This is a genomic window from Candidatus Poriferisodalis sp., from assembly GCF_965208925.1.
GTDB lineage: Bacteria > Actinomycetota > Acidimicrobiia > Acidimicrobiales > Poriferisodalaceae > Poriferisodalis.
In genome coordinates this window covers 2,240,279-2,296,588 of the sequence record NZ_OZ242364.1, presented here as the reverse complement: position 1 = coordinate 2,296,588, position 56,310 = coordinate 2,240,279, and the positions used below count along the sequence as shown (strand labels likewise).

General features: G+C 68.0%; 55 protein-coding genes (2 of these 55 only partly in view). 31 read left to right on the top strand and 24 right to left on the bottom strand.

The window, feature by feature from the left end:
- The 10 genes from ACOGI5_RS10115 to ACOGI5_RS10070 all read left to right on the top strand — a co-directional run.
- Positions 1-1,421, top strand: the 3' portion of a protein-coding gene (locus ACOGI5_RS10115; RefSeq protein WP_419864295.1) for a CpaF family protein. It extends 112 nt beyond the left edge of the window; 1,421 of the gene's 1,533 nt are visible here — the last part of the coding sequence; the start codon falls outside the window, past its left edge; it ends in the stop codon at positions 1,419-1,421.
- A 3-nt stretch (positions 1,422-1,424) separates the two neighbouring features.
- Positions 1,425-2,339, top strand: a complete 915-nt coding sequence (locus ACOGI5_RS10110) for a type II secretion system F family protein (RefSeq protein ID WP_419864294.1) — start codon at positions 1,425-1,427, stop codon at positions 2,337-2,339.
- Positions 2,336-3,214 carry a type II secretion system F family protein gene (locus ACOGI5_RS10105; protein ID WP_419864293.1) on the top strand — a complete coding sequence of 293 codons (879 nt, stop codon included), beginning with the start codon at positions 2,336-2,338 and terminating at the stop codon, positions 3,212-3,214. The genes ACOGI5_RS10110 and ACOGI5_RS10105 overlap by 4 nt, the downstream gene beginning before the upstream one ends.
- Before the next feature lie 78 nt (positions 3,215-3,292).
- Positions 3,293-4,375 (top strand): hypothetical protein, encoded by a 1,083-nt coding sequence (locus ACOGI5_RS10100; RefSeq protein ID WP_419864292.1) that lies wholly within the window; start codon positions 3,293-3,295, stop codon positions 4,373-4,375.
- 376 nt (positions 4,376-4,751) lie between these two features.
- Complete coding sequence (locus ACOGI5_RS10095; RefSeq protein ID WP_419864291.1) at positions 4,752-5,270, top strand: hypothetical protein; 519 nt, start codon at positions 4,752-4,754, stop codon at positions 5,268-5,270.
- A gap of 116 nt (positions 5,271-5,386) precedes the next feature.
- On the top strand, positions 5,387-5,923 hold the full coding sequence (locus ACOGI5_RS10090) for a hypothetical protein (RefSeq protein ID WP_419864290.1): 537 nt from the start codon (positions 5,387-5,389) through the stop codon (positions 5,921-5,923).
- Positions 5,924-5,941: 18 nt separating this feature from the next.
- Positions 5,942-6,475 carry a hypothetical protein gene (locus ACOGI5_RS10085; protein ID WP_419864289.1) on the top strand — a complete coding sequence of 178 codons (534 nt, stop codon included), beginning with the start codon at positions 5,942-5,944 and terminating at the stop codon, positions 6,473-6,475.
- Positions 6,472-6,954, top strand: coding sequence for a hypothetical protein (locus ACOGI5_RS10080; RefSeq protein ID WP_419864288.1), 483 nt, complete (start codon positions 6,472-6,474; stop codon positions 6,952-6,954). The genes ACOGI5_RS10085 and ACOGI5_RS10080 overlap by 4 nt, the downstream gene beginning before the upstream one ends.
- Positions 6,955-7,311: 357 nt before the next feature.
- Positions 7,312-7,548: a hypothetical protein gene (locus ACOGI5_RS10075; protein WP_419864287.1), complete on the top strand. Its 237-nt coding sequence runs from the start codon at positions 7,312-7,314 to the stop codon at positions 7,546-7,548.
- Positions 7,548-7,925, top strand: coding sequence for a type II toxin-antitoxin system VapC family toxin (locus ACOGI5_RS10070; protein WP_419864286.1), 378 nt, complete (start codon positions 7,548-7,550; stop codon positions 7,923-7,925). The genes ACOGI5_RS10075 and ACOGI5_RS10070 overlap by 1 nt, the downstream gene beginning before the upstream one ends.
- 219 nt (positions 7,926-8,144) lie before the next feature.
- Here ACOGI5_RS10070 and ACOGI5_RS10065 read toward each other — a convergent pair whose 3' ends face one another.
- Together ACOGI5_RS10065 and ACOGI5_RS10060 are read right to left on the bottom strand one after the other, a co-directional pair.
- Positions 8,145-8,684: a nucleotidyl transferase AbiEii/AbiGii toxin family protein gene (locus ACOGI5_RS10065; protein WP_419864285.1), complete on the bottom strand. Its 540-nt coding sequence runs from the start codon at positions 8,682-8,684 to the stop codon at positions 8,145-8,147.
- A 2-nt stretch (positions 8,685-8,686) separates the two neighbouring features.
- On the bottom strand, positions 8,687-9,130 hold the full coding sequence (locus ACOGI5_RS10060) for a hypothetical protein (RefSeq protein WP_419864284.1): 444 nt from the start codon (positions 9,128-9,130) through the stop codon (positions 8,687-8,689).
- A 225-nt stretch (positions 9,131-9,355) separates the two neighbouring features.
- Here ACOGI5_RS10060 and ACOGI5_RS10055 point away from each other — a divergent pair, with 225 nt between their 5' ends.
- Genes ACOGI5_RS10055 through ACOGI5_RS10025 form a run of 7 tightly spaced genes read left to right on the top strand, consistent with a single transcriptional unit; the run spans position 9,356 to position 18,777 of the window.
- Positions 9,356-12,574, top strand: coding sequence for a hypothetical protein (locus ACOGI5_RS10055; protein WP_419864283.1), 3,219 nt, complete (start codon positions 9,356-9,358; stop codon positions 12,572-12,574).
- Positions 12,571-14,175, top strand: coding sequence for a hypothetical protein (locus tag ACOGI5_RS10050; protein WP_419864282.1), 1,605 nt, complete (start codon positions 12,571-12,573; stop codon positions 14,173-14,175). Before ACOGI5_RS10055 ends, ACOGI5_RS10050 begins: the two co-directional genes overlap by 4 nt.
- Positions 14,172-15,266, top strand: a complete 1,095-nt coding sequence (locus tag ACOGI5_RS10045) for a hypothetical protein (RefSeq protein ID WP_419864281.1) — start codon at positions 14,172-14,174, stop codon at positions 15,264-15,266. The genes ACOGI5_RS10050 and ACOGI5_RS10045 overlap by 4 nt, the downstream gene beginning before the upstream one ends.
- Before the next feature lie 2 nt (positions 15,267-15,268).
- Positions 15,269-16,123: an ABC transporter permease gene (locus tag ACOGI5_RS10040; RefSeq protein ID WP_419864280.1), complete on the top strand. Its 855-nt coding sequence runs from the start codon at positions 15,269-15,271 to the stop codon at positions 16,121-16,123.
- Positions 16,120-17,007: an ABC transporter permease gene (locus ACOGI5_RS10035; RefSeq protein WP_419864279.1), complete on the top strand. Its 888-nt coding sequence runs from the start codon at positions 16,120-16,122 to the stop codon at positions 17,005-17,007. Before ACOGI5_RS10040 ends, ACOGI5_RS10035 begins: the two co-directional genes overlap by 4 nt.
- Before the next feature lie 49 nt (positions 17,008-17,056).
- Positions 17,057-17,824, top strand: a complete 768-nt coding sequence (locus ACOGI5_RS10030) for an ABC transporter ATP-binding protein (RefSeq protein WP_419864278.1) — start codon at positions 17,057-17,059, stop codon at positions 17,822-17,824.
- A 38-nt stretch (positions 17,825-17,862) separates the two neighbouring features.
- Complete coding sequence (locus tag ACOGI5_RS10025; protein ID WP_419864277.1) at positions 17,863-18,777, top strand: hypothetical protein; 915 nt, start codon at positions 17,863-17,865, stop codon at positions 18,775-18,777.
- Positions 18,778-21,377: 2,600 nt separating this feature from the next.
- On the opposite strand, the gene ACOGI5_RS10020 is transcribed toward ACOGI5_RS10025, so the two are convergent.
- The gene (locus ACOGI5_RS10020; protein ID WP_419864276.1) at positions 21,378-21,908 is read right to left on the bottom strand and encodes a hypothetical protein; all 531 of its coding nucleotides are present in this window, start codon (positions 21,906-21,908) and stop codon (positions 21,378-21,380) included.
- Positions 21,909-22,081: 173 nt separating this feature from the next.
- Positions 22,082-22,678: a hypothetical protein gene (locus tag ACOGI5_RS10015; protein ID WP_419864275.1), complete on the bottom strand. Its 597-nt coding sequence runs from the start codon at positions 22,676-22,678 to the stop codon at positions 22,082-22,084.
- Positions 22,679-22,728: 50 nt separating this feature from the next.
- On the opposite strand from ACOGI5_RS10015, the gene ACOGI5_RS10010 reads away from it, so the two are divergent.
- From ACOGI5_RS10010 to ACOGI5_RS09990, 5 genes are all read left to right on the top strand, one after another.
- Complete coding sequence (locus ACOGI5_RS10010) at positions 22,729-22,884, top strand: hypothetical protein (RefSeq protein WP_419864274.1); 156 nt, start codon at positions 22,729-22,731, stop codon at positions 22,882-22,884.
- 193 nt (positions 22,885-23,077) lie between these two features.
- Positions 23,078-23,290, top strand: a complete 213-nt coding sequence (locus ACOGI5_RS10005) for an antitoxin Xre/MbcA/ParS toxin-binding domain-containing protein (RefSeq protein WP_419864273.1) — start codon at positions 23,078-23,080, stop codon at positions 23,288-23,290.
- A 1-nt stretch (position 23,291) separates the two neighbouring features.
- Positions 23,292-23,819 carry an RES family NAD+ phosphorylase gene (locus ACOGI5_RS10000; RefSeq protein ID WP_419864272.1) on the top strand — a complete coding sequence of 176 codons (528 nt, stop codon included), beginning with the start codon at positions 23,292-23,294 and terminating at the stop codon, positions 23,817-23,819.
- A gap of 150 nt (positions 23,820-23,969) precedes the next feature.
- Positions 23,970-24,617 carry a TetR/AcrR family transcriptional regulator gene (locus ACOGI5_RS09995; protein ID WP_419864271.1) on the top strand — a complete coding sequence of 216 codons (648 nt, stop codon included), beginning with the start codon at positions 23,970-23,972 and terminating at the stop codon, positions 24,615-24,617.
- A 542-nt stretch (positions 24,618-25,159) separates the two neighbouring features.
- On the top strand, positions 25,160-25,498 hold the full coding sequence (locus ACOGI5_RS09990; protein ID WP_419864270.1) for a hypothetical protein: 339 nt from the start codon (positions 25,160-25,162) through the stop codon (positions 25,496-25,498).
- Positions 25,499-25,526: 28 nt separating this feature from the next.
- Here ACOGI5_RS09990 and pdxT read toward each other — a convergent pair whose 3' ends face one another.
- The 3 genes from pdxT to ACOGI5_RS09975 form a co-directional block, all read right to left on the bottom strand.
- The gene (gene pdxT, locus ACOGI5_RS09985) at positions 25,527-26,186 is read right to left on the bottom strand and encodes a pyridoxal 5'-phosphate synthase glutaminase subunit PdxT (RefSeq protein WP_419864269.1); all 660 of its coding nucleotides are present in this window, start codon (positions 26,184-26,186) and stop codon (positions 25,527-25,529) included.
- An 84-nt stretch (positions 26,187-26,270) separates the two neighbouring features.
- Positions 26,271-27,170: a pyridoxal 5'-phosphate synthase lyase subunit PdxS gene (gene pdxS, locus ACOGI5_RS09980; protein ID WP_419864268.1), complete on the bottom strand. Its 900-nt coding sequence runs from the start codon at positions 27,168-27,170 to the stop codon at positions 26,271-26,273.
- Between the two features lie 54 nt (positions 27,171-27,224).
- Positions 27,225-28,031, bottom strand: coding sequence for a hypothetical protein (locus ACOGI5_RS09975; RefSeq protein ID WP_419864267.1), 807 nt, complete (start codon positions 28,029-28,031; stop codon positions 27,225-27,227).
- A 104-nt stretch (positions 28,032-28,135) separates the two neighbouring features.
- Between ACOGI5_RS09975 and ACOGI5_RS09970 the strand changes: the two genes are divergently transcribed.
- Positions 28,136-28,375 carry a hypothetical protein gene (locus tag ACOGI5_RS09970; RefSeq protein WP_419864266.1) on the top strand — a complete coding sequence of 80 codons (240 nt, stop codon included), beginning with the start codon at positions 28,136-28,138 and terminating at the stop codon, positions 28,373-28,375.
- Here ACOGI5_RS09970 and ACOGI5_RS09965 read toward each other — a convergent pair.
- From ACOGI5_RS09965 to npdG, 6 genes are all read right to left on the bottom strand, one after another.
- A complete protein-coding gene (locus ACOGI5_RS09965; protein ID WP_419864265.1) occupies positions 28,365-29,435 on the bottom strand; it encodes a glycosyltransferase family 4 protein in 1,071 nt (356 codons plus the stop codon). The two genes, ACOGI5_RS09970 and ACOGI5_RS09965, sit on opposite strands and share 11 nt — an antisense overlap.
- Before the next feature lie 74 nt (positions 29,436-29,509).
- A complete protein-coding gene (locus tag ACOGI5_RS09960) occupies positions 29,510-30,508 on the bottom strand; it encodes a phosphatidylinositol mannoside acyltransferase (protein ID WP_419865468.1) in 999 nt (332 codons plus the stop codon).
- A 23-nt stretch (positions 30,509-30,531) separates the two neighbouring features.
- The gene (locus ACOGI5_RS09955; RefSeq protein ID WP_419864264.1) at positions 30,532-31,125 is read right to left on the bottom strand and encodes a CDP-alcohol phosphatidyltransferase family protein; all 594 of its coding nucleotides are present in this window, start codon (positions 31,123-31,125) and stop codon (positions 30,532-30,534) included.
- A 2-nt stretch (positions 31,126-31,127) separates the two neighbouring features.
- On the bottom strand, positions 31,128-31,643 hold the full coding sequence (locus tag ACOGI5_RS09950) for a hypothetical protein (protein WP_419864263.1): 516 nt from the start codon (positions 31,641-31,643) through the stop codon (positions 31,128-31,130).
- 162 nt (positions 31,644-31,805) lie between these two features.
- Positions 31,806-32,924, bottom strand: coding sequence for a cysteine--tRNA ligase (locus tag ACOGI5_RS09945; RefSeq protein WP_419864262.1), 1,119 nt, complete (start codon positions 32,922-32,924; stop codon positions 31,806-31,808).
- A gap of 30 nt (positions 32,925-32,954) precedes the next feature.
- Positions 32,955-33,761 (bottom strand): NADPH-dependent F420 reductase, encoded by an 807-nt coding sequence (gene npdG, locus ACOGI5_RS09940; RefSeq protein WP_419864261.1) that lies wholly within the window; start codon positions 33,759-33,761, stop codon positions 32,955-32,957.
- Positions 33,762-33,959: 198 nt separating this feature from the next.
- Between npdG and fabI the strand changes: the two genes are divergently transcribed.
- On the top strand, positions 33,960-34,739 hold the full coding sequence (fabI, locus tag ACOGI5_RS09935; RefSeq protein ID WP_419864260.1) for an enoyl-ACP reductase FabI: 780 nt from the start codon (positions 33,960-33,962) through the stop codon (positions 34,737-34,739).
- Between the two features lie 6 nt (positions 34,740-34,745).
- Here fabI and lysS read toward each other — a convergent pair whose 3' ends face one another.
- The 3 genes from lysS to ACOGI5_RS09920 are packed head-to-tail and all read right to left on the bottom strand — an operon-like array spanning position 34,746 to position 38,893.
- Entirely contained in the window at positions 34,746-36,356 is a 1,611-nt protein-coding gene (lysS, locus tag ACOGI5_RS09930; RefSeq protein WP_419864259.1) for a lysine--tRNA ligase, read from the bottom strand.
- A 60-nt stretch (positions 36,357-36,416) separates the two neighbouring features.
- Positions 36,417-37,538 (bottom strand): hemolysin family protein, encoded by a 1,122-nt coding sequence (locus tag ACOGI5_RS09925; RefSeq protein WP_419864258.1) that lies wholly within the window; start codon positions 37,536-37,538, stop codon positions 36,417-36,419.
- A complete protein-coding gene (locus tag ACOGI5_RS09920; RefSeq protein ID WP_419864257.1) occupies positions 37,535-38,893 on the bottom strand; it encodes a hemolysin family protein in 1,359 nt (452 codons plus the stop codon). The genes ACOGI5_RS09925 and ACOGI5_RS09920 overlap by 4 nt, the downstream gene beginning before the upstream one ends.
- A gap of 95 nt (positions 38,894-38,988) precedes the next feature.
- On the opposite strand from ACOGI5_RS09920, the gene ACOGI5_RS09915 reads away from it, so the two are divergent.
- From ACOGI5_RS09915 to ACOGI5_RS09890, 6 genes are all read left to right on the top strand, one after another.
- Positions 38,989-40,929, top strand: coding sequence for an ABC transporter ATP-binding protein (locus tag ACOGI5_RS09915; protein ID WP_419864256.1), 1,941 nt, complete (start codon positions 38,989-38,991; stop codon positions 40,927-40,929).
- A complete protein-coding gene (locus ACOGI5_RS09910) occupies positions 40,923-43,151 on the top strand; it encodes an ABC transporter ATP-binding protein (RefSeq protein WP_419864255.1) in 2,229 nt (742 codons plus the stop codon). Before ACOGI5_RS09915 ends, ACOGI5_RS09910 begins: the two co-directional genes overlap by 7 nt.
- Positions 43,148-43,939, top strand: a complete 792-nt coding sequence (locus tag ACOGI5_RS09905; RefSeq protein WP_419864254.1) for an ABC transporter ATP-binding protein — start codon at positions 43,148-43,150, stop codon at positions 43,937-43,939. Before ACOGI5_RS09910 ends, ACOGI5_RS09905 begins: the two co-directional genes overlap by 4 nt.
- Before the next feature lie 31 nt (positions 43,940-43,970).
- Positions 43,971-44,510: a nuclear transport factor 2 family protein gene (locus tag ACOGI5_RS09900; RefSeq protein ID WP_419864253.1), complete on the top strand. Its 540-nt coding sequence runs from the start codon at positions 43,971-43,973 to the stop codon at positions 44,508-44,510.
- A gap of 3 nt (positions 44,511-44,513) precedes the next feature.
- On the top strand, positions 44,514-45,212 hold the full coding sequence (locus ACOGI5_RS09895; protein WP_419864252.1) for a hotdog domain-containing protein: 699 nt from the start codon (positions 44,514-44,516) through the stop codon (positions 45,210-45,212).
- Between the two features lie 192 nt (positions 45,213-45,404).
- The gene (locus ACOGI5_RS09890; protein ID WP_419864251.1) at positions 45,405-46,079 is read left to right on the top strand and encodes a hypothetical protein; all 675 of its coding nucleotides are present in this window, start codon (positions 45,405-45,407) and stop codon (positions 46,077-46,079) included.
- 8 nt (positions 46,080-46,087) lie between these two features.
- Here ACOGI5_RS09890 and ACOGI5_RS09885 read toward each other — a convergent pair whose 3' ends face one another.
- The 8 genes from ACOGI5_RS09885 to ACOGI5_RS09850 form a co-directional block, all read right to left on the bottom strand.
- A complete protein-coding gene (locus tag ACOGI5_RS09885; protein ID WP_419864250.1) occupies positions 46,088-47,566 on the bottom strand; it encodes an ammonium transporter in 1,479 nt (492 codons plus the stop codon).
- A gap of 88 nt (positions 47,567-47,654) precedes the next feature.
- Entirely contained in the window at positions 47,655-49,046 is a 1,392-nt protein-coding gene (locus ACOGI5_RS09880; RefSeq protein ID WP_419864249.1) for a hypothetical protein, read from the bottom strand.
- Positions 49,047-49,104: 58 nt separating this feature from the next.
- On the bottom strand, positions 49,105-50,382 hold the full coding sequence (locus ACOGI5_RS09875; RefSeq protein ID WP_419864248.1) for an acyl-CoA dehydrogenase family protein: 1,278 nt from the start codon (positions 50,380-50,382) through the stop codon (positions 49,105-49,107).
- An 88-nt stretch (positions 50,383-50,470) separates the two neighbouring features.
- Positions 50,471-50,983, bottom strand: a complete 513-nt coding sequence (locus tag ACOGI5_RS09870) for a hypothetical protein (RefSeq protein WP_419864247.1) — start codon at positions 50,981-50,983, stop codon at positions 50,471-50,473.
- Positions 50,980-51,834 carry an HAD family hydrolase gene (locus ACOGI5_RS09865; protein ID WP_419864246.1) on the bottom strand — a complete coding sequence of 285 codons (855 nt, stop codon included), beginning with the start codon at positions 51,832-51,834 and terminating at the stop codon, positions 50,980-50,982. Before ACOGI5_RS09865 ends, ACOGI5_RS09870 begins: the two co-directional genes overlap by 4 nt.
- A 100-nt stretch (positions 51,835-51,934) precedes the next feature.
- Entirely contained in the window at positions 51,935-52,834 is a 900-nt protein-coding gene (locus ACOGI5_RS09860; RefSeq protein WP_419864245.1) for a PaaI family thioesterase, read from the bottom strand.
- Positions 52,831-53,457 (bottom strand): dephospho-CoA kinase, encoded by a 627-nt coding sequence (gene coaE / locus ACOGI5_RS09855; protein ID WP_419864244.1) that lies wholly within the window; start codon positions 53,455-53,457, stop codon positions 52,831-52,833. Before coaE ends, ACOGI5_RS09860 begins: the two co-directional genes overlap by 4 nt.
- Positions 53,458-53,541: 84 nt before the next feature.
- Positions 53,542-54,321, bottom strand: coding sequence for a TIGR03084 family metal-binding protein (locus ACOGI5_RS09850; protein WP_419864243.1), 780 nt, complete (start codon positions 54,319-54,321; stop codon positions 53,542-53,544).
- A gap of 65 nt (positions 54,322-54,386) precedes the next feature.
- Between ACOGI5_RS09850 and ACOGI5_RS09845 the strand changes: the two genes are divergently transcribed.
- Positions 54,387-56,310, top strand: the 5' portion of a protein-coding gene (locus ACOGI5_RS09845) for an acetoacetate--CoA ligase (RefSeq protein ID WP_419864242.1). It continues 164 nt past the right edge of the window; the window shows 1,924 of its 2,088 coding nt (coding positions 1-1,924); its start codon is at positions 54,387-54,389; the stop codon falls past the right edge of the window.

Sequence of the window (56,310 nt, the reverse complement as noted above, 5' to 3'; positions counted from 1 at the left end):
TCGACGAGCGGCTGATGGCGGCGGCCGATCGGATCCTCGAGCAGAACGACACCGCGGCGGTGATGCGCGGCGCCACGCAACTCGACGCCGAGAGCCGGCGGGAGTTTCGCGCGAACGTGCGAGGGCTGATGGGCGGCGGCGCACTGGTGCCGCTGCTCGAGCGTCCCGATGTCGAGAACATCCACGTGCTCGGGCACGACACGGTGATCCTGTCGCTGGCCGACGGCCGTCGCGTCATGGCGCCGCCGCTGGCGGACAGCGAGGAAGCGCTGGTGACCATGATCCGTCACCTGGCCGCCACCGCCGGCCACACCTCGCGCCGGTTCGACACGGCCTCGCCGATCCTCGACCTGCGCCTGTCGTCGGGGCACCGGCTGTTCGCCGTCACCGCCGTCGCGGAGCGCACCTCGATGGTGATCCGCCGTCACCGCATGCTGACCGCCTCGCTCGACCTGCTGCTGCAGTCGGGCACGGTCACGCCGCAGATGATCCCGGTGCTGCGCGCCGCCGTGCGGCCCCCCGACCCGGCCAACATGCTGGTCGTCGGCGGCACCGGCGCCGGCAAGACCACGCTGTTGCGCTCGCTGCTGTCGGAGGTGCCCCAGTCCGACTTGATCGTGACGGTCGAGGACACGCTCGAGCTGCACCTGCGCTCGTCGGGCCTGCACGAGCGCACGCTCGCGCTCGAGACGCGCACCGCCAACACCGAGGGCACCGGCGAGATCTCGATGTACGACTGCTTGCGGGCTGCGCTGCGGATGTCGCCCGACCGGGTGATCGTCGGCGAGGTGCGCGGCGGCGAGGTGATGCAGCTCTTGCAGTCGATGGGCATCGGCGTCGACGGGTCGCTCGGCACCATCCACGCGGGCAGCACCGAGGCCGCCATCAACAAGATCCTCATCTACGCGCAGCGCTCACCCGACGCGCCGACGCCCGATTCGGTGCTGAGAGAGATCGCCGAGGTGCTGCACCTGCTGGTGTACATCAAGAAACTGCCCGACGGCCGCCGGGCCATCACCTCGATCCGCGAGGTCACCGGCTACGCCGACGGCGAAGTGCTCACCAATGAGGTGTTCTCCGCCGGCCCCGACGGCGTGGCCGTGTACATGCGGCCGTTCACGCCCGACGGCGAGGCGCTCGCGAGGCTGCAGGCATCGGGCTTCGACCCGTCCATGCTCGGACCGCCCCAGCAGCCGATGGACGCCGCACCGTACGCCCCGGCCCCTGCGCCGGCTCCGCCGCAGTACCGCCAGCCGCACGTCCAGAGTCGCTACCAGCCTTCGTCGCCACCGCGAGTCGGGGGCCAGCCCCCCGCCCCGCCCCCGCCGCATCCCCCGCCGATGCCGGCGCAGCAGCCGCATCAGAACGGCACCGTTCCGGCGACGCCTGCCATACCCCGCCAGCCCCACGCAGGGGGCTGAGCCGTGCACGGCTTCGCCTCGGTGGCCTTCGGTGCGCTTGCCGGCCTGGGCGTGGTGACGCTGCTGATCGGCCTGCTCAAGCTGCCTGCCCGCCCGCGCCGGCAACGCCTGCGCAGCTTCCAGACCAAGGAACTGCGGGCGCGCACGCAGGGCGTCGACACACAGCTCGTGGGGAGCTTGGGCATGGCCGTGCTGCTGGCTTTCGGCACGTGGTACGCCACCGGGTGGCCGGTCGCCGTGCTGATCGGCGCGGCCACCGGGTTCATCGTCCCCAGGATGGTCGCCGTTCCCCGCCAGCGCCGGGCGGTGGCCGACGAGATCGAGGCCTACTCGCAGTGGACCGAGCAGATCCGCGACCTGGTGTCGGCCAGCGGATCGCTGTTCGAGGCGGTCACGCTGTCCGCGCCGAGCGCGCCGCCCATGCTGCGGCCTCACGTGACCCAGCTCGCGTCGCTGGCCGGCACGGTCGGCCTCGCGCCGGCGCTGGACTGGTTCGCCGCCCAGATGAAGTCGCCCTACGCCGATCGCCTGGTGCTGGGCATGAACATCGCCTGGGATTCGGGCGCCCGCATCACCGAGGCGTTCGAGAGCGTGGCCCGCGCCATGCGCAACGAGGTGGAGATGCGCCGCCGCAACGAGGTCGCCAATGCCCGTACCTGGACCCAGGTGATCTCGATCACCGGCATCACGGTGGTGTCGGTGGTGGGGATGTTCGCGTTCAACCGGGGCTTCTTCGACCCGTTCGGGTCGCTGACCGGCCAGATCATCCTGCTGGCAGTGGGCGTGATGATCTTCGGGAACATCCTGTGGGTGCTGAAGCTGTCCGCCTCGGGAGCGCCGGTGCGGCTGCTTGACCAGCGCGAGCTCGAAGAGAAGCTGGCCGGGCTGGCGGCCACGACCGAGGCGGCGCAGTCATGACGTCGCAGGTGCTGGCGTTGGGCGTCGCGGCGGGAATCGGCATCTTGCTCGTGGGCGTGGGCCTGCGTCGCAGGCCGCCCCAGCTGACGCTTCCCGGTCTGGATGCGTCGGGGTCGGGCATGCGTGGGGCGACGCGGCGTGCGGCCGGCCGTGTCGAGCGTGACCTGCAGCGCAAGCAGCAGTTGGGCCAGGACGCAGCCATGGTGGGGCGAACGCTCGAGATCCACGCGCTGACAAAGCTGGGCGGCCTGGTCGCGGGCGCTGTGCTGATCATCGTCGTGTCTGTGATGTTCACGGTCGCGATGGGGGTGTCCATTCCGCCGATGCTGATCGTGGCGTGCGCTGCCGGCGGCGCGCTGCTCGGCTGGTGGCTGCCCGATTCGATGCTGAAGACCGATGCAGAGAAAGAGCGCGAGCGCTTCAAGCAGTCGTCGGAGGCGTGGCTGGAGCTGGTCGCGCAGCTCGTGACGGCGGGCTCCGACGAGCATGCTGCGCTGAATGCCGCAGCGCGCTGTTCCAATCAGCCGGCGTTCACGGCCATACGCGATGCGCTGGCTGAGTCTTCGGCGCTGGGCGAGCCGCCGTGGGACGGCTTGCGCCGGCTGAGCGAGTCGCGCCGGCTGCGGTTCATGGAGCCGTTCATCGCCGCGCTGGAGCTGGCGGGCACCACCGGCGCGGGTTCGCGCCAGGCCATCCTGAGCCAGGTCGAGGCGGCGCGCAACAAGTCCCTGGCCGAGGCCGATGCCGAAGCCGCATCTGCCAGCGAAAAGATGGGCGCTCCCCTGGCGCTCATCGGCGGAGCCTTCATGGTGCTGATGGGCTACCCGCCCCTCGCCGGCATCTTGAACTCCGACTCCATCCCCACCGGCTTCTGAGGAGTCTTGGTCATGGACACAGTGATCGTCGTTGCGCTGGCCGAACGCGGAACCAGCCACACCGCCACCGCCAAGTGAGTGAGCAACGCTGAAGTGTGGGCCGGTGCCCTGGCGTCAGTGCTGGTGTCGCCCATAGTCGCTGTCGCATCCACCGGCCTGACGCGGCTCATCGAGCGTTCGTTCGCTCGCAGTTCGGTTGGACAGACGAGAAGATTCCGTCACCGGGCGCGCCCACCTCGCCTGCGGCCGGCCAGCGTGGACATCGCAGCCGCTATCGCCATATCCGGATCGGTGCCGCTGGAATACGCAGAGCATGAGTCGTCGTACTCCAGGGCGCGGAATCTGCTCAACGCGCTCACCCTCGCTCCCAGCAGTCCCAAGCCGGCGTTTCCTGTCGATAGCTGCGAGCTGGTGCGACCTACTGAACCGGCTATCGCTGGCAGTCCGATCCTCGGCGGCTTCAGGCTCAAGGTTCGACTGCGCTCAGGCGAGCACACAAGGCATCTCCGCAGATCAATCCTCAAGCTGAAGCCGCGACGGGGATACACCCGGACTATCGCGGTCTGCGAACCCGCGGAACTGGCCCGACCAAGCAGCCAAGTGCAGTGCTACCTCATCGACAGCGCAAAACCCTTCGACGAATGCAACGAAGACGGCGATGGGCCGTACGTCATGCTGCCATCAGCGGACCCGCTTGGCACCGCTCACGGCAACAGGTGGCAATCGCGGCGGAAGGACGTACCGGGCGACGTCATCTGGCTCGTCTCACATGACGGGACTCCTCCCATCGACGGTGACCTCGAACGCATCCAGGTCTCTTCGTCACGCTGGCGGCGTTACGCGCTCCTGGCGCTATGCCCGCTGCTGATCATCGTGGCAACGCTGGTTGTCGCTGTCTATGCGGTGCTCGCCGGTTGGCTCGCAAACGCCTTAGGTGTCGGGTCCGGATTGCTGGATGGCCTGACCACGTTGACGACCACGATCGTGCTCACGGTTCTGCCCTACGAATTAGCGCTGACTGCAATAGCGGGTCTTTGGATCCTCGCATCACACCTCGTCTCATACATCGGCTTCGAACGACGTTGGCGCCCGTCATGGACTGGCAGCACCACTCGTTGCCTCAAGGCTGGCTACCTCATGCGCAACGGCATCGAACTATGAGCCGATCCGCCAATCGCGGCACCTACGGCACAGTCTCCGACATCGCCTCAGACTGCCGAGCATTGACAGCATTCACTGTCGATATTCGACACGTCCCAATGTTGCGATTCGACAAGCCATGGAGGCGTTGTCTGACACGGCGTCGGGAGTCCGCTCTGTCCCCGCGTCGAGCCGGGCTCACACCCGCTGTCGCGCGTGGTCGGCGGGGTGTGAGCGCTGCGGGGGTGTTGCCGCTGGCCTGTGCGTTGAGAAAAACGAAGAATGGTGCTTCTTCCTTGACATGAACCCATGGCCATGACAGCTTGGGCAGAACGTCAGCGCATGCTTGGTGGTGATGCTCAACGCGTTGCCCCAAGCCCGACCAGGGAGGGGCGCGATGGCTGAAACGCTTGCATTGGCAGTGGGAGTACCGGCGGTGCTCGCAGCGGCATGTTTGGCATCCCGCCGAAGTTGGTCGCCCACTCTCGGGGACATCCGCGGCATCGCCCTGCAGACCGTGATCGTGATCGTGGTCATGCTCGTCATCGCCGGCGGCGTCTCGACAGTGCTACTCACCCGCGGTGCCGACGTGACGGCCGATCTCCAGAACCAGAACACGGCAGCCGTCGACTCCTCAAACTGCACCACCTTCCGGCTGAACGGAATCGCTGGCGTGGCGCTCGCAGCCACTGCAGGAAATCTCGGAGGGTGCTCGTGGACAGGCACGACGGCGAACCCCGTCCGATCAAATGAATGCGATCTGGTTCGAAGCAGCGCCAATGGCTCAGCGAACAGCTTCCGCTACACGGCGTCGGGCGCCCTAGCAACCGCGCAAGCCGCATCGGGCATCAACGTGGCCTTGCCGACTCTCGCCTTGGCTTCCAATGTCGGCGGTCTTTGCCAAATCGCCTTCTAACAGCTGAGATTCATGCCATCGGATGAGCGGCTCAGTGCGTCCCGCCCGTATGTCGGTCGATGATGCGCACTGAACCGCTCGCCGATGGACTGAACCGGCAATAGCGCCGAGAGCCTGTGCCTTCCCGGCGCAGCACGCTCAACGAACTGCGCAACGCCATCACCATGCACGGGCGAACGAGACCTGCGAGCGACGAGCGCGGGGAGGTCTTTCCGGTCGCAATCTTGTTCGGAGGGGTGCTGCTCACCATCCTCGTCGGCGTCCACGTGGTGCTGCACTCGATTGCGACTACCGCAGTGCAAGCGGCGGCCGACCGCGGCGTCGCCGCTGCGGCGGCTGCCCCTATCGGAAGCCCCATATCGTCTTGCCCACCCCTGACCGACCTCGCCTCCGGTGGACCGGCTACACCGACCAGCGAGCGACAGTGTCAGGGCGGCTTCGCCGCCTGGGCGGCGATGAATGCCTCAACCGGCATGGTTCGCCTATCGCAGCCCCCGGCTGTCATCGTCGACGAGGGCACCGTGTCAGTAGTCGCCTTCGGCACCATTAGGACCCCGGTGCTCGGCTCAATCGACGTTGTCGGCTTTGCCTGCGGTCCGCTCGATTTCATCTCGGACCACACGTCGGCACACCCCGACGCATCGGTCTGTTGACGGCGCGGCAATCCCACCATGCTGAGGCTGTGCTCTGGCGGCTCCGGGGTCAGGAGCGACGAGTCGGGCTCGGGCACGGCCATCGGTGTCGCGATTGTCTTCCCGCTGTTGCTCCTCGTCATCATGGTCCTGCAAGGCATCACGTTCGCGACGCGCACCGAACAGGCGCTCCAAGCAACGGCCGACCGTGCGGCGCACACAGCGTCGCTGTGCTGTCTCCACGTAGGTGACGCTGGCGCGGCAGCCCAACGCAGCATCACGGCACACATCGGCAGCGCACCGTGGCACCGGCTGGATTGCACGAACGAAGTGGCTACCGACACGGCAGTCGAGTTTCGAAGTGTCACCAACGCCGTAGTGCCAGACACAGACCTGTCCGGCAACCCGAACATCGTCCCTGCCGGGGGGCGCGTCGAGGTGTTTGTCAGCTGCCGGCTGCCACCGAGCCGCGTCGGGGTGTTCTCACTGTTCGCAACCGATGTCCGCCGCAGCGCTATCGGCGTGGCGACGCTGGACCCGGGCCGGCATCGTTCGATGACGGTCACACCATGAGCGCGCCAAGGCGCCGGCCGCCCGGCCAACGCTGCACGGGTGAGCGGGGCGACTACTCGATGTTCATTGCCATCGTCGCCGCGGCGCTCCTGCTTTTCGGCGGTATCGCGTACGACGCTCCTCGGCTCATCACCGCCCGCCAGCACGCCATCCACAACGCCAACGAGGCTGCGCGGGTTGCCGCCGCAGTCGTAGCAGCGGGAGGCACGTTGCAGGAGGCCGAGAACGAGGCCACGAGACGAGTTGCTGCCGCGGGATCGCTGTACGGCGCGCCGACATCTGTCGACACCCCGCTGGACTGCGTCGGGAACCGGGTTGAGGTGACCGTCCGCACGTGGTACTCAAACCGGTCCGCTATCGCGATATTCCGTCAGCAACAGCCGATCATCGCGACCGGCGCCGCAGAGGCAGAACTGGTCGGCCCCGACGGCCAGCCTGTCCCGCTCGGCTACCTCCCCGAGTGCCCCCTGCGCGCCTAGCCCGAGCGACAACCGGCATTCTCGCTTGCCATGTCCAGGCAAGCTCCAGATACGTCGTGCTCTCTCCGCCGTCCTGATCTTCGTCGGTCGATTTGACCATCTGGTCAACCCAACGCGCCTGTCGTGGTCCGAGCGGTTCCACGCCTATACGACCGCGAGCTCTCCCGCGGGATCCAAATGCCGTGAGCCTCGAAGGTGATCGGTGTCGTCACGATCGTCCGCACCCGGTCGTAGTCGTGGCAGCCGCCGGCGTGCTCTCCCACACCTGCCCGAAGTCATGCAGCAGCAGTCGCAGCCGCCACTCCTCGTCCTCCCTGAGCAGCGCCGGCTGTAGCACATAGGTGGTACCCTTAGGGCATGTCCGAAACGACGACTGTGCGTCTCAATGACGAGGAACGCGCATTGCTGGACGAGCTTGCAGCCGTGTACGGCGGCCGTTCAGGGGCGATCAAGCACGGGCTCCAGATGCTTGCCCAAGACCGGAATCGACGGCTCGCTCTGGCGGACTTCATGGACGCATGGTCGGCTGAGTCAGGGCCGCCCGACCCCGAAGGCGTCGCAGCCATGCGCAAACGGTTCTTCTCGGATCGGTGATGATCGACGCAAGCTTGTTGATCGCCATTGATCGGGACGAGCCAGACGCGAAGGAGTTCATCGAGGCCACGCGCTTGGAAGATGAGCCGCTGCGCACCACAGCGCCGGTCGTCGCACAGGTGTGGCGTGACGGCGCACGGCAGGCCCGCCTCGCCCACTTCCTGCCGACGCTCGACATCCGCCCCTTTGCCTCGGATCAGTATCGGGATGTCGGCAAGCTGTTGCGGGAGTCGGGTACCTCCGATGTCGTGGACGCCCATCTGTTCGCCTGCGCCATCTACCTCGGAGATCGAATCATCACCGCCGACGTCAGCGACTTCGTGCAGCTCAGCGCCCATCTCGGCGCAGCCGCACCCCTCGCCGAATCCTGGCGCTGAGCGAGTCCTCCCGACGGAATTGCCAGCCGCCGAACGCCGCCGACTCTCGCCCCGCCCGTCAATCGCTTGGCGGGCTCAGTTGCTTGAGGATCTAACGAGCTCAACCCGCTTCACGCCAGAGTGAGGTCGGTCACGTGCCGCACCCCAGGCAACTCACCGCTCGTCAACCGGCATTTTCGCTTGCCATGTACAGGCAAGCTCCAGTTACGCACCGCTCTTTCAGCCGTGCGGATCCTCGTCGATCGCCGTGACCATCTGGTCAACCCATCGCACCTGCCGTGGCCCGAGCGCTTCGCCCGGGAACACTCGGGCCACGATCCCCGCAACGTCGTCAGCAGAGCTGATGTTCCCGTGTCTCAGCAAGCGGCGGAAATCGGACTCGTCAGTTCGACGTGCCGAGCGTGCCTTCATGGCGATCATGTGCTCAACGGATGCGGCGACAACGGACAGACCCGGCTGCTCATATGCGATTGCACCGTGCCGGTCATGCTCTCGTGGCATGTACATCGTCGCCTGTTCGTTGATCCATGTCGACGGCCAGCCACGTTCGCTGGCGATCTCATGCGCTGCCCGCATGACTTCGTCGTAGCCGGCAGAGATCGACGCATCGACGTCGCGAGTAAGGCGGTGCTCGTCGTACATCAACGCCATGGCCGCTCCGCCGGCGACGTAGATGCGGGCGACCACGCCTCTGCGGGACAGCCGCCGCGCAAGATCGTCCAGTGCATCCCGGATGTCAGCTGCGCCGAGCGGTTCCACGCCTAAACGACCGCGAGCTCTTCGCGCGGGATCCATATGCCGTGAGCCTCGAAGGTGATCGGTGTCGTCACGATCGTGCGCACCCGGTCGTAGTCGTGGCAGCCGCCTGCGTACCAGAACGCCCGCAGATGGCGTTCGCGCTGCTGCGTCCACGCGGGCGGCTCGATGCCGTCTTCGATGCAGCGATGCTCCGCGTAGGCAGCCAGGAACGCATCCCAACGCGGATCCACGCTGTCGGGCTCGCGGCTGACAAGCGCCAATCGCTGCCCGGCCGGCGTGCTCTCCCACACCAGCCCGAAGTCATGCAGCAGCAGTCGCAGCCGCCACTCCTCGTCCTCCCTGCGCAGCGCCGGGACGTAGCGCCACAGAGCGTTCGGCGGCTGGTCGCTCTGCCCCGGGCTGTTCGCGCCGTCGTCAGCGGCGTCTGCGCTGCCGAGACCGGCCATGGCAGCCAGCGTAACGGCACCGGAATTGCCAGCCGCCGAACGCCGCAGCCCCTCGCTCCGCCCGTCAATCGCTTGGCGGGCTCAGTTGCTTGATGATCTGTCTGGACCGGCCCGTGTCGCGCCGGCTCGAGTGCGAGCAGGAGTCGGAGGGGTGAGTGGACACAGAAAAGAAGAGTGTGGATTATTCTTTGAAGTGCTGTGGCTCGACGTGGATTCCTCTCGCGAATGTTCCGCCGACGTCCGAAGGTGGCCCAGGAGCCTGACGCGGCTCTGAGCGCCCGGACTGAACGGCGAGGCAAGAAGCGCAGGAAGGCGCCCCCGCCGGGGCCGCTGCCGGCGTCGGAACTGCCCGACGGCGGCGGCGACGATGCCGCGGGCGGCGAGTCCTCCGAGCCGTGGTACCGGCAGTCGGGCCCGCTGTTCGACGAGTCGTTCAACGACAGCCCGCCCACCCCTGCCCCGCAGCCGCCCGACAGCGAGGCGGGCGCCGAGTTCACGCCGCCGCTGCCCGCCGACCCGGCCGCCATACCGTCGTCGGTGCCGATGATCCAGCGGGTCGGGCAGGTGACCGACCCCGGACCGCTCTCTGAGGAGATGCGCGGCGCTTTCGGTCCGACCTCAGAGGGCGGCGACGAACCGGCGACCGAAGACGAGCCTGCAAGCGAGGCATCGGCAGACGACGAGGCGGTCGCGGAAGATGCGCTGGCCGACCCATCGGCCGAATCGGCGACGGAGGAACCATCGCCGTGGATGCCGCCCATGGCAGCCACGCCCCGCGCCGAGCCGGGCATCAGCTTCGACAATGGCGACGGCCAACCGCCCGAACCGCTCATCGACTTCGACGCCGACGACGCTGTCGCGGATGCCGAACCCGAGCCCGAACAGATCGACATCACCGACGACGGCCTCGCAGATGCCGCGCCGGAAGAGTTCGACGTTGGCGACGATGCGGCAGACGCGGCGGCCGAGGATGCGGTACCGGACGATGTCAGCGAAGGCGAGATCGCGCTGCCGGCCGAAGCGCCGTCGAGCGAGATCGCTCCGGCTCAGCACGAGCCGCCCATGGTGGTGCCGGTGCGGGGGTACTACATCGCCCGCACCGAGGACACGCTGCGCAGCGTCGCCGCACAGTTCCTCAACGCCCCCGAGCGCTGGTCGGAGCTGCGGGCGCTGAATGCCGCCTATCCCGGCATCGCCGACCTTGATCCTGACGAACTGGTGCCCGAGGGGGCTGCGCTCGCCCTGCCCGGCGATCCCCTGCCGTGGGGACGCCCCGACCCGGTGTACCTGTGGACGCTGGCCGAGACGTTCCTGTACACGGCCTGGGGCCGCGAGCCGTCGCCCGAGGAAGTGGTGCCGTTCTGGCGCGGCCTCACCCAGGGCGCCTTGCCCGAAGGCGAGCAGTCGCCGCTCGGCATCGAACTGCCCGATGTCGCTCAGATTGCGGCTCGCAGCGCAGAGAGCGATACCGAGGCGCCTTCTGAGACCGAAGCAGCGCCCGATGCCGACGTGCCCCCGATGCCGCCGGCGGCTTTCGAGATGCCCGCAGCCACCGAGCCTGAGAGCGACATCGAGGACGTGTACCTCGATGTCGAGACTGACGTAGAGGTCGAAGCCGACCTCGACGAACCGGTCGCTGTCGAGATCCCGACGGACGCGCCGAGCGACGAGCACGAGGCAGAACTCGGCGAAGACCTCGTCGACGAGCACGAACCCGAAGCCGAGGTCGAACCGGACTTCGAGATCGAACCCGAAGACGCCGAGAGTGTCGAGCCAGAGGTTGATCTCGAACCCGAATCTGCCGCCGCGTTCGAGATCAAGCCACTTGAGCCAGCGCCGCCGGCTGGCGAGATCGAGTGGGAGCCCAATATGCCGCCGGCTGGCGACATCATCGCAGAAATCGATGACGAAGCCGAGGCCGACGTCGAGCACATCGTCGATGCTCCACCGCCGGTGGTCGACACTGCCGAACTGACCGGCCTGGTTCAAGCAGTCGAGGAGGCCATCGAGGCCGCCGAGCTGCCGCACGACGATGACATCGTCGACGCCGAGATTGTCGAGGATGTGGCGGCCGAGCCGGCACCGGTCGAGCCCGAACTGCCCGATGCGGAGCCGTTCATCGACGAATCGGTGCTCGTTGAGCCTCCCGTGGCAGAGCCGCCGCCCCCTGAGGCACCTGTGGCCGATCCGCCGGTCCCCGAGGCGCCGCCGGCGCCACCGACGGTGGACGGGCCGCCGCCCGCGTATGCGGAACCCCCGGCGGCCGCGCCGCTCGAGCCGCCACCCACATTCGAAGAGTGGATCGACGAGCCACCGGCTATGCCGCCGCCCCTCGATCCATCGGCGCCGTATGCAGGCATGCCCGGCGCCAGCACAGCCGAGGCGCCCCCGCGGCCGCCGGAGGCAGAGGCACCTCGGGTGCCTCACTTCCTTCCTTCGGTGACCGGCACCACTCCCGGCGGGCTCACGACTGCGGCCCAAACCTCTCCGGTGGGCCGCAGTCTCGCCGGGACCGCGGTCGGCGACGCGATGCTTCTGTGGCAGCTCGCGCGCCGTCGCAGGCAGAGCCAGCGTGCCGCGGGGGCGCCCGACGCCATCGAGCAGTCGCTGCTGCAGTCCGTCGGCAGCGAGTCGCTCGAGCTCATCGAGGCCGCCATGCGGCACCTGTACGCCGTCACGGTCGGCCAGCAGCGTCCCAGGCCGAACGTGCTGGCGGTGCGGTCGGGCACCTACGGCTTCGAAGTGCTGCTGGATCGGCCCATCCCCACGCCGCCGGGCTGGCGGTCGGCCTCGGGCGGCTTTGTGCTGGAGCTGCCGCAAGGGGTCACCGCACGAGACCTCGGCGCCATCGGGCAGGGGCCGTCGCTGTGCCCCGCGCTGGTGCCGGTGGGCAACACCTTCGAGGGCCCGCTGCTGCTCAACCTCGAGCAGCTCGGATGCCTCGCCGTCTCGGGGCCCAGCGCGCCCGCTGCCAGCCTGCTCGGCGCCATCGTCGGCACGCTGGGCTCCTCGCCGATGGCCGACCACCTGCGCATCACCGCCGTCGGATTCGAGAACGCGTCCGGCATGATCGGCTGGGAGGCCGTCAGCTTCGCCAGCTACGACTCGCCCGAGCTCGAGACCCTGCTGGCCAACGCATACGGGCCGGGCGACGGCATGATCGAGCTGCTGGTCATCGGCCCCGGCAACGACCTGCTCATCCAGCGTGCCGGCCAAGTCGCCACCGCGCCCGAGTCGCGGCTGTCGCTGGTGGGCGCCACGTCGGCAGTGAGCGCACGCTGGCCGTGGCGCATCCACGTCGACGACACTGGCACCGCGATCGTGCATCCCATCTCGATCACCATGACCGCTGCCCGGGCGGTGCCGCCCGAGACGCTGGCTCAGCTCGGCGGCACCCAGTTCGGGTCCGCAGCGGGCGGCATCGATCCCGCAGGGCTCCGATGAATCTCGCGCCGCTGCGCCGTCGGCACCGGCGCTGCGGCAACCAGCGCGGGCGGACACGGCGGCTGCTCGCCGGCGTGGTCGCCGTGGCGCTCACCGTTGCGGCGTGCGGGGGCGGCGCCGACCAGCCGGTGGCCGACCCCGGCAGCGCTGCCGCGAACGAGCCGCAAGCGGTCACCGATGTGCTGGCGACACGGACCGGCACGGGCATCGCCTCCGCCGGCGGCGACCTCTCGGCGTTCAGCCCCGACCAGTGCAGCCTCGCCAGGGCGGTGCGCATCGCCTACCTCGGTCCTGATCTCAGCGAATTCGAAGAGGTGGGTCTCGGGTCGCTCGTCATCGAGGACCCGTGGCGAGGCATCTCGGCCTACCTCACCGAGGTGAACGCCAACGGCGGCATTCACGGCCGCTGCGTGCAGGTCAGCGTCCACCAGTGGAGCTGGACCGATCCCGAGTCGTCGTTCGACAAGGTGTGCCGGGCAGTGCCCGTGGTGGAGCCGATCGTCGTCATCAACCTCTTCGGCGACGCGCGAGGCGTGGAGTGCCTCGCCGTCGAAGCCGAGCTGCCGATGCTGGGCCTGTATGCATCGGTGCCCGCCAGCCTGCAGCGGCGCAGCAGGGGCCGGCTCTTCCTCGACGACGGCACTGCCGGCTATCTGCTGGCCAACAGCATCGAGGTGGCTCGGCGGTCCGCGATCTTCGCCGAAGGCGACAAGACAGGACTGCTCTACGGCCCGCCGGTGGGGGCGCCCCCGTCGTGGCAGGACAACATCGGCCGCGATTTCGACCAGGTGGAGATGGTCACGGGCAGCTCCCTGTTCATCCCGGGCACCATCACCCACGTCCCGCGCAAGTTCGGCCAGCTCGATCTGCTGGGCGCCGAGGACCGGGTACGGCTGCTCGAGAGCGACCTGACGACTGCCGAGCAGGCCGCCGCGGCGAACGAGCTGTCGGGGCTCTCGGCCTCGGAGCGGTCGGTGCTGGGCGAGATCGAGCAGTTCTACCTCGACGCAGCAGTCGAGCACCGTGACAGCGGCGTCGTGGCGGTCTTCGCTACGGCGCCTTGGTTCGAGCTGCGGCGCATGATGCGCGCCGCGGAGCGCATCGGCTGGCGTCCCCGCTGGATCGCGAGCGACATCCAGGGCGCCACGCTCACGCTCACCGGCGCGCCGCCCGCGCAGGCAGACAACTTCTTCCTGGTCAGCGCTCGCCGGGCCGCCGGCGACCCGCAGACCGAGCTGGACCGCGGCTGCGTCGGGCTGCGCAATGCCGCTCCGGACGAGGAATCGTTCGAGCACCGCCATCACACCGACGCATGGAGCGTGCTGGTCGCCACGTGCGACTCGCTCGACGTGACGCTGAGCGCGCTGTCGCGCATCTCGGGCCCGCCGTCGACCGAGGCGTTCGTCACCCAGCTCGCCGCCACAAGCTACGAGGCCGGTTTCGGGGGCCGCCTGGGCTTCGGTCCCGACGACTTCTCCGGCGCGGACCGGTTCCGGGTGCTGCAGGCCGATCCCGACTGCGTGCTCGACGAGTGGGGATGCATGCGCGCCGTGACCGACTGGCTGGAGCCTTCCGCCGACGTGCCCCGGGAGGACGGATGAAGCAGAACCTCACCTCCAAGCGCGTCGTTCGCAGCGCGGCGACGCTGCTGCTCGCCGCGTCGGCGATAGCGGCTGCGGCCTGCGGGGCCGATGCCGGCAATCAGCCCCCCGCGGGCGAGGTGCCGCCCGAGACGCAGACGCCGGCTGCCGACGCCGACACGATCCGCTTCGCGCTGCCCTCCGAGCCGCTGTGGCAGTGGCTGGTGGACTCGGGGACGCTCGCCGAGTGGGAAGCCGAGCACGGGCTGCGCATCGAGGCCAGCCACCCGTTCCGGCCATTCACCGCACTGGTCAGCGGCCATGCCGACATCATCCTCATCGACGCGCTCGACGTGCCGGTGTTCTCCGAGGGCCTCGGCAGCGACCCGGTCATCATCGGCAAGTACGCCAGCGACCGCTCGATCGCCGCCATCAAGCGCACCTCGCAGGCCACCGACTTCGCCGGGGTGGTCGAGGGCCAGATCGCCATGGAGAGCCAACTCGGCTCGACGCTGCTGTGGTCGCTGATCGTCGAGCAGGCCCACTCGCTCGATCTCAGCGAGGACAGCCCCGACTTCGACTTCATCCTGGCCACCTCCGGTGTCGGCGACACCGTCGAGCGCGGCGGCGCCGACGCCTGCATCTGCCTGCCCGACGCCAGCGTCGCCAACCTCAGCAGCGGGATGCTGCGGCCCCTCTACGACGGCAAGTCGGCGTCGCAGCTCTACGCCGAGCTGTCGGGGCAGCCAAACGACCGGCTGCTGGGCGAGGTCTTCCTCACCGAGCGCGAATGGTTCCGCGCCCACCCCAACGAGATCGGCGCCTTCCTGGAGCTGTGGGAGACGGCCGTGGCCCACTGGCATGCCCACTACCCCGAGCTGATCGCCGCCTATCCCGAGCTGCTGTCAGTGCAGACCCAGGAAGACGTCGACTGGCTGACGCACCACATCACCGGCCACAACTGGATCACCCCCTCGGTGTACCTCACCGGCGGCGATGCCCGGGCCTACGCCGATGCCGTCGCACGCCTGCAGGAACGCGGCCAGCTTCCCGCCGACGCCGTAGCGCCGTCGGTCATCACAAACCGCCCGACTCCGGCAGGAGGTGAGTAGCCGTGGCATTCGACACCTCGGTCACGCCTGATGCCGTCACCGATCTCTCCGCTCGCGAGATGCGCCGCTCGGTCATGGGCCGATGGGGCCTGCGCCTCGGCGTGATCATCGGATGGCTGGCGTTCCTCGGCGTGTGGTACCTGTTCTCGCAGTTCGTGCTGGGCACCCAGCAGCTGCCGCCGCCGCACACCGTGGGGCAGGAGGCGTGGCAGGTGGTCACCGGCGCCGGCTTCGGCTCGACGCTGTGGGCGAGCCTGTTCCGGGTGATCGCCGGCTGCCTGCTGGCGCTGGTGGCCAGCATCGTGCTGGGCACGGTGATCGCCTACAGCGCCTGGTGGCGCGGCCTGCTGGGCAGCCTCACACGGTTCTTCGTCAGCATCCCCACGGTGGCGCTGGCGATCCTGGCGCTGATTCTGTTCGGGGTCTCGGGCCTGGGGCCGATGCTCACCGCAGCGCTGGTGGCCACGCCCTATGTGATGTCCAGCGTCGCCCAGGGCCTCACCGGGGTGGACCGCCGTCTCATCGTGATGAGCGAGTCGTTCGCCCGCACACGGGCGCAGATCATCACCGGGGTGCTGCTGCCGTCGTCGGTGCTGGCCGTGATCGGCGGCGCACGGCAGGCATTCGCCCTGGCCTGGCGCATCACCCTGCTCACCGAGGTTTTCGCATCCTCTGACGGCGTCGGCTTCCAGATCAGGCGCAGCTTCGAGAGCTACGACGTGCGCGGGATGCTGGCGTGGACGGCGCTGTTCATCGGCCTGATGTTCATCTTCGAGAACTTCGTGTTCCGCCAGCTCGAACGCCGGGCGTTCGGCGGGGCGCACGTCTCGCTCGCGACAGCGGAGCCGGCCCAATGAGCTACGCAACCGATTTCCCGGTCATGCCCGGCGGCGGCCAGTCGCCGGGCGTCCCGCCGAGGCCGTCCGACCGTGCCACTCACTGGACACGGCGGACCTGGTTCATCAACGCGCTGGCGGTGGCGATTCTGCTCGGCATCTGGCAGTACCTCACCACGATCAACGACCGGGTGCCCGGCGTCGACGAGGTGGTCCAGTTCCTCGGGGTGGAGATGGGCGGCGGCTCGCACGGCGGCATGATCCGGGGAGAGTTCTGGGCGCCGCTGGTCATCAGCCTGCAGCGCTACGGCATCGGCCTGGCCGTCGGCATCCCGCTGGGCGCCCTGCTGGGCCTGCTGATCGGCGGCTCGCGGCGGTTCCGATCGGTGCTGAACGACACCGTGCTGGTGCTGCTGGTGCTGCCGTCGGTGGTGTGGGCGTTCGCCGCCTCGCTGTGGTTCGGGTTCGGCTCGACGGCGCCGATCGTTGCGGTGGTGCTGACGGCGGTGCCGTTCATGGCGTTCAACCTGAGCTCGGGCATCCGGGCGCTCGACCCGGGCCTCAGCCTGATGTCCGACGCGTTCCGGGTGCCGCGGATGCGCCGTGCCACGCATCTGCTCGTGGGCGGGGCGCTGTCGAGCGCGGTGACCGGCGTGCGGCTCGCGTTCATGACGAGCTGGAACAGCCTGCTCATCGTCGAGTGGTTCGGCGCCACCTCGGGTGTGGGGTGGCGCGCCAGGTTCTGGTACGACGCGCTGCGCTTCCCGGGCTTCGTGGCCTGGATTCTGCTGTTCGTCGTGTTCATCACGCTGCTCGACTGGCTGGTCCTGCGGCGGCTCGAGCGCATATCGGCTCGCTGGCAGCAGCAGCCGACGCTGACCTTCGCCGAGGGCGAGGGCACATGAGGGCTCGCACCTGCGCGCTCGCTGACGCCTCTGACGGAGGAAGGACGAGATGGCCACCATCCTGATCGAGAATCTCACCAAGGTGTACCCCCCGACGCCGACGTACCCCCAGCAGGTGCAGGCGCTGGGCGGCGTGTCCATGTCGGTGACCGGCAACGTGTTCGTGGCGGTGCTGGGCCCGTCGGGCAGCGGCAAGACGACGCTGCTCAACATCGTGGCCGGCGTCGAGGAGCCGACTGCGGGCGCGGTGCGGGTCGTGCAGGACGGCGTGCCGGCACAGGTCGGCTACGTGTTCCAAGAGCCGCGCCTGCTGCCGTGGCGCAGCGTGCTCGACAACATGCTGTACGTCCAGAACCGCAAGTCGGACCGGTCCAAGCGCGAGGCCGAGTTCTACCTATCCATGGTGGGCCTCAGCGAGGTCGCGCACCTGTACCCGGCGCAGCTCTCCGCGGGCATGCAGCAGCGTGTGGGCATTGCGCGGGCGTTCCTGGTGAACCCCGACGTGCTGCTGATGGACGAGCCGTTCAGCCACATGGACGCGCTGACCGGACGGTCGCTGCGCGACTACCTGCAGCGCATCTGGCTGCACACCCGCAAGACGGCGCTGTTCGTGACCCACGACGTGGGCGAGGCAGTGGAGCTGGCCGACCGCATCCTGATGCTGCGCCCCGGCGGCGTGGTGTTCGACGACATCCCGGTGAACTTGCAGCGACCTCGGCGGCCCGACGATCCGGCGGTGCGTGCCGTCGAGTCGGAGGTGCTGCGCCGCTTCGACTCGATGGAGGCAGCGGTGCGCTTCGGAGATCAGCGGAACTGAAACGGCATGGGTGGCGGCTCGTTCCGGCGGTGATGCTGATGTCGGCGGTGGCCGCCTGCTCGCTGGTTGGCGGCGATGACGCGACGCTGGCCGATGCAGACGCCGGGGTGCAGCCATCGAGTCTGGCTGGTGACAGTGGCCGGCCGGTGGTGGAGGTACTGCCGCCCCAGGCGGACCATCGCCCACCGCTCGACCCGGACGCCGACCCGCAGACGCCGCTCGGTCAGCTGCGTGCGCGGTATTTCCCGGTGTGGACGCAGGAGTTCGACGGCGCCTTCCCGCCGGAGACCTGCGGCACTGCCTGGGAGCTCGACGGCATCGCTGAGCCCACAGGCGGCATTGACATCTCGCTCTACGGGGAGGTGCCGGTCATGGCGGCGCTGGGCGTGATGCGTTACGAGCACCTGGTGTCGCGGGCGCTGGCCGACCCCACGCCCCTCGCGCAGCTCTGCGTAGCGGTGGGCTCAGTGGGCCCGGCACGCACCGCCGCCTTGGAGTTACTGCAGACAGCGCTCGAATCAGATCAGCCCGCCAGCCTGGGCGCGTCCTACCCGAGCGAGGTGACACTCGTCGCAGTAGGTCCGTCGGCAGCGCTCGCGGTGGCGTGCGTCGGCCCCCAGGCAGCTGCCGCCTCGACAGACTCAGAGACGGGTGAGGCCCACTCCCCCGTCGAGCCCACGTATCTGGGGGCCTACCTGCTGCGTGTCTCGCGCGGCCACGAGGATCGCGTCGCTGACACGTCATATCGGGTGTTCGACGTCGAGCACCGGGAATCCCCCGGCTGTGCTGGCTGGGAGCCATGGCTGGCTCAGTGGCAGGACACCGTCGACACCTGGCTCAATGAAGGCCAGATCTGGCAGCACGACGGCCAGCAGATCACCGCCGAGACCATCTGCAACGCACCGCCCGCCGCAGGCGAGCCCGACTGCCCAAAGCAATGGCCCCGCCAATGACGCCCCCCAGGCGCCCCTGGCGCCGGGGCCTTCGAAAAACCCTCACGTGCGCGCTCGTGGTCATTGCACTGCAACTGTCCCTACTAGCGGTCCCCGAACTGCCAGCCCCTGTCTCCGAACTCGGCACCCCCGCCGCCGCCGCCCAGGTGGCGCCCCTGCGGCTAGTCCAGGGTGTCCCCAGTACCTGTGTTGATACGCCCGACTTCTGGTCGCCGAGAACGGGAGATCCGGACTACAACACTGCGAGCGAATGTGAACTCGAGCTGCCAGCGTGCCCGGAGGATCCATTGCAGCCAGGCTCGCAACAATTCATGAGACTGTCGTCCCCGCTGCCTGACACCATCACTCGCTTCCCAGCCCGCAATGTCGCCTACCCCGACATTGGTCTTCCGAGATACTCCCACTTTTGTGAGCTCAGAGTTCCGGATACAGATCCTCTCTACACCAACTGCACGTCGGAAGACGGTTTTGTCCGCGAAACATACGAAGATCCACCGCTATCAGGTCTGTACCATTGTCGTCTCTTGCACCCGATTGCGTGCCCGGCGGGACTGCAATTGGTCGCAACCCAAACATGCAGAGGCATTCAACGTCGGACGTGGGAATGCGCACAGCAAGACGATGTGCCGCTCAACGAATTCAACACTTGCGCCCGGCGCACAACTGGCACCGGCAGTCGCGACGCATGCAACCCTGCGCCCGCTTCCTTGACCGTCGAGCTATGCGAACTCTATGTAGACGACGACTTCGTCGATAACGCCTCAAGCGTGACTTGCGCATCCACCTACGCGACCGGTACGCCCGTGAACGACAACAGAGGTAATCGAGCCATTGCTACGGCGCCGACCGTGGCATTGAGCAGTGTGCCCATTGCAACGCTGGGCATGCCGGCCAACGACTACTGGTGCCGCTATAGCACGAATTGGCTCAGGCAGGAGTGCCACGGGGCCAGCAGTAGTAGTCCGAGCGATTGCACACAATATGTCGAAGCTCTCTGCTTGAAGCGCGCTAGCGGTGGAGGTGGTTGCAACTCCATAGCCTATACGGTTCGTTGTCGCGCCTACGAGGCGGCATACCTCGAACATCGAGTCACCTGGATGCACTGGCGGCCAGCTCACATCGATGTCGTGCCTGCAGATTATGTGCGTTCCGAGGGGTGCGAGCCATGCACCGCATTGCCTTTTGAGACAATCCCGCGCGAGTGCCCTCCTGAGTCCAAGTGGGATGCCATTCCCGGATCGCCCCAAGGCAGTGTGGTTCAGCGCGATGGGCAATGGTTCCGTGAGACTCTCCCTGAGAGCAACGACAGGGCAAATGCTCATCGAAACAAAACCGATGCCGGTGAATGTGCTGATCCCCCAAGCGGCAGGATCACTTGGTCGCCAACCCATGTTTCCGATCGAGCGGTTGTCAATAGCGCTGTCATAGTCACAATCAATGACCTTGGCCTACAAGAGATATATGGCCCCAATCCAACCGACACAATCAGCAGGCCTTCACAGTATCCCGACTACAAGAGGTCATTCTCTGCCACTGAATCACCGATTACGTGGAAGACATCCCTTAGCTACACTAGGTTTGACAATGCGGTAGATGCTCAATGGTACATACAGACTTGGAAGCGCCCAGATGCATCGACCTCATACGCCGACCTCGACAGCGCGGTCGGCAACTCTGGGTGCGTGGCCCGAAACGGCCCCACATTCCGCGTAATCGCGCGAGAGTTATGGCCTGATCACGGACCTGTCTTTGAGGACAACAACCCAGACTGTGGTCCAACAGGAATCATTGTCACAGGCGAAGCTGCAACGATACTCGACCTCTTTGGGCCAGATTCTCTACGGTGGTGGTGCGCTTTAACTGAACAGCAGCGGCGACTGAGAACCGAAGCGCGCGGAATCCAATGGTGGCACGACACGAGAATGACATCCAGCGACCAAGACGCGCGCAATCAGGCCCTCACTGACGAGGAATACTGTGCGTTCGGCATACGCACAGCAAATGACCGGTTCAGCGATGTGATCTGGTGTCGCTGGGTGCCGACGCGTTCAGGCTATTTCGAGCTACACGCAGCAAGCGCATGGTCTATGAACACAATCGTCAACATGGAACCTGCAGGTGCCTACTTGACCGCTCTCTTGAACTACCTCAATGATCCTGACCCGGCCATTGCCGCAAGCCGGCAGACCGCTATGAACAACCGACTTCGCTCTGCACACTTGTTGTCTGGCACGCCACCCAACACCGATTGGAGTCTTGTCGGACTTTATTGGGATCGGGGAATAAATGTTGTGTCCGCGCTACCCGTCCCGGGAGGCAACCCAAACGATCCGAATTGGGTTTACCACGAAGACGTCATGCCAACGTCAATGTGCCCCACCGTCGATCTGCGCGTCCGGTGCGTCGTCGATCACGTCGAGGATTACTCAACGACACCGCCCGTCGGGGTCATCGTGCACGAGGCGCGGGTCGTCACTCGGGCGCCGTCCTGACTGGTCCTGCGGCGGCTCAAGCGAGTTTCGGCTCGCTGGCAGCAGCTGCCGACGCTGACCTTCGCCGAGGGTGAGACGGTGGAGCTGGCCGACCGCTTCCGCGAGGCTTCAGTCTTCGACGAACAGCCCGACCGCGGTGGCGACGTCTCTCACGAACGCGAGCCCTGCGCCTTGGCTGAGATCGGCATAGATGACGCTCGACTCGAACAGTCCCTTCCCGACGCCCCCATGGTCGTACACCACCGCGACGTGGCCCGTTTGCTCCGAGACGGTCAGCAGGACACGCAGCGCGGCCTCTGCGTGATCGGCGGCGATCTCTGCCTGCCGGGAATTCCAGATGAACCCGGCGGTGGCATGGCCTCCTAGGTTCAGCCGGGAGCGTCTGAGGGCCCAAGCACGGGTACATGAGTAGTGCTCGGAGGGGGCGGCGACGATCTGTTCCCGAGTCATTCCGTAGTGCTCGAGCTGGTCGTCTCTCAGGTCGACAACGCGTACCGGCGTCCGGCACGCGACCGCTCGCAGCGACAACCCTTCCAGATCGGACCGCTGCACGCTGTTCTGTGCACCCCACGTGTCACCCACGGCACTCTCGAGCAGCGCGCCAAGGTGATTCTGTGCCAGGTACACATGCGGGATCACCTGTCCGTCACCGCGCGTCAGCGGACTGAACCGGCTGTCCCCCCGGCCCGAACTGTTGAGAGTGTCCCGATGGCGCGAGACGTTGTACCAGACCCTCCCAGCGGTGATGACGGCCGACCTCGGGTATCGGGGGCGCGACTGATCCACCGGGCACGTCCGAGGATCTGGGCAGGTCATGAAGTGGCTTGCACCATCCGGCGATGAGCAGCGGCGTACACACGCTCTGGGTCAGCATCGATCACGTCCGCTGCGACCTGCCCGGACAAACCGGCATTCGGTCGCGCAATCCATCCCCAGATCGCCCAGTCGCTCAATCTGGCTTCTTTGAGCACCGAGATGACGGGCTGCCAGGCCGGGCGCACGTCGAGCGCATCGTCGAGCAGCACCGCCGGGACGCGGACTTCGCCTGAGACGGTGACGGCAATCAGCTCGTCACGCTTGCATGCGCGCTGGATCTGCTTGTGGACAGTGTTCAGCGAGCAGTCGCGTGCCGCTGCGAGATCCTTGGTGGACAGCGAGCCCATGTCGAGCAGCTCTTGCCTGGCGAGACGCACCCGCTGGGCGTTGAGAATGAGCGTCTCCGTGCTTGGGCAGCGGTAGTGGCGATCGTCGACGAGCACGTCGTCGATGCCGCCCTTGCCCGTCGCATCGGCATCGCGGCGAACAGGTACCAACCCCCAGCCCTGAAGCCACGGTGTCAAGTCGACGAGCCGCTCAGCCACCTGCCGACCGGCTTGGGCCAGATCGTCTCTCTGCGATGGCGTTGCCACGTCAGAATATCCTGTCCGCTCTGTACATAAGACTACTCTAATGGACAGACATGACATGCCTGCAGCACATCCGGCTGCACACCCGCAAATGCGGCGCTGTTCGTCCGATGGGTGCAGCGGCCTCGCTGGCCCGACGGCGCGGCAACCGCAGCGCCGATTCAGTCGCCCTCGTAGAGACGCTCGAGGTCGACGAGTCCGACATCTAGACGACATCACATCGACATATACTGTGACATACGAACGTCATATTGTTGCCGGCTGGATCGGAGACGAACGATGTCTGCAATCGCTCCTCTGCTTGATGAACTCTGCGACAGCGAGGTCGTGGACACCGTTGACCTCGCATTCGTGAGCGATTCCAATCCGCGAAGCGTGACAAGGTGGCGAACAGATGGGACTGTGCCACAGCGCGAAGCCGAGAACAGGATTCTGGAGTTGCGCAGCGTGGTCGATCTCGCCTGCAGAGTCATCCAACGCGACGCCGTGAGGCTGTGGCTGCGCTCGCCCAACAGTGACCTCGGCTACGAGAAGCCCCTGGACCTGATCGCGCAGGGCGAGTACAAGCAGGTGATCGGACTGCTGTTGGCGCTCGCCGAAGGCGTCACCACCTGAGATGACTGGTGCAGTCCATGGCTTGGTGGAGCGCGCTCCGAGACGACTCGCGGATGTCAACGGCTTCCGCAATCAAGCACCCGGATTCGACCCGAGCAGCGGTCAGGGTGCTCTGCTTAACGGCGGGCGCTACAACGCACCGGGGAGCTTCCCAACGGTGTACTTGTGCTCAACTCGAGAATGCACCGTGGCAGAACTGACCCGTCAGGCAACTCAGCAGGGTCTGCGCATCGCAGACCTGCTGCCCCGCGAGCTGTGGGAAGTCTCGACGGTTGAACCCATCGCTGTGCTCGACCTGACTGACCCAGAAACGCTGCAACATCTGTCGCTCGCCCATAGCGACCTCATCCGCAACGATTTCCGGCCCACTCAACAGATCGGGCAAGCCGCTCATGACGCTGGCTATCGCGCCATCCGCAGTCCTTCGGCAACGGGCATCGACGTCGTCCACGCAGTCTTTTGCCACGAGCTCGAAATGCCACTGCAGTCCAGTCTCATCGAGACCTGGACTGCACCACACCAGCTCTGATCTCGGACCTAGGCGCACTCTCGCTCAGTGCTACGTCGATGTCCTCGCGACCCGACAAGTATTGCGGGCCAAGATTGCTGCGGGACCAAATGGCGCGCCGCTGGGGGTGACCTAACTACGCAGGAGGCTGCGCGCTACCGTTGCTAGCGCATGCCTGATGGGACTGCGCCTGAGGCCAGCGAAGCGCCTGAGGTCGGCAAGAGGGCCCGCCGCACCGCCGACCTGCGCAGGCGACTGCTCGACGCGGCCGTGGCCGAGTTCAGCGATCGCGGCTTTGAGGCCGCCAAAGTCTCCGAGATCGCTCGGCGCAGCGGGCTGTCGACCGGTGCCATCTACTCCCGCTGGCGGGACAAGCGCGAGTGCTTCCTGGGCGCCGTCCAACATGCCGTGTCGCAGCGCCTGGCGGGCGACAGTGCGGGCGAATCGCCGCTCGGCCAGATTGCGGCCTCGCTCGGGGCCGACCAGCTGAGGTCCGATGACGACGACGCCCGAGCCCTGTTCCTGGAGGCGTGCGTCATCGCGAGGCGCGACTCGGCGATGAGAGCGAACATCGCGGAGGCCTTCGACACTGAGGCTGATGCGCTCTCGAGGCTGGTCACCGAAGGCAAGGCGGCCGGGATTCTCGATGAGTCCCTGAGCACCGAGCTCGTGGTGCTGTGCTGCCAGGCGCTCAGCATCGGCATGCAGCTTGCGCTCTCGATGTCGGAGGACCGCATCTCCAGCGAGGACGCCGACCAGTGGGACGAGCTGATCCGGCGCGTCGTGAACAGTTGGGCGCCGCCCGGGACCACTCAGTAGCTCGGCAGCTGGCCGTCGCAGAATTCGGGGCTCATCTGGGGCGTCGGACCGCGCGCGGCATCCGACGGGTACCGTTCCTCACACCCTGACGTTGCATGTGATGAAAAAGGCATATTGAAGACGAGTGAAGACTATTCTTCATATGTGATATCTCGCGCGCAAGACACTGAACACGTTGCCGGTGACAACCGGGCCCTGGTCGAGGAGATCGGACAGCGACTGTGCAATGCAACAGTCGGCGGCAACGGATTCGACGCCTGTGCTGTTGCAGCCATCGTCGACGAGGCCAAACAACGAGGTCTGATCGATGAGGCGCTCACGACGAAGTCCATCGTCTCGTTCTGCCAAGCCTTCGGACTCGGCGCGCACACCTTGGAGTCAGTGCGACCGAAGGGGGGGGGGGGGGGGGGTAGCAACGTGGAACGCCGTGATGGAGAACATTCTCCAAGCCCTCGGCCCTGGTGGCTCGCTGGACTCGGAGTCGACCGCCTGAGAAGCGACCGTCTGACAGGCTGGCTCGCGCAGACCGTCAGACTTGGACCATGCCGCTGAGCCTGCTGCTGTGGCTGTTCGCCTTGTGGGCAAACGGCGTCTCGCTTGAACCATCGCAGCCCACGACGACAGCCCCGAACAGCGCCGTCGACGTTGCCATCGAACTGCTGGCGACCGAACTGAAGGCCCACAGGCTCGACGTGATCCTGCACAGCGCCGAGAAAGTTGCTTGGAGCGACGCTTCCCTGGGCTGCCAACAGCCCGGCTACGCGTACGCGCAAGTGCAGACTCCTGGCTGGCGGCTCTCGTTCACCGTCCACGGCGCTGAGCACGCTGTCCACACCGACGACGCCGGCCGTTCCGCAGTCCGCCCCACCGGATGCCTCTGACCCCAGCTACAAGCGCGCCACCTTGGGATCAATCGGTATGACGGGAACCGACCATGTCGAGGAACATGCGATGGATGCGGTCGTCCGCCGTCAGCTCGGGATGGAAGCTCGACACCAGGATCGGTCCCGACCGGCACAACACCGGAACCGATGACCGTGCGCCGTCGGTCGAGGAGTTGGAGGTGGGCCTGATCTCCGCGAGCACCTCGACGCCATCCCCGGCGCGCTCCACCCACGGTGCTCGTATGAACACCGCCCTGAAGGGCTCATCGAGGCCGTCGGTCGCGAGTTCCGCCTCAAAGCTGGCGACCTGTCGGCCGAACGCATTGCGGCGCACCGAGATGTCGATAGCGCCGAAGCAGCGCTGATCCGGGCGTCCGTCCAACACCTCGGTGGCGAGCAGGATCATGCCAGCGCAGGTGCCGAATGCCGGCATGCCACCGGCCAGGCGGTTTGACAGCGCATCGAAAAGCCCGCTCGTGCCGAGCAGGTGCGACATGGTGGTCGACTCCCCGCCGGGAAGCGCCACAGCATCTACACCGTCGAGATCTGCGGGCACGCGGACTTCGAGTGCTCTGGCCCCGACGCGCCGGAAGGCGGCAACGTGCTCGGCGGCAGCTCCCTGCAGCGCGACAACGCCGATCAGCGGCAGGCTGTCGCTTGCTGTGGCGCTCTTGCGCGCCGCCATTATCTCCTGCCCTTGTTCCCGGTTTCCCATGCGATTGGGCTCACGGGCCGCTCGGGCCACGGCTTCGCCATGCGGCTCAGTCTCTTACCAGCCGCGTTCGGCGAGCTTGGTTTCGAGGCCTTCCATCTCGAGACCCGGCATGGCGCTTCCGAGGCCCCGGCTGACCTTGGCCACCACCGACGGATCGCGGTAGTGCGTGGTGGCCTCGACGATCGCCTCGGCCCTCGGCCCCGGGTCTTCGCTCTTGAAGATGCCCGAGCCGACGAACACTGCCTCGGCGCCCAGCTGCATCACCAGCGACGCGTCGGCCGGTGTCGCGATGCCGCCGGCGCAGAACAACGGCACCGGCAGGCGCCCGGTCTCGGCAATCTCCTGCACCAGCCCGAGCGGCGATTGCAGCTGCTTGGCCCAGTCGAACAGCTCGGCGGCATCGGCTTGGGTGATCTTGCGGATATCGCCGGTGATTGCCCGCAGGTGACGCACCGCCTCGACGATGTTGCCGGTGCCGGCCTCGCCCTTGGAGCGAATCATGCAAGCACCCTCGGAGATGCGCCTCAGCGCCTCGCCCAGGTTGGTGGCGCCGCACACGAACGGCACCGTGAACGCCCACTTGTCGATGTGATGTGCCTCGTCTGCGGGGGTCAGCACCTCGGACTCGTCGATGTAGTCGACATCGAGGGATTCGAGTACCTGGGCCTCGCCGAAGTGGCCGATCCGGGCCTTGGCCATGACCGGAATCGTCACGGCCGCCTGGATGCCCTCGATCATCGCCGGGTCGCTCATGCGGGCCACACCGCCGTCGCGGCGAATGTCGGCCGGCACGCGTTCGAGCGCCATGACGGCGACCGCCCCGGCATCCTCCGCGATCTTGGCCTGCTCGGGCGTGACGACATCCATGATGACGCCGCCCCGGAGCATGTCGGCAAGCCCGCGCTTGACCCGCACCGTTCCGACCAGATGAGACGCTCCGTCACCTGAGTTCATGCGCTCAGTGTAGGGAACGGTCCCAGTGCTGCCCCGGGGATTTGCCCGCCGTGCTCAGAATTCGCGCAGCACCGCGACCCGTGTCTCAAGGTCGGCCCGGTAGTCGGGCAGGCCGGCGGGGTCAACGGCCGCGTCAGCCCTCGGATCAGCCAGCCACAGCGGCCAGGTCACCCGCGGTGCATCGGTTCGCACGCCGGTCGCCGACATCGTCTCGAGCGCATCGGCAAGACCGGGCGGGTAGCGGGTCAGCCGCACGGCTTCGGCGTCATCGTCGAAGTCGCTGCCGGTACTGGCCTCGCGCTCGGTGCGAGCCTGCACCAGCGGCCACACCGCAGGCCATAGCAGCGCCGGCAGCCCGACCGTCGTTACGGCTGTGGTCAGGTACGCGGCCCGCCCGTCACGAATCTGCGTCAGCAGGCGCGCGACGACGGCTTCCAGCTCGATGCGATTCAGCGCCTCGAGCAGGCCTTGGGTGACGACGAGAGTGGAGCGCTCTGGCCGTCGGCCGAATGCCATCGCGTTCGCGGCCGCTGCCGGGTGGACGACGAGCGTCGGCCGCTCCACGCCGACGAGCAGGCACATGCCTTCGACGATGTTCGCCAGCCGGGGCTCGTCAGCGGGATTGCACTGCGTCGAGCCTGCGGGATCCATCACAGACCTCAAGCGGCGCTCACCGATGCCCAGCCAGAACAGGGCGAGCCCGCATGCACCGACCAGCGCAATCGGCATCGCCCACCATCGCAGCGAGGTGAACAGCGCGCAGAGCAGACCCGCGACCGTTCCGGCGACGAGATGGACCGCCCACAGCTCGGCAACCAGCTTGTCAGCTCGGCTGCGGTAGATGGCGAACAGCGGATCCACCGCTGCATTCAACCGGGACCAATGCCCCGCAACACGTCTTCTCGCCAGAAGATGACTCAGATAACAATTTCGCCGCAGGACACGCGCCGCAGTACCGTGTTGCCATGGCAGATGACGACGTCCCCGAAGATGTTCCCGAATCACTGCCGTCAGCCGGAGAAGCACTCGACGCAACGTTCGAGGTCCAGAGGGCCGCACTGCAGCGGGTCGAGAAATCGCAGCGCGACATCGAGAAGTCGCAGCGCGACATCGAGAAGTCGCAGCGCGAAGTCGCCGAGACGCTGACAGGCCACACCGAGCTGCTGGTGGGCATTGCCGAGAAGGTCGACAAGCTCAGCGCGTGACGATCGCTCGCTCGTACATGTCGAGGTAGATCTCGGCCAACCGGCCCATGGAGAACTGCTCGGCGCGCTGGCGCCCGGCGGCGACGAGCTCGGCTGCATGATCGGGGCGCTGCAGCACGCGCAGGAGTGCTGTGGCCAGCGCCCCTGCATCACCCGGCGGCACCAGGTCTGCCTCGTCCCCGATGCGGGCCACGTTGCGGTAGCCGGGCAGGTCGCTCGCGACCACCGGCGTGCGTGCCGCCATCGCCTCCAGCAGCACCACGCCGAAGCTCTCGCCGTGCAGCGACGGAACGCACAGCACGTCGGCACCCTTGATGCGCGCCAGCTTCTCTGCCTCGCTGACCCGGCCCAGCCATTCGATGCGCGTGTCGCGCTGGTACCTGCGCTGCAGCTCCTCGGTCTGCGGGCCGCGCGACATCACCCACAGCCGGACGCCTTCAGGCAGCCGTGACATGGCCTCGAGCAGCACCGTGAGGCCCTTGCGCGGTTCGTGGCGGCCGATGTAGGCGATGGTGGGCGCTTCGTTGCGCTTGGGAACTGCGTTATCGAAGTGGTCGAGCTCGACGCCGTTGAAGACGAGTTCGTAGTCGCCGCCGACGCCATTGCGCGCCATCTCGGCGGCATCGGCCGAGACTGCGGCCCGGACGTCGATCCGTGACGCCAGCCACCGCGTTCCCGGCACGAGATACGCAAGACTGCCGCCCGCTGCGTGCCACGTCCCCACGATGGGCGCAGAGCGCAGGAACAGCGCCGTCTGCGTCGGCCCCGGACACAGCGGCTCGTGCAGGTGCAGAACGTCGAACTCCTCGTCGCGCAGTGCCCGCACGGTGCGCAGCGTGCAGGCGAAGTCGGGGGCGATCGGGGCGACTGAACCGTTCGCGAACGTGGGGATGCTCGCGCCGAGCGGGGTGACACCGGTCTGGGGCGGGGCGCCGTCGCAGGGCGCCAGCACCCTGGTCTCGTGACCGTTGGCGGCCAGCGCACGGGCCAAGCCCAGCACCTGCACTTGGACACCGCCGGCGCTGGTCAGGCTGTACGGCGAGATGATCCCGATTCGCACTCGGCCCCTCCCACTGTCCAACGCGACGCTAGGCGCGGCACAGATGCCGCAACAAGCCCAATCGGGGCTCGCTGCTATGGCGCCTCAGTCCCGCCGCCGGCGCCGGCGGTTCGATCTGATGGCCAATTGGGGCCGAAGAGATGCCACTGATGCGGTTCTGCGGCGATCAGCGTCACGAGCTCGTCGGCGAGCCGCTGGGTGACCGCGGTCACGTCGTCGCGCAGGCGCCCGCGCCGCGTGACATCGATCGGCGGCCGAACCGTGCCCAAGTGCCTGCCCCGGGGGCGGAAGTACACGGCAGTCGGCAGCAGAGCGGCGCCTGATCGCAGCGCCAGCATTGCTGGGCCCGCCGGCAAGGTGGTTCGCTCGTCTCCGAAGGTCACCTCGATGCCGTCGCTGGTGAGATCGCGGTCGCAGAGCAGGCAGACGATCTCGTTGCGGCGCAGTGCGCCGAGCACCTCGCGTCCGGCATTCGGCCCCAGCGGCACCACCCGCATGCCCAGTCGTTCACGGAAATCGGCGAACCACTCGAACAGCTCCGGCGGATCGAGCGGTTCCACCACCACGGTGATCGGCAGTCGATTGACCGTCGCCATCCAGAACCCGGCCCACTCCCAGCCCCCTAAGTGCGGCAGCGCCAAGATGACGCCGTTGCCGCGTTCGAGGGCTTCCTCCACATGGTGATAGGCCGGAACGTCGATGCCCTGGTCCAGGGTGAGTTCGCTCAGCGCCGGCAGGCTGAACGATTCGAGCCAATAGCGGGCATAGGAGCTGAACGCAGCCGCGGTGGCCCGACGGAGATCTTGCGGCGAGTCTGCGGTCCAACGCTGCGCTCTGGCCTGATGCCGCTGCACCATCGCTGCCTTGGCCGGCATCAGCCGGGCGAGTGCCGGGCCGGCCAGCTTGGCCGCTCGTTCGGTGAGCCACAGCGGCGCCAAGCGGGCGGCTGACGCTCCCGCCTTGTACCCGATCACTATGGCCCTGTCCCGGCCTCTCAGCCGGCGAGCCCTGTCCCGGCCTCCCAGCCGGCGAACCCTGTCGCGGCTTCCCAGCCCGCGAACCCTGTCGCGCACGCGCTCCAGGAATGGCACCGCGTTCACTGCGACATACGTGCGCTGGCCTGGCGCCACACCTTCACGAAGCGCATCACCGCAGTTACCACAGACAGCGCCAGCAGCACCCAGAGCAGCGGGATGAGCAGCACTTCGAAGGCAACCGCCACGGCGAGCACCACCGTCCGCTCGGCGCGCTCCATCAGCCCGCCCTTGGCCTCGAAGCCCAGCAGCTCGGCCTTGGCCCGCTCGTAGGAGATCACGGCGCTGACGCCGAGCACTGCCATGGGCAGCACTGCCCACTGGGCGCCGTGCTCGCCGGCGAGGTACCAGGCGATGCCGCCGAGCAGCAAACCGTCGGTGACCCGGTCGGCCGTCGAGTCGAAGAAAGCACCCCGGCTCGACGAGGTTCCCCGGGCTGCTGCGACCGGACCGTCAAGGAGGTCGGACAGCGCCGTGATCACCAGGAACACGGTTCCCAGCACGAGCCGGCCGGCGCCGATGGCCACCGCACTGGCGGCGGACATGACAAGCCCGAGCCCGGTGAGCACATCTGCGCTCAGGCCGATCGCCGCAAGGCCGCGCCCGATCGGCGCCGTGACACTGTCGACGCCCTTGCGGAACTTGCCGTCGAACATGGTCAGCCCTCGTCGTCGGGCGACGTGGAGATCCAGGTCTCGGGATTGTCCTCCAGCCACTTCTCAAGCACCGCGCCGTTCAAGGCGTCCACCAGCACCAAGCCCCGCCGCTTGGGCGGATCCTCCGCCGAGTAGACGAGCACCCGCCAGGTCGGGCGGCTCATCCAACCGCGCCAGCCGAGCTGGGCGCTGGCATGACCGACCGCGAAACCGACGTCGGCGACGGCGGCCACCAGCGCCTCGTTCTCATTGACCGCAAATCGGCGGCCTGCGGCAAATTGGTAGAGCCCGAACAACGCGAGCAGCACTCCGCCCGCCACCACGCCCTGATTGAGGAGCACGGCGTCGGTGTCGGCAGCCAGCGCCGCTGTCGCGGCCCAGACGCCCGCTGCGAAACACAGCGCGCCGGTGATGCGCCTGCGGGAATTGTCGGGGAACTTGTAGGCGCCGACGAAGCCCCGATCCAGATCGGCTGGCAGCTCGTCGCGCACCTCACCGAGTTCTTCGGGCTCGGCCATCGGGGCCAACGCTACCGGCGCTCTCACAGCGAGCCTGCTGCCCTCTGGTCAGCACGGCAAAATCGACAGGGGCCGACTGCGGCGGGAATCGTAGGGTGCCGGAGGGACTGGCCCGCTGGCTCTGCCAAGCGACACAGCGGGCCGGTCCTCCTGCGCAGAAGCCTACAACACGACCCCCAGCAGGGCCGCTGCGTCACTGACCGGCTCGCCGGCATCTGCGGCGGCGTCAATCTCGGCCAGGGCGCCCGGTGCATCCAGGTCGTCGTCGAGCCGCTCTCGCACGCGTGCCAAAGCGCCGTCCCCGCGGCCCGCGACTCGCCAGCGCTCCAGGCGCTGGGCCGCATCTACCAGCCGGCGCTCGGTCCAATCCCAATCGGCGCGGTAGTGAGCGCCCAGCAGCGCCAGCCGCACCGCCATGGGTTCCCACTGCTTGCGCAGATCGGCCACAAAGACAAGGTTGCCCGCCGACTTGGCCATCTTGGCGCCGTGGTGGCGCACCATCGACGTATGCATCCAGTGGCGCACGAACGGCCGCCCGGTCGCGGCCTCCGACTGCGCCCGTGAGCACTCGTGATGCGGGAACACGAGATCGCTGCCCCCGCCGTGCACATCGACCGTCTCGCCGAGATGCGCCAGCGCCAGTGCCGCACACTCCACGTGCCATCCAGGGCGGCCGAAGCCCCATGCGGAGGACCACTCAGGCTCGCTTGGCGCCGAGCGCTGCCAGAGCACGAAGTCGAGCGGGTTGCGCTTGTTCGGGTCGTCGGGCCGCCCGCCGCGGCGGCGCGCCAGATTCACCATCTCGGCGGCATCGAGGCCGCACAGCCTGCCGAAGCTCTGCGCCGCAGAAGTGTCGAAGTACACGTTCTCGCTGGTGCGATAGGCGTGGCCGCTTCGCAGCAGACGCCCGATCAGCCGCCGGATCTCGGTGATGGCCGATGTCGCTCGGGGCTCGACGTCGGCGGGCAGCAGGCCCAGCGCCGACATGTCCGCGTCGAACGCCGCGAGCGACCCGGCAGCCAAGTCCAGGTAGTGCACGCCCACGGCACGCGCCCGCGCCAGCAGATCGTCGTCGACGTCGGTGATGTTGCGAACGCAACGGGTGCGGCATCCCAGGTCCCGCAATCGGCGCTGGAGCACGTCATAGGCCAGAAACGTGGCAGCGTGACCGACGTGGGTGGCGTCGTACGGCGTGATGCCGCACACGTACATCCGCACGGTGCTTCCCGGTTGCGCGTCGAGCGGCACGACGGCTCGCCGCTGGGTTTCGTACAGCTTCATCGCTCTGCTTGCAGAGCCCGGCACATCGGATCAGTCGGGGACGGTCTCAGCGGCCGGTTGGGCGGCTTCGGTGCCGCTCGGCCCGCCGCCCAGCACGCTGATCGGCACGTGATCCAGCCCCACGAGGCGGAGCGCGACCCGGGTGCGGTACCGGGTGTTGAGCTGCATCAGCACAGCAGTGAACGCTTCGATGGCGGTGGCGTTGGACAGGTTGCCGCAGTCGAGCGCCCGTGCGCCGGGCATGCGATCCACGATCTCGGCGATGTGCCAGGTGGCCTCGCGATGGTCACTGCAGATGAGGATGTCGCCGTGCACCGGCTCGTCGAGATTGCCCAGCTCGGTCGCAGGCACGTGCTGGAGGGCAGCCGCAACCCGCGAGTCGGGCAGGGTGGCCTGCACCGACGCAGCCACGGAGCCTCTCGGCGGGATGAGCGGCACGAACTCGTCGTCGACGCGGGCCAGCGCGTTGGACATGGTTGCCACCACCTTGCCGCGCAGCTGCTCGGCCACGTCCCGTGCCGTGATGGCCGCCGCATCCCAGGGCGTCGCGATCACCACTGTGGGCTCGGCTGCAGCAAGGCTGTTGGCGCCAGGATGGATGCGCAGCTGGCGGTCGGGCCAGCGATCCACGATGTTGTCCACCACCTCCATCGACCGATACTTCGAACGCGAGCCCAGCGTGACCTCACAGCCGATGTCGGCCAGCCGGGCTGCCAATGCGGCGCCGGCGGGACCGGTGCCGCCGATGATGCCGATCCGGGTGGGTTCGGCGCCGCCTGCGGGACCCGCTGCTGCGACCCCGTCCACGGCCCCATTGGGGGTTGCATCTGCTGGCACGGCAGTCACGGTACGGCCGAGCGCGCTCGGCAGCAATGTGACCGGCCGGCGTCTCGCCCGGTGGCTCGGCCTCGGCGCGCCGGATCACGTGCACTCCCGCCGGCAGCGGCACCCAAGTGGCGCGTGGCGCAGCGGTAGCGTCCGGCGAAGAACGGTGCTGTACGCGGCAGCGCCCAGACACCCAGCGGAGGCGAGAGCGTGGCGGGCAGCGGAATCGTGGAAGGCAAGAAGTTCCTCATCACCGGCGTGCTGACCGATGCCTCGCTGGCGTTCAACGTGGCCCGCTTGGCGCAGGAGCACGGCGCCGAGGTAGTGCTCACCGGCGCCGGCAGGGGCATCCGGCTTACCGAACGAGCGGCCCGGCGGCTGCCCGACCCGCCCGATGTCCTGCCGTGCGACGTAACCCTGCCCGACGAGATCGAGGCGGTACGAGCCGATCTGGAGCAACGCTGGGGTCGGCTCGACGGCCTGCTGCACGCCATCGGCTTCGCGCCCGCAAGCTGTCTCGGTGGCAACTTCCTCCATGCCCCCTGGGAGGATGTCGCCACGGCGCTGAACATCTCCGCTTACAGCCTCGCTGCGCTGACGTCGCCGATGGCGCCGTTGCTGGCGGATGCCGAGGGCGCAGTGGTCGGGCTCACGTTCGATGCCAGTGTGGCGTGGCCGGTCTACGACTGGATGGGCGTGGCCAAGGCGGCGTTCGAATCAGCGGCGCGCTACTTGGCCAAGTCGCTGGGACCGCAGGGCATCCGGGTGAACCTGATCTCGGCGGGACCCATTCGCACGATGGCTGCCAAGTCGATTCCCGGCTTTGCCGAATTCGAAGATGCATGGACCGAACGGGCGCCACTGGGCTGGGACATCACCGACAGCGAGGCAGTGGCTCGCAGCACCCTGGCATTGATGTCGGACTGGTTCGGCGGCACCACCGGAGAGATCGTGCACGTGGACGGCGGTTACCACGCAATGGGCGCCTAACGCCGATCAGCCCAATCGCTGGAGTGTCTCGTGACGGCCGAGGAATTCGAGATAGCTGCCGGCTCGCGGTCCAGTTTCGGAACCGAAGAGCACCTTGTAGAGCGCCTCGAAGACCAACGCTGCATCATCCTTGGGGTCGATCTCGACGCCGCGTGCTGATTCGAATATCTCGTCCTGTATGGCCCGGGCGCTCCATGGCTCCAGCGCTTCGAGCCGGCGCGCAAGCTCATCAAGGAAGGCGATCTGACGGTCGCTCAGCTCATCGCGTTGCCGGATCGCCTCGGTCGCATCGAGCATTGCAAACGTGCCCGCGAGATCGGGTCGGGTGTCCATCAGCTGCTTCGCCGCTTCAGCCTTGTCATCCAGCCACGCCGACTCCGCCTCAGTGAGCTGGACGCCGAGCGACGCGATGTGGTCGTCGAGCTGCATGTGCGGCTGCTGAGACAGGCTCAGCACGGAGTCGAAGGGCGGGCTGAACTCGGGCGCCGGCGGCACGTCCGCCCTCGCCGTCGAGCGTGAGATCGAGTAGAGCTGAGCATCGTTGGGGCGCGGTTCCGCACTCGCTGCGGATCGCCAGAGCCGCTCGTACTCGACGAACGCTTTGGTGAGGCCGGGCACGTCAAGCGCGAAGTCGATGGCTCGGCGCGGCTGGGTTCGAAGCACGACATAGCGCAGCAATTCGGGCGGCAGCAGCTCGACCAGGTCCGACGATGTCATGCCGATGCCCCGTGACGAGCTCATCTTGGCGCCGCCGAGCGTGAAGAACTCGTACGGAACCGGCACCGGCACCGGGCACTGCAGCACTTGGCGCGCCAGCGCAGAGGACACCTCGTGCGAGCCGCTGGCAGCCATGTGGTCCTTGCCGGCGCCTTCGATCGAGACCCCGAAGAGCTTCCACTTGGCGGCCCACTCCAGCTTCCACGGCAGCTTGCCGTTGCCGCCGAACGGGCTGATGCGGCCCCGGTGTCCGCAGCCGGTCGCCCAGGCCACGAGGTCGGCCCGGCACTCATACGCCACGGTCTCGCCGTCGTAGTCAGTCGCATACGTGGTGCCGATGCGGCCGCACTGCTCGCAGATGGGCTGGAACGGCAGCCAGTCGTCGGCACGCTCGGCTCCGCTGAGCCTGAGGTAGATCTGCCTCACGTCGGCCGCGGCTCGCAGGAACGCATCGATGATGCCGTCGAGCCGGCCAGACCGGTAGATGTCGCTGATGCGGTAGAACTCGGCGTTCACGCCGAGCTTGTCGAACGGCCCGGGTGTGTCATCGGCCGGCGAGTCGGCGGAATCGAACCACTTCCCGGTGAATTCGCCGAAGTAGGCCTCAGCCATCGAATCGCCACGAAAACCCTCAGGCGCTGGGGCTGCCCACAGGGGCTTGCCGAGGTGCTCGACGAAGTGCTCGCCGGTGCCGAACGGGATCTCGTCGACTGCGTCCATGTCGTCGCAGCCGTACATGAACGTCGCATCCAGGCCACGCTCGCGGGCCGCCCGGGCCAAGGCGTCGTGGATCAGCACGCCGCGCAGCGAGCCCACGTGCGCTCGGCCGCTGGGCGTCTTGGAATCGTTGACCACAACCTGCCCGGGGCAGCCGTCGAGCGCTTTGTCGATCCAAGTCATGATGTGGGTCCTCGGCCGCACGGGGCCTCGCAACGAGCGCGGGAGCCTAACCAGCAGGGCCTAACCAGAAGCGAGTGTGCCACCCCCGGGACCGCCTGTCGCGGCAGTTTTCTCGCCGACACTGCCGGGATCGCCGATCAGGCTGCGCAGCAGGTCGTCGAGGGCCACGACCCCGAGCGTGCGCCGCTCAGCATCGGCGACGACGGCAAGGTGGATCCGTGTGCGCTGCATGCGGCGCAGCGCCCTGTCGAGCGCCACGTCGGGGCCCAGCCGCAGCATCCGGCGCACGAGGCCGCGGCCGGCAGGCTGCGCGGCAGCGAGACGGTCAGCTTCGGCGAGGTCGCCGGCGTCGCGCACCGCAGAGATCGCCAGATCATTGCTGTGCAGCATTCCTCGCACATCGTCGGGTCCGTCGCCGAGCACGACCAGCCGTGAATGGCCGGTGCGGGCGAATTGCTGCTCGACCTCGGTGAGCGGGTCGGCCAGCCGCACGGCCGCAACAGCGCCCGCGGGCGCCATGATCTCGCTCACCTTCGTTGCCTCGAACCGCATGGCTCGCTCCAGCAGTGCCACGTCGGTCGGCGCGATATGGCCCTCGGCCAGCGAATCTTGCGCCATCAGCGTCAGCTCGGCGGGCGTCGCCACGTCGGCAAGCTCGGTCGTCGGCTCGACACGCAGCATCCGGGTCAAGCCGTTCGCCACCCACTGCAGCGCCCGGGCGACCGGACGGAAGACGGCGAGGTACGCAGCCATGGGCCGGGCCAGCACCAGCAGCGTGCGCTCGGGCCCGATGAGCGCCAGGTTCTTGGGCACCATCTCGCCGAACACCATGTGCAGCACCGTCACGATGCCCAGCCCGATGCCGAAGCCGATGGCGTGCAGCGCAGCGTCGGGGATCTCGATGATGCCGTGCACCGCCCGCTCGATGAGGCCAGCGATAGCCGGCTCGGTGAGGCGTCCGACTGCCAGCGAGCACAGGGTGATGCCCAACTGCGCTCCCCCGAGCGTGGTCAGCACGTCGGACTGCATGCGCTGCGCTGCCGATGCCGAGCGCTTGCCGGTCGCTGCCTGACGGTCCACCGCGGCGCGCTTCGCGCCGATGAGGCCGAACTCGATCGCGACGAATGCCCCGTTGAACACGATGAGCACCAGGCCCACGGCAATGGCCAGCGTGGTCATCATGGGTCGTCCGCCCGATCGTCAACCCCGTCCACCCCGTCGTCGCCGTCGCTGTCACCGGCGGCCGCGGGCGGTGGGCTGACTCTGACCTCGGCCACCCGGAGCCCATCGGTATGGGTGACGTCGAGCTGCCAGCCGTCCCATGTCACGACGGCGCCCGCCGAGGGGATCTCGCCGAGGCGTTCCAGCACGAAGCCCGCCAGCGTCTCGTAGGGGCCTGATGGCACCGCCAGGCCGGCGGCCTCCTCCACTTCGTCGAGCGTGGCGGCGCCCGCGAGCGTCACCGGCTGTCCCGGTCGCCGGGAGGTCAGCAGGGCAGGCTCGTCGAACTCATCGGCGATGTCGCCCACGAGTTCCTCGGCGATGTCCTCCCGCGTGAGAATCCCGGCTGTGCCGCCGTGCTCGTCCACCACCACGCACAGCCGGCAGTCCGACGCGGCCATGTCTGCGAGGACGCCGTCGAGTTTGCGGCTCTCGGCCACCACCACGACCGGACGCATGATCGCCCCGACCGGCGTGTCGTCGCGCTCGGCCACATCGATGCTGAACACGTCGCGAACCTCTGCGATGCCGAGCACGTCGTCCGAACTCGCTCCCAGAACCGGGAAGCGCGAATGCCCCCTGGCGCGCGCCAGCTCCACCAGTTCCGTGAGCCTCGCTTCAGCGCCGATGGCTGACATCGACGTACGCGGCGTCAGCGCGTCGGCGGCGTCCTTGCGACCCAAGCGCAGCGTTCGCACCAGCAGATCGGCTTGACCGTCGCTGAGCGTCCGCTGGCGCGACGAGCGCACCACGTACTCCAGCTCGTCGCGGGTGCGCACGATGCGAAGCTCCTCGGTGGGCTCGAGGCCGAGTCCTCGCACAGTGGCGTTGGCGATGCCGTTGAACAGCAGCGTGAGCGGCGCAGCGACGGTCCCGTAGAGACGCAGGACGGGCGCCAGCACCAGCGAGGTTCCCAGCGGCCGCGACACGGCCAGGTTCTTCGGCAGCAGCTCGCCGAACACCATCTGGACAACCGCAGCGAGCGCGATCGCCACCACGGCGACCACCCCGGCTGATGCCAGCGGGGGGCCCCAGCCGCCCAGCGACCATTCGATCAGCCGGCCGACGGTGTCCTCAGCGATGATGCCGAGCACCAGCGACGTGAGCGTGATGCCGAGCTGGGCGCCAGCGAGATGGAAGTTGAGCCGCCGCAGCAGCGACCGTACGCCGCGGGCTCGTCGCTGCCCCTGGCCGGCCAGAACGTCGACCTGCGAGGTGTCAACGGCCAGCAAGCAGAATTCGCCAGCCACGTACACGCCGTTCAAGACGATGAGCGCGACGACAATCCCAAGTCCTGCGATGAGTCCCAGCGTCATGCCGGTGCCGTGCACCCCCGAGCGCCCCAGTGGCAGCGCCCACGGTACCGGTTCGTCCCGGCTCGGCCCGCAGGCGCGCCGGTAGTCTCGCCGGGATGCGGGTAGCCCCACCAACTGCGCCCGCGGAGTCCGCTGCGCAGCCCGAGCACCATGGGGATTGGATCCGCGCCGACCCATCGCTGAGCTGGATCCGTCGGCTCGGACCGCTGCTGCGACGCCAGCGGGCGCGCATCGTCGTCGCGCTGATCGCGGTCATCGTGGCGACCGGCGCGGGGGCCGTTGCCCCAAGAGTGGCTGGCTACGCCGTCGATGCCGCTGTGCCGGGCCCCGACGGCGCGACCTCGGGCTCGCTGTGGGCGTTGGTCATCGTCCTCGTGGGGCTCGGCGTGGCCCGCGGCGTCTCCACCTTCGTCTACCGCAACTCACTCTTCTCGATGGGCCACCGGGTCGAGTTCCAGCTGCGCACGCTGCTGTTCGCCCACCTCAGCCGGCTGTCGTTCGCGTTCTACGACCGGGTGCACACCGGCGAGATCATCTCCCGCTCCAACTCCGACATCCGCTCGGTGCAGATGTACCTGGCCTTTGCGCCGATCGTGTCGGGCCAATTGCTGAGCTTCGTGGTGGCCATCTCGCTGATGGCGTGGATCAGCCTGCCCCTGACTGCCATCACGATGCTGATCATGCCCGCCGTCTACGTGCTGGGCCAGCGGCTGCGGCACATCATGTTCCCGCTGTCGTGGATCATCCAGTCGCGCAACGCAGAGGTCGCCACCGTGACCCACGAGAGCGTGAACGGCGTGCGTGTCGTGAAGGCCTTCGCCGCCGAGGCCCGGCAGGTAGAGGAGATGGCCCGGGCGACCCAACGGCTGCGCTGGGCCAACATGCTGCAGCACAACAGCAGGGCGCACTACACGCCGGTCATCGAGAATCTTCCGCGCATGGCCCAGGCCATGCTGCTGCTGGTCGGCGGACATCTGATCATCGGCGGCTCGCTCTCCGTCGGCGACCTGATGTCCTTCTACCTGTACATCCTGCTCCTGCAGGCGCCGTTCCGTTTCATCGGGATGCTGTTCATCTTCGGCCAGCGGGCCAAGGCCTCTGCCGAACGCGTCTATCAGCTGCTCGATGAGCCGGTGCTGGTCGCAGACCGTCCCGGCGCCGTCGATCTGCCCCAGCGCCGCGGCCCGACGCGTGGGTCCGCAGGCATGGAAGTGCGATTCGACGATGTGCGTTTTGCCTATGGCACGGAGACCATCGGAGGCGTCAGGGGCACCGCCAGTGCCGATCGCGACGCGCCGCTGGTGTTCGACGGGCTGGACCTGCGCATCGGCGCCGGCGAGCGGGTTGCGATCGTCGGGCGAACCGGCTGCGGCAAGTCGACGCTCGCACGGCTGCTGATGCGCTTCTACAGCCTCGGCGGCGGCACGATCTCCGTCGACGGCTACGACGTGAACGACCTCACCGGCGAGAGCCTGCGGCGGGCCGTCGGCCTCGTCCCCGACGAACCGTTCCTGTTCTCGGCCAGCATCCACGACAACATCGCCTACGCACGACCCGATGCCGCCCGGTCCGAGGTGGTCGCCGCCGCCACCGCCGCGCAGGCCCATGAGTTCATCAGCGAGCTCGACGACGGCTATGACACGGAGGTCGGCGAGCGCGGGTACGACCTCTCAGGCGGTCAGCGCCAGCGCATCGCCATCGCACGGGCGATCCTCGCCGATCCTGCCGTGCTGATCCTCGACGACGCCACGAGCTCCATCGACGTGGCGCACGAGGCGAAGATCCACGATGCGCTCGCCGAGCTGCTCGCGGAGCGCACGACCATCGTCATCGCCCACCGGCTGTCCACAATCAGCCTGGCCGACCGGGTGATCCTGCTGGACGGCGGGCGGGTGGCGGCCGACGGCACCCACGCGGAGCTGATGGCCACCGAGCCTCGCTATGTCAAGGTGCTGGCTGCGGGGGGCGACACGCACGAGCACGACTCACTCAGCGTCGCAAGCGACGGCGCAGGCGGGAGCGGCAGCTCATGGTGATGGTCGGCGGCCCGGGCCACATGGGGCCGACCGCGACGCAGGCGAGCGCGGCGGCGGGACTGCCGTTCGCCGGTGTCCCGACCGAGATGCAGGAAGGCGCCAACCGGCTGCTGGAGCTCGAGCCCGAACACCCCGAGCCGGAAATCCATTTCGACCACGTGGCGGAGCGCGCCGATCCCCGGCGGGCGCGCCCGTACGGCCTCCGGGACATGCTGGTGCCGCACAGCTGGGGTGTCTTGGTGGCACTGCTGCTGCTCGGCGCCGAGACCGCGGCGATGCAGGCGATGCCGGTGCTGTTTCAACAAGGTGTCGACCGCGGCGTCAGGGAAGGCGACCGCTTCGCGCTCAACATGGTCGTGCTGGTCTTCGTGGGCGTCGTCGCAGCCAGCATCGTGCTCAGCCGGCTGCGTCAACGCCTGAACGGGCGCATTGCCGAGCAGGTCATGCACGACCTGCGGCTGCGCCTGTTCAGCCACTACCAGCGGCTCTCGCTGGACTGGTACACGACATCGAAGTCCGGGGTGCTGCTCAGCCGGATGACCTCCGACATGGAGTACGTGGCGCTGCTCATGAACGAGGGCTTCGTGAACCTGCTGATCCAGGTGCTCACCGTCGGCGTCGTGACCGTGGTGCTGTTCATCTACAACCCGCTGCTGGCGACGATCCTGCTCGTGGGAGTCATCCCGCCGCTGGTGGGGTTGACGCTGTGGTTCCGAGTACGCAGCGAGAAGGGCTACGGCGAGATCCGCGACCGCATCGCGGACGTGCTCGCCGACCTGTCCGAGAACCTGGCGGGGATCCGGGTGATTGCGGCCACGGGGCGGCGCCTCGAGAACGCCGTGCGGCACCGCAAGGTGACCGCTCGTTTCCGCGACGCCAACCTGTCCATGTCCAGAGTGCAGGCGATCTATGGCCCCAGCACCGAGGCGATCGGCATTGCCGCACAGGGGCTGATGCTGGCAATCGGCGGAGCGATGGTGCTGCGGGGCAGTCTCACCGTCGGGGAGCTGGGCATGTTCGTGCTGTATGTCACGACCTTCTTCGCCCCGATCCAGCAGCTCGCGCAGCTCTACAGCACCTACCAGCAGGGCCAGTCCGGTCTCCGCAAGATCAGCCAGGTCCTGGCGACGCAGCCGACGGTGCGCCAGCATCCCGACGCGGCCGAACTGCCACCGGTCAGCGGTCATATCCGGCTCGAGAACGTGTCGTTCGCCTATGACGACGATGCGGCGGCTGGCGAAGGGGACGGCGACGGGACCAGTGGGAACGGCGACGCCAACGGCGCGATTACTGCCGCGAAGATGCCGGCGAGAGAGGTCAACGCATCGTTCGATCCGATGGCGATGCCGGCGCTGGGCAACGGCGCCGGGCCTGCTCACGGCGGCAGCTCTCGCAGCGGCCTAGCGGATGGCGGCGTTGCTGACGGGGACATTTCTGACAGCGGCATCGCTGAGGGCCGCGAACTGCTCGACGACGACCCTCCCGAGGTGCTGAGCGAGGTCAGCCTGGAGATCCGCCCCGGCGAGACGTTCGCGTTGGTCGGGCCCACGGGCGCAGGCAAGAGCACGATCGCGAAGCTGATCATCCGTTTCTACGACCCGACTGAGGGTCGGATCACGATCGACGGCTGGGACCTGCGTGACGTGACGCTGTCGTCGCTGCGCAATCAGCTGGGCGTCGTTCCCCAGGAGCCGTTCCTGTTCCACGGCACGATCCGGGACAACGTGGCTTTCGGCCTGCGCGACCGCGCAGGGCAGGCCGGCCGCGACAGCGACGCGCAGCTCGACGCCGACATCGACGCGGCGCTCGACCTGGTCGGCCTGCGTCGCTTGATCGACAGCCTGCCCGAGGGTGCAGACACCCAGGTGCACGAGCGCGGCGTGTCGCTGTCGGCCGGCGAGCGGCAGCTCTTGGCGCTGGCCCGGGCATTCGTGGCGCGGCCGCGGGTGATCGTGCTCGATGAGGCCACCTCCAGCGTCGATCTCAGCACCGAGGCCGAGATCGAGGGTGCGCTGGACCTGCTGCTGGAAGGCCGCACGGCGGTGCTCATCGCGCACCGGCTGGCGACGGCGATGCGGGCGGATCGCATCGCCGTGATCGACGAGGGCGGCGTCGTGGAGCTGGGCACCCACGACGAGCTCGTTGCCCTCGGCGGTCGCTACGCCGAGATGTACGCCACCTGGGTGTCCCATGCCAGCGAAGGCGGGCGAGACCGCCCGTGAGCGAACGCCCGAGCGTCTCGCTGCGCAACGTGTCGGTCGTGTACGACGGCGCCACCGTGCTGGGACCGCTCGACTGGGACATCGCACCGCACGAACGGTGGATCGTGCTGGGACCGAACGGATCGGGCAAGACGAGCCTCATCAAGGTCCTGTCGCTGTACCGCTTCCCGACCACCGGCACGGTCGAGGTGCTCGGCGAGCGTTGGGGGGCGGTGGATGTGCGCGAGCATCGGCGGCGCATCGGCCTTGCGAGCTCGTCGCTGCGAGACCAATTCCGGCCCAACATCAGCGCCCTCGACATCGTGGTGACAGCGCGCTACGCGGCACTGGAGACCTGGTGGCACAGCTACGCCGATGCTGACCGGTCGAGCGCCCGGGCGTGCCTTGAGCGCGTGGGTGCCAGTCGGCTGGCTGAGCGGGCGTTCGCCACCCTGTCATCGGGCGAGCAGCAGCGCGTGCAGCTCGCCCGCACGCTGATGGGCCATCCCGAGCTGCTGCTGCTGGACGAGCCGACGGCCGGCCTGGACCTGGCCGGCCGCGAGCAGCTCGTGGCCAGCCTCGAATCGCTGGCCGCGGACCCCGACACGCCGGCGACCGTGCTCGTGACCCACCACACCGACGAGATCCCCCCGTCGTTCACTCACGGGCTACTGCTGCGCGACGGAGTGCCGCTGGCGTGCGGGGCACTGGACGAGGTGCTGACGGCGCAGTCGCTGTCGGAGTGCTTCTCGCACAAGCTGCGGCTGGAACGGCGCGATGGCCGCTGGCTGTCGTGGGCCGTCAGCTAAGGGTGCGGGCGCGGGCTGCGAGACTGGCGCCATGAGCGAACACCCCATCACTGGCGCCGACAGCGCCAGCAGTGATGACCGTGCCGGCGACACCGACAGCGCTGACCGTGCCGATGGCGCCGACGCTGAGATCGCGGCGTGCATCGAGGGCTATTTCAGCGCCTGCACCTCGGGCGATGCCGATGCCGTGGCCCGGCACTTCACCGATGACGCCGTCGTGTATGACACCAACCACGCGCCGGTACGGGGGGCAGAGGTGATCGGGCGCTTCTGGTCACGCATCGCCGCCAAATGGCAGGGCGCGTCATGGCACTGCGAGCGGCTCGTGACCGACGGCGAGACGGCGGCAATCGAGTGGATCATGAGCGGCACGATGGCGGCGCATCGCAGCACCGAGGCCGCCGAGCCGTTCGCCGTACGCGGCAGCGAGCACTATGACTTCGGCATTGACGGCGCAACCGGCGCACGGCTGATCTCGGAGATCCGCCAGTACTGGACGTTCGATCTCGATCACCCGTCCAGCGAGCTGGTCGACTACCCGTACGGCGACCTTGGCCGTCTCGGTGCCTGAGAGGTGACCTCAGCGTCGCGGGATAGCCAGCCGGGTGACGGGCGGAACGATCTGCACCTGATCTACCCCGATCCCCAGCTCGATGAGCGCAGTGCTGCCGCCGGTTCGCTGCGACGCTTGGCGCATGCGTTCGTGCGGCATCGCACCGACCCCCAGACGCTGGCCGAGATTGCTGCGTGGGCAGAACGCACCGCAGAGCACTTGGAGGCAGGCTCAGCGCCGGTGGCCCGCCCGGAGGACTACTTCGCCCGCCGCTACACCGATCCTCGGCCCGCTGACGGCGCCGAAGTCATGGCTTTCAGCGACCGAGCCTTCAGTGGGCCGGCCAATCCCACAGCGATGGAAGTCGACATGCGCCGTGACGGCGACGGAGTGCGGGCAGTGGTCACCTTCGGTGCCGCCTTCGAGAGTGCTCCGGGACGTGCGCACGGCGGCTCGGTGTGTGCCGTGGTCGATGACGTGCTCGGCTACCTCATGGTCTGCCTCGGCATCGCCGCCTACACGGCCCGCTTGGAGATCGACTACCGGGGCGGCGTCCCGATCGACGAGCCGGTGATCTTCTCCGGGCGCGAGACGCGGCGTGAGGGACGCAAATCCCACGTCGAGCTGGCAGTGCAGGCCGGCGACGCGCCGGCCGGGGCTCCGCCGCTGATCGAAGCCGCCGGGCTGTTCGTGATCGTCCCTTCAGACCAGCTCGCCTGATGTGAATGTCCGCATTCGCCCGCTAGGCTGCGCGCCGACCATGACGAGCTGTCGGCCGGGGGGCCTTCGGCGCACACCGTCGGGTCGGACTACTTCAACGCACGCTTTGTCGCTTGTGCGAGCGCTCATCCATCAGTCAGCCGCTGGTGCCGCCCGCAGCGAAACCACGAGAACCAACGACGACGGACTGACATGTATCTCTACGCAGACTTGGAAGCGATCGCGCGCTCAGGCGGCTATCAGGGTGCGCGCAACGGCATCTTCCGCATCGCGCCACCCGATGTTCAGAGTCTCCAAGCGGGCCTCGCCCGCAGCAGTCATGCCGATGTTCAGGCTCTTTCGACCGCAGTGGCGCAGCTTCGCAGGTGGATGGTGCACGGCGACAACCGGCCGCCACCGGTGCGCGGGGCAGGATTCGTCCGCAGCGACGGCGAAGTGTGGATGGCCTATACGACCCATGAGTCGCCTGCGATTGTCCGCGGCCGCGTCTCGCACTTCGAGGACCTCCGGATGTATCTGCCGGTGACGCTGCGTCCGGACTATGACGGTTCCTTGGGCGTGCGGACCAAGCCGCCCATCAAGCTCAGCTTCGATGAGACGCTCGTGCTGGAATCGCCGCACGGCAGCGTGGCAATCAGCGAGGCCGAGGCGAACAGCCTGGAGCGTTCGCTCTCAGCCTCGCTGCGGCGGGGCGATCGGCTCGGGGTGCTGTGCCTTCCGGGAGCATGGCAACCGGACGCCGCGAAGGCCCAGGAGGCCGCTCGGAATGGTCAGGCGGCTCCCCCTCCTGGAGGCACCATCTCCATGCAGCCTGCACCGCCGTTGTCGGCGGGCGATGCGGCAATCTCCGAGCGCGCCCGAAACTGAAGCGGGAATCAGTACTCGTCGAAATCGTCCGGGGCCAGCAGGAACTCCGGATGCGACTCGATGCCCAGTTCGCCTATGTCCTGACCGATGCGTTCGATCTCTTCGGCAACGCGCACCCCCATCACCAAGTCGATGAGCTTCCACACAACGAAGGACGCGGTCAGCACAAAGGCCATGACGGATCCCACGCCGACGAGCTGAGTTGCGAGGGAAACGTCGGTCGTGATGACCGCCGCCAGCGTGCCCCACACGCCGGCCACGAGGTGAACGGGCACGGCGCCGACGACATCATCGAGTCTCATCCGCTCGAGCAGCCACGTCGCGAGCGTGCAGAGCACGCCACCGATCGCGCCGATGATGACCGCCCACCAATGCTCGGCCATGGTGGGTGCCGCCGTGATGGACACCAACCCTGCGAGCGCGCCGTTCAGGCTTGAACTCAGGCCGACACGACCGAACACGCGGCGGCTGATGATGACGGTTGCCAACATGCCAGAGGCCGCGGCGAGGTTCGTATTGATCAACACGGCGCTCATGACAATCACGTCTTGCGGCGTCGCCAGAGAGCCGTGCGATCCAGCATTGAAGCCGAACCAGCCGAGCCACAGGATCAAGACTCCGAGCGTCGTGACCAGCACGTTTGACGGCGGAGTGGCCTTCACGGTGCCGTCGCGGCGGAACTTGCCGAAGCGAGGTCCGACCACCATCATGCCCACGAGCGCGGCACTTCCGCCCACCGTGTGCACAACGGTGCCGCCGGCGAAATCCTGGAAGCCGGCCTGCTCCAGCCAGCCGCCGCCCCATGTCCATGCGCCGACAATGGGGTAGATGAAAGCCGTGAGGAACACGGTGAAGAGCCAGAACGACCACAGTTTGACGCGTTCGAGCATCGCTCCCGAAACGATCGACGCAGTCGTGGCCACGAACAGCATCTGAAAGAGCCAGTTCGACATCGAGGCGCTGCCTGCGCCGATGGCGTCGCCGAGGCCTGAGACATCGTCGGCGAGCGCTGCGACCTCAACCTCCAGCGGCGAGTAGAGGAATCGGAAGGTGCCGATGAGGTCGCCGACGTCGACGTACATCAGGTTGTAGCCGATGAACAGGTAGGTGAGGGCGGCGATGGAGTAGATGCCGACGTTCTTCAGACAGATCATCGACGCGTTCTTCGTGCGCACCGTGCCGGATTCGAGCATCGTGAAACCGGCGCACATCCACATCACCAGCGCACCCCAGATCAGCAGCGAGAACGAACTGATGACGAACTGAAGGTCGGAATGGCCTGGTGCGGCAGCGGGTTGTGCCGCTAGGGCTGCAGCCGGAAAGGCGAGTACTGCTCCGAACGCAAGCAGCAGTGCCGCTGCAGCCTGGACGAGCCGAAGCGAGAATCGCCGAGCGCTACGCCAAACGAGGGGGGGGGGGGGGTACTGATGCGTCTTCTTGCGCGCCGAGCGGACCACCACCTCGTACACGCCGCCCGCTGGCCTCACAGCGGGACACCATACACAACGACAACGAATAGTCGCTGTTGTTCTTTTTCCTTCCGCGGCCTTCGAAGCTCGGGCGAGGCGCTCAGCCTCAGGGCGAACGCAAGATGAGCTGCCCCAGCGGCTCACCCACATTGGCCCGGCCCGACGGCAGCTCGCCCTCAGCAGCCTCGACGTCCCAGACCATGACGTCATTGTCGAGCGTGTACAGCAAATACCGGCTGTCGGGTGCCCACGCCATGTCTCCGAGATCCACACCGATCTCCGGCGAGTGGCGGCCCCAGTCCTCGTCCAGGTCCACCACCACGACTCCCGCTGGAGTGCCGTTGCCGTGCAGGAGCCGCAGCGCGATGCGATTGCCGTCCGGCGACATGAGCCCTTGCTCACTCCAGCGGTCCGGCGACGCTGCCTGCAGCTCTGCAGGCAGCTCCACTCGCCGCTCCGAGATCACCCCGGTGGCGATCGGGTAGCCCTCGCAGAACGTCGAGCAGTCCTGCGCCAGCTCGGCTTGGTCGTCGCGCTCGCCGAATCGGCCGGACGCCTCTGCGCAGATCTCCTCGCACCAGTCGTCGCGGCGCTCAGGGCCCACGGTGGCACTGAACGAGGTGTCGGTGATCTGGCAGCCGTACTCCTCGCACTGCAGCCGCACAACGTGACCATCGCCCACGGCAAGCACCCGGCCGGCACCGAGTTGCAGCGCCGCATTGCGCCCGTCGAGCGCCATGACGCTGCCTGCCATGGACACGACGACGTGGTCGCCGAGCGCACCGTGCACGATCGCCTCGTTGGGCATCTGCACTGCCGAGCGGAACACGCCGTCGGGGCCTACCACCCGCGCGAACAGATGCTCAGTGCCACGCACGACGCCGACGATCCCCGACGGGCTGTAGGCGGGCAGCACCTCGGTCACGTCTTCAGCGATGACGACGGTGTCCCCGCTGTCGATGTCCACCCGCAGCACGTCGCGCCCGATGCCCACCACGAGCGCCCCGTCGAGATCGACGAGCGTGTGCGGCAGGCCCGGCAACGGCACGTACCGCGCCTCTCCGGTCAGCAGATCGAGCTGGTACAGGAAGCCGCGGATGTTGCCCGTCGGGTCGCCGGCGAGCGTGGCGATCATCTCGGCGGCGGGACGTGCGGGCGGCAGCTCGCCGACGGCGGCGTCGAGCGCTGTCGGCGGCGGCAGCGTCGTGCGCGGCGGCTGTGCCGGTGCCGTGGTGGTCGTCGTCGCCGGGGGTTCGGTCGTGGTGGTCGCAGGCGCCAGCGCGGCATCGGACTCACCGTTGCCGCGCACCCATGCCACCACGAGCGCCGCGACTGCCAATGCCGCAGCGAGGCTCGCGAACACGGCCAAGCGCGGCGCTGACGACGGCCGTCGCTCCACCACCGTCTCCTGCACACTGGCGAAATCGGCACCGCCCTCAGGGAGGATCTCGAGGCCCTGCGGCGACTGGGGACCCTGGGGCGGTTCGGTCATGCTCACCGCTTCACATTCTGCGCCGATTGATGAGCCCGCGCGGCTTTCGGCTCAGTACAGCCCGTTACCAAGACGTGGCGTTCTGGACAAGCTCCCGGAATGGCGTCGCCGGATCGGGGCCAGGTTCGCGGGGCAGTCCGAGCACCCGCTCGCCCAGGATGTTGCGCTGGATCTCGTCGGTGCCGCCATAGATGGACGGTGCAGGCGAGAACACCGCCATCTCCTGCAGCACCCCGTCGGTTGCTGCAGCGTCGCCCCACAGGGTCATGTCCGCTCCGAGGATGGTGCTGGCGAGCGATCGGGCACGTCGCAACGCAGCCGTCATGCGCAGCTTTGCCAGGTTGCCCTCGCCGCCGGTGCGCTGAGACTTCTGCCGCCCGCGCACGGCGGAGAGTCGCATCAGCTCGATGTCGATATGCATCGCAGCGAGCTCCTGGCGGACAAGTGCGTCGCTGTCACGACCGCGGGCACGAGCCTCGGCGCTGAGCTGGTTGAACGTGCCCGGGCCCACTCCCCCAGCCGCCAGCGCAAGCCGCTTGCCGCGGAACGTGCCGGCCGGCCGGTCGAGGTGTCCCGCGATCGAGCCGGGGTGCGCAGCGGCGAAGGCGAGTCCGTGGCTGCCGCCGATGCCGGCACGCTCGACCATGAGCGTCGTGTTGGTCACGCGCCATCCGTCGTTGAGCTCCCCGATGATGTTCGCGTGGGGCACCCGCGCCCCATCGATGAACACCTCGTTGAACAGCGACCGGCCTGTCATCTCGCGCAGCGGCCGAACCTCCACGCCGTCCTGGTCCATCTCGAAGGCGAACCAGGTGAGGCCGCGGTGCTTCGGCGCTTCGGGGTCTGTGCGCGCCACGAGCATGCCCAGATCGGCATGCGAGCCTTCGGATGTCCAGACCTTCTGACCGGTGATGATCCACTCGTCGCCGTCGCGGATCGCCTTGGTCTGCAGACCGGCGAGGTCGCTGCCTGCGCCGGGCTCAGAGAACAACTGGCACCACGATTCGGCGCCGTTGAGAATGGTCGGCACGAAGCGCTCAATCTGTTCGGGCGTGCCGTGCTCGAGGACGGTGGGGGCGGCGAGCAGCATGCCGAGCCCGGCGGGCGAGCCGATGGCTTCGGCAGCGCGGATCGCGTCGACGAGCACGCGCGTCTCGGCGCGGCCCCAGCCCCTGCCGTACGGCTCAGGCAGCGTCGGGTTGGACAGCCCTGCGACGGCCAATCGCTGCCACCATTCGCGCACGTTGGCTTCGGGATCCCAGTTGTCCGCGAGCCAGGCATCGAGCTCGGACCTGAGCTCGCCACCCGACGTCGCGCCCACAGATGCCTGCCGCTCGCTCATGGCGGCGAACCCTAGCGTCGACCCCTGCTGACCCTTCGGTCGCAAAGCGGAGCCTGCATCACCCTTCCTCCGCAAAGCGCAGCCTGCATCACCCTTCCTCCGCAAAGCGGAGGAAGATCGCAGTGGCGGGAGCGAGGAAGAGCCGCCACGCCTGCAGGATCCCGCCGTTGGGGCCGCAGACCATCCGGGTGACCGAGCCCGCTGGCAGTTCCACGACGATCCTGGGGCTGAAGATCCACAGCAGCTGCAGACGCAGCGTGTAGCTGCCGGGTCGCAGCACGAAGCTCTCGGTCTTGTCGTCGCGAATCTGGCCCACGCGCTGACCCTCGATCAGGACGTGATAGCTGCGAATGGTGTCGCGGTAGTGATGGATGCGCTCCAGCACCAACTCGGCGGTGGCCCCGTCGGCAACCTCGGCCGCGGCGTCGGCTGAGTCGTCGTCGTCGACAACCTCCGGCATTCCCAAAGGCGTGCGCGGGGCCTTGGCGTTGTGATCGGCCATGCCGCGCCGCATTCGCTCCCAGATCGACAGCTTGGGCAACGCCGCCTCACCCTGCGATTCAGCCGGTTCAGGCGCGTCGCTGCCGGACTCCGACGTCATCTGGCTCTCTCCAGCAACTGCTCGACGACGACGGCGACGCCGTCTTCTTCGTTGCTCGGCGCAATGCGGTCGGCCACGTCGCGCACCGTGTCCGAAGCGTTCGACATGGCTACACCGTGGCCGGCCCACTGGAGCATTTCGACATCGTTGAGGCCGTCGCCGAAGGCCACCACATCGGTCGGCGCAATGCCGTAGCGCTGGCAGACGATCTCCAGGCCCGCCGACTTGCTGACGCCTGCAGCAGCGATTTCTGCCATGTCCAGTCCCGAGGGGCGGATTTCGGTGCCGAGCGGCATGTGCGGCGCGAGCTCGTCCACCATCGCCAGCGTGTCCATGCCGGGCGCATGAACGAGCCACGTCAGCACTGCGCCGTCGACCGCTGCGACGGCGTCGTCAACGTGCAGAACGCTCAGATCCGCGATCAAGTCGGTCGGCATCTCAGGAGCGAATCTGTGCTCCCACAGGTGCCGGCCATCGGCCATGTCGAGCCCGAGGCTCACGGCGGGCAGGAGCTTGCGCGCAATCTCGGCCGCCTCGATGGCCTCGAAGTGCGTCATTGACCTGTCAGCGATCCGTTCGCCGGCGACGGCATCCATCACCACCGCTCCGTTCAGGCACACCGCATAGGAGAGCACCGGAGCGCGGCGCAACACCGACTCGGTCTGGGGCCAGGGCCGGCCAGTGGCGAGCGCAGTGATGACGCCGGCATCGGCAAGCGACTCGAGCGCCGCCGCGGTTCGCTGGCTGAGCGCACCCTGACGGGTGATGAGCGTGCCGTCGATATCGAACGCGGCCAGTCGTGGCAGGCCGGCTCGAGGTCGAGCCAGAGTGCTGCGGGGCGGCGTGGTCATGCCCTGCACGGTAGAGGCACGGTGTGACACAGCGGAGGCGAATTCGGCTCGATGCGCCGCTCGATGCGCCGCGGCCGGCCGCACTCGGTCGCCAGCTCGGTCAATCCAGGTACGCAGCCGTCGCAGTGGCCGTCTGCAACAGGCGGTCGGTGCCCCCGGCTGTCTCGAAGATCCGGGTGCGACTGGTCACGATGTGATCAGTGTGGGCCAGCATCTCTCCATCGACACGGAACGGGCCGCCCCGTCCCGGCGCCAGATAGTGCACGTCGGCGAACACGCACCGGGACCTTCGCTCGCGGCTTGCCGCCAGCCCGGCAAGGTGGTTCGCCATCACCTCGGCCACCACGATCGACGCGCCGCCTTGCAGCGAGCCGAACGAGTTGCGGATGCGGTTGTGCATCGGCAGCTCGATGCGCGGCTCGCCCGGCACCGGCGTGATGCGCAGATATTCGTCGAGCGGCGGGCGGGGATCCAGCTCGTCGTCCTCTCGGTAGTCGACCGTGTTGTCGCGTGCAGTGGCATCCACCACCGGGGTGTCGTCCCGCCGCGGCAGCCGGGCATAGGTGCACGTGGAGCGGGCGATCTCGGTTCCCGCCCCGTCGACGACCGAAGTCTCGGTCACCACCTGGTTGCGACCGACCCGCAACGGCGCGCAGCGGGCCGTCACCTCGGTGCCCTCCGCACGCGCTGCCAGCACCGTCGAAAGGTGCAGCGTGGCCGACCAGTCGGGTGTCACCTGCAGCACGGCGTGGTGGCCCGCAACGGAGTCCACCAAGGTCGCAACCGCACCCAGGCGCAGCCAGCCGCCGTCCGCCAGCGGACCGTCGGCCAAGTCGTCCAGGATCGGCATGGTGGCTGTCAGCGTTCCGTCGGCGGACATCTGGTGGCCCAGTCGCAGGTGCCGCAGGATGTGGTTCTGCGGCGGGTAGCGGGCTGGCACATTGCCGGCTTCCTCCGACCCAGCCGCGTCGCTGCTCGCCTCAGCGGGGCCGGTGCTCATGTCGCACGCTCGCGTGCCAGCCTTTGCAAGGCATCCCACAGCTGCGCTGTCGCGTCCGCCAGCTCGTCGGTGCCGCCGCCGTTGTGGATGACGAAGTTCGACACCTCCCGCCGCTGCTCGTCTGTTGCCTGAGAGGCCAGCCGTGCCTTGGCGTCGTCTGCGCTCATGCCGCGTTCGATCAGCCGCTCCAGCCGTACGTCGGGTGGCGCCTCGACAGTCACCACCACCTCGTAGGGGAAGCGAGTGTCGCGGCCCAGCGTGCTCTCGGTGAGTACCGCCATGTCGAGCACGACGACGCCGGTCCCCTCAGCCGTCCCGATCGATTCGATTCGCTGGTCGAGCAGATCGTTGATCGCCGGATGGCTGATCTCGTTGAGGGCTGCGAGCTCGTCGGGATCGTTGAACACGATCGACGCGAGCGCAGGACGGTCGACACCGCCGTCGGGCCCGCGCAGCTGGTCGCCGAATCGCTCGAGCACCGGCTCGACGGCCGTGCCACCTGGGGCGATGATCTCGCGCCCGAGCGCGTCGACATCCACAATCGCCGCGCCGTGGGACGCCAGCAGCTCTGCCACGGTGCTCTTGCCAGCGCCGATGCCGCCGGTCAAGCCGACGATCAGCACCGCACGCTCCGGGCGCGCGTCAGCACTGCGCCCGCGGGCGCACCGATCAGCACTGCGCCCCCGGCGCTTCCGGCAGCACGGCGCTCAAGCGGCGCGGCGACTCTCGGCGTCGGTCGGCGGTCCGGCGAATGCCTGGGCGATGTCCATCCACCCTGTCGCCAGCGGGCCGGTGACCGACAATCCGGTCTCGGTGTGATGGCGACGCTGCGTCACCGCCAGGCAGAAGTCGTAGGCATCGCCGCTCACCTTGTCGGCCGCATCTTCGGGACCCCACGTCCACAGCTCGCCGCTCGGGGCGTCCAATTCGACACGAACCGGTCCCTCTGGCACCTCGAGGCCCCGGTTCGCGTAGCTCCAGCCACGCGTGCCCACCCCGATGTGGGCAACGTGGCGCAGGCGGTCGGTGCGGGGCAGTTCCCGGCCGTGCGTATCGGCCACGTCATGCCCGTGCGACCACGTCTCCATGAGCCGGGCAGTCACGAACGACAGGGCCCCCATGGACGGTCCGAACCACGGAATGCGGTCCTTGCGGTCCAGCGGTCGCACGGCGGCCAGCATCTTGGAGCGCTCGTCGCAGAGCCAGTCCCAGATCTCGGCCCCCGACATGGAGGCGAAGTCGAAACCTGCCGCCGTGTGCAGATCCATCTCGCCGCGTGCCGCTGCGGCAGTGAAGTCCCCGAAGCGCTCGGGATCGACCACGGCGATCGTCGCCACCCAATCCGTCATGCCCAGATGCACCATCGTCTCGCGGCTGTCCCAGCCCTCCGCAGGCGTGGGCAGGCGCCACTGCTCCTCGCTGAGGTCACCCACCACGTCGCCGAGCGCGTCGTTCTCTGCCTGAAGGTCGTCGCAGATGCCGTCCATGGGTGGGGACACTACCCGCACGCTCCAGAGGCTGAGCAGTCCGCTCGTCCTCTATGTTGCGCTCGATGAGCAGCTCATCAGACAGCGACGACGCCGCGGTCGCCGACGCGAGCGTGCTGTGGCGCCCCGACGCCCAGCGACGTGCGTCGACTCAGCTCTGGCAGTTCGCCGAACGGGTGGGAATCGGGCTCGACCGGCACTCCTACGCGGACCTGCACGCGTGGTCTGTGCGGCATCCCGGGGCGTTCTGGCGCGCGGTGTGGGAATTCTGCGACGGCATCGGCGAACTCGGCCCGGAGTTCGTCCTGCGTTCGTCGGGCGGCGCTGCTTCAGCGGCTGGCACCGGAACGATGCCAGGCCCTGGTCTGGAGTTCTTCGCAGGCTCCAGCCTGAACATCGCCGAGAACTACCTACGGCCCGTCGCTGCTGGCGGACCGCAATCCGGCGACACTGCACTGGTCTTCATCGGCGAGGACGCAGCGCGGCTGACCATGACGCACGGCGAGCTGCGGACAGAGGTGGCAGTGTGCCAGCGAGCACTGGCGGCCGACGGCGTCAGCGTCGGCGACCGGGTTGCCACCATGCTTCCCAACGGTCCCGAGGCGCTCATCGTCTTCCTGGCCACAGCGTCGTTGGGCGCCGTGTACTCGTCGGTCAGCCCGGACTTCGGCATCGACGGCGTACTGGACCGCTTCGGCCAGATCTCCCCGACCGTCATGGTCGCCGTGGACGGCTACTACTACAACGGCGTGCGCCATCACACGGCCGGCAAGGCGGCCGAGGTGGCAGCCAGCCTGGCGGCAACAGGGGTTGAGCCCCGGCTCGTCATCGCGCCGTACGACCGCAGCGCACCTGCTTCACCGGACGACACGCCGGGCTCGCAGACGATGTGGACCGAGTGGCTGGCGCCTCATCGCGACGCCAACGGCGACGACCTGACCTTCGAACGGCTCGGCTTCGACCAGCCGGTGTACATCCTGTATTCGTCGGGCACCACGGGCAAGCCCAAGTGCATCGTTCACCGGGCCGGCGGCGCACTGCTGAAGCTCTGGAGCGAGCAGCGCCTGCACTTCGACGTCCGCCCCGGCGATCGCGTCATGTACTTCACCACCACCGGCTGGATGATGTGGAACTGGCTCGTCGCCGGGCTGGCCAGCAGCGCATCGCTGGTGCTGTACGACGGCTCGCCATTCCATCCAGGCCCGGCGCAGCTCTTCGACGTGGCCGACGAGTGGGGCGTCACGCTGTTCGGTGTCAGCGCCAAGTTCATTGAAGGCGCCATGAAGGCCGGCCTGCAGCCCGCGCAAACCCATGCGCTCGACACCGTGCGCACGGTCTCGGTGACGGGCTCACCCTTGGCGCCCGAGGGCTTCGACTGGGTGTACGAGCAGGTGAAGGCCGATGTGCACCTGGCCTCGTTCTCGGGCGGCACCGACATCTGCGGCGGCTTCGTGATCGGCGACCCGACGGGGCCCGTCCGCCGCGGCGAGATCCAGGCGTCTGCGCTGGGCCTCGACGTCGACGTCGCTGACTCGAACGGCGGCTCGCTGGGTGCCGGAACGCAGGGCGAGCTGGTGTGCCGCAACGCGTTCGTGTCCATGCCGCTGCAGTTCTGGGACGATCCCGGCGACGCCCGTTACCGATCCGCATACTTCGAGCGCTTCGAGGGCGTGTGGCATCACGGCGATTTCGCCGAGTGGACGCCGAGCGGCGGGATGATCATCAGCGGCCGATCCGATGCCACCCTGAATCCCGGCGGGGTGCGGATCGGCACCGCAGAGATCTACCGCCAGGTCGACCGCATCGACGAGGTGCTCGAGAGCGTGGTGATCGGACAGCGAGTTCCCGCAGGCGGCGGAGCGCCGGCCAGCAGCGACACCCGGGTCGTGCTGTTCGTCAAGCTGCGCGAGGGCTTGACACTCGATGACGAGCTGATCGGCAGGATCCGCGCGCAGATCCGTTCCGGAGCGTCGCCCCGCCATGTGCCCG

What these genes read in the sequence shown, in the direction of transcription:
- ACOGI5_RS10105 (WP_419864293.1), top strand. Translation starts at nt 2,336, where the DNA reads ATGACGTCGCAGGTGCTGGCGTTGGGCGTCGCGGCGGGAATCGGCATC.
- ACOGI5_RS10095 (WP_419864291.1), top strand. Translation starts at nt 4,752, where the DNA reads ATGGCTGAAACGCTTGCATTGGCAGTGGGAGTACCGGCGGTGCTCGCA.
- ACOGI5_RS10085 (WP_419864289.1), top strand. Translation starts at nt 5,942, where the DNA reads ATGCTGAGGCTGTGCTCTGGCGGCTCCGGGGTCAGGAGCGACGAGTCG.
- ACOGI5_RS10080 (WP_419864288.1), top strand. Translation starts at nt 6,472, where the DNA reads ATGAGCGCGCCAAGGCGCCGGCCGCCCGGCCAACGCTGCACGGGTGAG.
- ACOGI5_RS10075 (WP_419864287.1), top strand. Translation starts at nt 7,312, where the DNA reads ATGTCCGAAACGACGACTGTGCGTCTCAATGACGAGGAACGCGCATTG.
- ACOGI5_RS10070 (WP_419864286.1), top strand. Translation starts at nt 7,548, where the DNA reads ATGATCGACGCAAGCTTGTTGATCGCCATTGATCGGGACGAGCCAGAC.
- ACOGI5_RS10060 (WP_419864284.1), bottom strand. Translation starts at nt 9,130, where the DNA reads ATGGCCGGTCTCGGCAGCGCAGACGCCGCTGACGACGGCGCGAACAGC.
- ACOGI5_RS10055 (WP_419864283.1), top strand. Translation starts at nt 9,356, where the DNA reads ATGTTCCGCCGACGTCCGAAGGTGGCCCAGGAGCCTGACGCGGCTCTG.
- ACOGI5_RS10050 (WP_419864282.1), top strand. Translation starts at nt 12,571, where the DNA reads ATGAATCTCGCGCCGCTGCGCCGTCGGCACCGGCGCTGCGGCAACCAG.
- ACOGI5_RS10045 (WP_419864281.1), top strand. Translation starts at nt 14,172, where the DNA reads ATGAAGCAGAACCTCACCTCCAAGCGCGTCGTTCGCAGCGCGGCGACG.
- ACOGI5_RS10035 (WP_419864279.1), top strand. Translation starts at nt 16,120, where the DNA reads ATGAGCTACGCAACCGATTTCCCGGTCATGCCCGGCGGCGGCCAGTCG.
- ACOGI5_RS10030 (WP_419864278.1), top strand. Translation starts at nt 17,057, where the DNA reads ATGGCCACCATCCTGATCGAGAATCTCACCAAGGTGTACCCCCCGACG.
- ACOGI5_RS10025 (WP_419864277.1), top strand. Translation starts at nt 17,863, where the DNA reads ATGTCGGCGGTGGCCGCCTGCTCGCTGGTTGGCGGCGATGACGCGACG.
- ACOGI5_RS10010 (WP_419864274.1), top strand. Translation starts at nt 22,729, where the DNA reads ATGACATGCCTGCAGCACATCCGGCTGCACACCCGCAAATGCGGCGCT.
- ACOGI5_RS10000 (WP_419864272.1), top strand. Translation starts at nt 23,292, where the DNA reads ATGACTGGTGCAGTCCATGGCTTGGTGGAGCGCGCTCCGAGACGACTC.
- ACOGI5_RS09995 (WP_419864271.1), top strand. Translation starts at nt 23,970, where the DNA reads ATGCCTGATGGGACTGCGCCTGAGGCCAGCGAAGCGCCTGAGGTCGGC.
- ACOGI5_RS09990 (WP_419864270.1), top strand. Translation starts at nt 25,160, where the DNA reads ATGCCGCTGAGCCTGCTGCTGTGGCTGTTCGCCTTGTGGGCAAACGGC.
- pdxT (WP_419864269.1), bottom strand. Translation starts at nt 26,186, where the DNA reads ATGGCGGCGCGCAAGAGCGCCACAGCAAGCGACAGCCTGCCGCTGATC.
- pdxS (WP_419864268.1), bottom strand. Translation starts at nt 27,170, where the DNA reads ATGAACTCAGGTGACGGAGCGTCTCATCTGGTCGGAACGGTGCGGGTC.
- ACOGI5_RS09970 (WP_419864266.1), top strand. Translation starts at nt 28,136, where the DNA reads ATGGCAGATGACGACGTCCCCGAAGATGTTCCCGAATCACTGCCGTCA.
- ACOGI5_RS09955 (WP_419864264.1), bottom strand. Translation starts at nt 31,125, where the DNA reads ATGTTCGACGGCAAGTTCCGCAAGGGCGTCGACAGTGTCACGGCGCCG.
- ACOGI5_RS09950 (WP_419864263.1), bottom strand. Translation starts at nt 31,643, where the DNA reads ATGGCCGAGCCCGAAGAACTCGGTGAGGTGCGCGACGAGCTGCCAGCC.
- ACOGI5_RS09945 (WP_419864262.1), bottom strand. Translation starts at nt 32,924, where the DNA reads ATGAAGCTGTACGAAACCCAGCGGCGAGCCGTCGTGCCGCTCGACGCG.
- lysS (WP_419864259.1), bottom strand. Translation starts at nt 36,356, where the DNA reads ATGACTTGGATCGACAAAGCGCTCGACGGCTGCCCCGGGCAGGTTGTG.
- ACOGI5_RS09925 (WP_419864258.1), bottom strand. Translation starts at nt 37,538, where the DNA reads ATGATGACCACGCTGGCCATTGCCGTGGGCCTGGTGCTCATCGTGTTC.
- ACOGI5_RS09920 (WP_419864257.1), bottom strand. Translation starts at nt 38,893, where the DNA reads ATGACGCTGGGACTCATCGCAGGACTTGGGATTGTCGTCGCGCTCATC.
- ACOGI5_RS09915 (WP_419864256.1), top strand. Translation starts at nt 38,989, where the DNA reads ATGCGGGTAGCCCCACCAACTGCGCCCGCGGAGTCCGCTGCGCAGCCC.
- ACOGI5_RS09910 (WP_419864255.1), top strand. Translation starts at nt 40,923, where the DNA reads ATGGTGATGGTCGGCGGCCCGGGCCACATGGGGCCGACCGCGACGCAG.
- ACOGI5_RS09900 (WP_419864253.1), top strand. Translation starts at nt 43,971, where the DNA reads ATGAGCGAACACCCCATCACTGGCGCCGACAGCGCCAGCAGTGATGAC.
- ACOGI5_RS09890 (WP_419864251.1), top strand. Translation starts at nt 45,405, where the DNA reads ATGTATCTCTACGCAGACTTGGAAGCGATCGCGCGCTCAGGCGGCTAT.
- ACOGI5_RS09875 (WP_419864248.1), bottom strand. Translation starts at nt 50,382, where the DNA reads ATGAGCGAGCGGCAGGCATCTGTGGGCGCGACGTCGGGTGGCGAGCTC.
- ACOGI5_RS09870 (WP_419864247.1), bottom strand. Translation starts at nt 50,983, where the DNA reads ATGACGTCGGAGTCCGGCAGCGACGCGCCTGAACCGGCTGAATCGCAG.
- ACOGI5_RS09865 (WP_419864246.1), bottom strand. Translation starts at nt 51,834, where the DNA reads ATGACCACGCCGCCCCGCAGCACTCTGGCTCGACCTCGAGCCGGCCTG.
- ACOGI5_RS09860 (WP_419864245.1), bottom strand. Translation starts at nt 52,834, where the DNA reads ATGAGCACCGGCCCCGCTGAGGCGAGCAGCGACGCGGCTGGGTCGGAG.
- ACOGI5_RS09850 (WP_419864243.1), bottom strand. Translation starts at nt 54,321, where the DNA reads ATGGACGGCATCTGCGACGACCTTCAGGCAGAGAACGACGCGCTCGGC.